Source organism: Gottfriedia acidiceleris, assembly GCF_050457485.1.
GTDB lineage: Bacteria > Bacillota > Bacilli > Bacillales > Bacillaceae_G > Gottfriedia > Gottfriedia acidiceleris_D.
This window is the reverse complement of sequence record NZ_JBCMJM010000007.1, coordinates 1-57,671: the sequence shown is the minus strand read 5'-3', so window position 1 is coordinate 57,671 and position 57,671 is coordinate 1. Positions and strand designations below refer to the sequence as shown.

At 32.7% G+C, this 57,671-nt stretch carries 44 protein-coding genes and 3 pseudogenes (1 of these 47 running past the window's edge); 7 read left to right on the top strand and 40 right to left on the bottom strand.

What is annotated here, in order from left to right; all coding sequences use genetic code 11:
- From ABEY15_RS06885 to ABEY15_RS06875, 3 genes and pseudogenes are all read right to left on the bottom strand, one after another.
- A protein-coding gene (locus ABEY15_RS06885) for an LLM class flavin-dependent oxidoreductase (RefSeq protein ID WP_429889333.1) crosses the window boundary here: on the bottom strand, positions 1–853 show its 5' portion. The gene continues 479 nt to the left of window position 1, outside the view; the window shows 853 of its 1,332 coding nt (coding positions 1–853); the start codon lies at positions 851–853; its stop codon lies off the left edge, out of view.
- A gap of 32 nt (positions 854–885) precedes the next feature.
- Positions 886–2,097, bottom strand: a complete 1,212-nt coding sequence (locus tag ABEY15_RS06880) for a CaiB/BaiF CoA transferase family protein (protein ID WP_429889331.1) — start codon at positions 2,095–2,097, stop codon at positions 886–888.
- A 174-nt stretch (positions 2,098–2,271) separates the two neighbouring features.
- A pseudogene (locus tag ABEY15_RS06875) lies at positions 2,272–2,367 on the bottom strand (riboflavin kinase); the annotation flags it as partial.
- A gap of 1,013 nt (positions 2,368–3,380) precedes the next feature.
- Here ABEY15_RS06875 and ABEY15_RS06870 point away from each other — a divergent pair.
- Together ABEY15_RS06870 and ABEY15_RS06865 are read left to right on the top strand one after the other, a co-directional pair.
- Positions 3,381–3,503, top strand: a pseudogene (locus ABEY15_RS06870) (transposase); the annotation flags it as partial.
- 429 nt (positions 3,504–3,932) lie between these two features.
- On the top strand, positions 3,933–4,481 hold the full coding sequence (locus tag ABEY15_RS06865) for an RDD family protein (protein ID WP_429889329.1): 549 nt from the start codon (positions 3,933–3,935) through the stop codon (positions 4,479–4,481).
- A 265-nt stretch (positions 4,482–4,746) separates the two neighbouring features.
- Here the strand turns inward: ABEY15_RS06865 and ABEY15_RS06860 are convergent, their stop codons facing one another.
- The 8 genes and pseudogenes from ABEY15_RS06860 to ABEY15_RS06825 all read right to left on the bottom strand — a co-directional run bounded on the left by ABEY15_RS06860 (position 4,747) and on the right by ABEY15_RS06825 (position 14,525).
- Positions 4,747–5,025, bottom strand: coding sequence for a hypothetical protein (locus ABEY15_RS06860; RefSeq protein ID WP_429889328.1), 279 nt, complete (start codon positions 5,023–5,025; stop codon positions 4,747–4,749).
- 265 nt (positions 5,026–5,290) lie between these two features.
- A complete protein-coding gene (locus tag ABEY15_RS06855) occupies positions 5,291–5,455 on the bottom strand; it encodes a macro domain-containing protein (RefSeq protein ID WP_429889326.1) in 165 nt (54 codons plus the stop codon).
- Positions 5,456–6,316: 861 nt separating this feature from the next.
- Positions 6,317–8,659: pseudogene (locus ABEY15_RS06850) on the bottom strand (S8 family serine peptidase); the annotation flags it as partial.
- A 34-nt stretch (positions 8,660–8,693) separates the two neighbouring features.
- Positions 8,694–10,265, bottom strand: coding sequence for a bifunctional 3-(3-hydroxy-phenyl)propionate/3-hydroxycinnamic acid hydroxylase (locus ABEY15_RS06845; protein WP_429889324.1), 1,572 nt, complete (start codon positions 10,263–10,265; stop codon positions 8,694–8,696).
- Between the two features lie 61 nt (positions 10,266–10,326).
- Entirely contained in the window at positions 10,327–11,238 is a 912-nt protein-coding gene (locus ABEY15_RS06840; RefSeq protein ID WP_429889322.1) for a VOC family protein, read from the bottom strand.
- A gap of 14 nt (positions 11,239–11,252) precedes the next feature.
- Entirely contained in the window at positions 11,253–12,233 is a 981-nt protein-coding gene (locus ABEY15_RS06835; RefSeq protein WP_429889320.1) for a fumarylacetoacetate hydrolase family protein, read from the bottom strand.
- Between the two features lie 21 nt (positions 12,234–12,254).
- Entirely contained in the window at positions 12,255–14,264 is a 2,010-nt protein-coding gene (locus ABEY15_RS06830) for an acetoacetate--CoA ligase (protein ID WP_429889319.1), read from the bottom strand.
- A 60-nt stretch (positions 14,265–14,324) separates the two neighbouring features.
- The gene (locus ABEY15_RS06825; RefSeq protein WP_429889318.1) at positions 14,325–14,525 is read right to left on the bottom strand and encodes a Spo0E family sporulation regulatory protein-aspartic acid phosphatase; all 201 of its coding nucleotides are present in this window, start codon (positions 14,523–14,525) and stop codon (positions 14,325–14,327) included.
- 259 nt (positions 14,526–14,784) lie between these two features.
- Between ABEY15_RS06825 and ABEY15_RS06820 the strand changes: the two genes are divergently transcribed.
- On the top strand, positions 14,785–15,384 hold the full coding sequence (locus tag ABEY15_RS06820) for a TetR/AcrR family transcriptional regulator (RefSeq protein ID WP_429889316.1): 600 nt from the start codon (positions 14,785–14,787) through the stop codon (positions 15,382–15,384).
- An 82-nt stretch (positions 15,385–15,466) separates the two neighbouring features.
- The gene (locus tag ABEY15_RS06815; RefSeq protein ID WP_429889314.1) at positions 15,467–15,637 is read left to right on the top strand and encodes a tyrosine-type recombinase/integrase; all 171 of its coding nucleotides are present in this window, start codon (positions 15,467–15,469) and stop codon (positions 15,635–15,637) included.
- A gap of 530 nt (positions 15,638–16,167) precedes the next feature.
- Here the strand turns inward: ABEY15_RS06815 and ABEY15_RS06810 are convergent.
- The 18 genes from ABEY15_RS06810 to ABEY15_RS06725 all read right to left on the bottom strand — a co-directional run bounded on the left by ABEY15_RS06810 (position 16,168) and on the right by ABEY15_RS06725 (position 32,348).
- Complete coding sequence (locus ABEY15_RS06810) at positions 16,168–16,308, bottom strand: hypothetical protein (RefSeq protein WP_429889312.1); 141 nt, start codon at positions 16,306–16,308, stop codon at positions 16,168–16,170.
- 948 nt (positions 16,309–17,256) lie between these two features.
- Complete coding sequence (locus ABEY15_RS06805) at positions 17,257–18,510, bottom strand: hypothetical protein (protein WP_429889310.1); 1,254 nt, start codon at positions 18,508–18,510, stop codon at positions 17,257–17,259.
- Positions 18,511–18,753: 243 nt separating this feature from the next.
- Positions 18,754–19,041, bottom strand: coding sequence for a hypothetical protein (locus ABEY15_RS06800; RefSeq protein WP_429889309.1), 288 nt, complete (start codon positions 19,039–19,041; stop codon positions 18,754–18,756).
- Positions 19,042–19,102: 61 nt separating this feature from the next.
- Positions 19,103–19,639 carry a hypothetical protein gene (locus ABEY15_RS06795; RefSeq protein ID WP_429889307.1) on the bottom strand — a complete coding sequence of 179 codons (537 nt, stop codon included), beginning with the start codon at positions 19,637–19,639 and terminating at the stop codon, positions 19,103–19,105.
- 119 nt (positions 19,640–19,758) lie between these two features.
- Entirely contained in the window at positions 19,759–19,986 is a 228-nt protein-coding gene (locus tag ABEY15_RS06790; RefSeq protein WP_429889306.1) for an HTH-like domain-containing protein, read from the bottom strand.
- Positions 19,987–20,184: 198 nt separating this feature from the next.
- Positions 20,185–20,313 (bottom strand): hypothetical protein, encoded by a 129-nt coding sequence (locus ABEY15_RS06785; protein ID WP_429889305.1) that lies wholly within the window; start codon positions 20,311–20,313, stop codon positions 20,185–20,187.
- Positions 20,314–20,586: 273 nt separating this feature from the next.
- A complete protein-coding gene (locus ABEY15_RS06780; protein WP_429889303.1) occupies positions 20,587–21,108 on the bottom strand; it encodes a GIY-YIG nuclease family protein in 522 nt (173 codons plus the stop codon).
- 228 nt (positions 21,109–21,336) lie between these two features.
- Positions 21,337–22,290: a hypothetical protein gene (locus ABEY15_RS06775; protein ID WP_429889302.1), complete on the bottom strand. Its 954-nt coding sequence runs from the start codon at positions 22,288–22,290 to the stop codon at positions 21,337–21,339.
- Positions 22,291–22,326: 36 nt separating this feature from the next.
- A complete protein-coding gene (locus tag ABEY15_RS06770) occupies positions 22,327–22,800 on the bottom strand; it encodes a hypothetical protein (RefSeq protein ID WP_429889301.1) in 474 nt (157 codons plus the stop codon).
- A 362-nt stretch (positions 22,801–23,162) separates the two neighbouring features.
- Complete coding sequence (locus ABEY15_RS06765; RefSeq protein WP_429889299.1) at positions 23,163–24,158, bottom strand: type II toxin-antitoxin system antitoxin SocA domain-containing protein; 996 nt, start codon at positions 24,156–24,158, stop codon at positions 23,163–23,165.
- A 33-nt stretch (positions 24,159–24,191) separates the two neighbouring features.
- Positions 24,192–24,626, bottom strand: a complete 435-nt coding sequence (locus ABEY15_RS06760; RefSeq protein ID WP_429889298.1) for a hypothetical protein — start codon at positions 24,624–24,626, stop codon at positions 24,192–24,194.
- Between the two features lie 126 nt (positions 24,627–24,752).
- Positions 24,753–24,938 carry a hypothetical protein gene (locus tag ABEY15_RS06755; protein WP_429889296.1) on the bottom strand — a complete coding sequence of 62 codons (186 nt, stop codon included), beginning with the start codon at positions 24,936–24,938 and terminating at the stop codon, positions 24,753–24,755.
- A 267-nt stretch (positions 24,939–25,205) separates the two neighbouring features.
- Positions 25,206–25,652, bottom strand: coding sequence for a JAB domain-containing protein (locus ABEY15_RS06750; RefSeq protein ID WP_429889295.1), 447 nt, complete (start codon positions 25,650–25,652; stop codon positions 25,206–25,208).
- 85 nt (positions 25,653–25,737) lie between these two features.
- Complete coding sequence (locus ABEY15_RS06745; protein ID WP_429889293.1) at positions 25,738–26,850, bottom strand: site-specific DNA-methyltransferase; 1,113 nt, start codon at positions 26,848–26,850, stop codon at positions 25,738–25,740.
- A complete protein-coding gene (locus ABEY15_RS06740; RefSeq protein ID WP_429889291.1) occupies positions 26,837–28,237 on the bottom strand; it encodes a DNA adenine methylase in 1,401 nt (466 codons plus the stop codon). The genes ABEY15_RS06745 and ABEY15_RS06740 overlap by 14 nt, the downstream gene beginning before the upstream one ends.
- A gap of 30 nt (positions 28,238–28,267) precedes the next feature.
- Positions 28,268–29,461: a phospholipase D family protein gene (locus ABEY15_RS06735; RefSeq protein ID WP_429889289.1), complete on the bottom strand. Its 1,194-nt coding sequence runs from the start codon at positions 29,459–29,461 to the stop codon at positions 28,268–28,270.
- Between the two features lie 600 nt (positions 29,462–30,061).
- Positions 30,062–31,093: a hypothetical protein gene (locus tag ABEY15_RS06730; protein WP_429889288.1), complete on the bottom strand. Its 1,032-nt coding sequence runs from the start codon at positions 31,091–31,093 to the stop codon at positions 30,062–30,064.
- Positions 31,094–31,238: 145 nt separating this feature from the next.
- Positions 31,239–32,348 (bottom strand): hypothetical protein, encoded by a 1,110-nt coding sequence (locus ABEY15_RS06725; RefSeq protein WP_429889287.1) that lies wholly within the window; start codon positions 32,346–32,348, stop codon positions 31,239–31,241.
- Positions 32,349–32,777: 429 nt separating this feature from the next.
- On the opposite strand from ABEY15_RS06725, the gene ABEY15_RS06720 reads away from it, so the two are divergent.
- Entirely contained in the window at positions 32,778–32,972 is a 195-nt protein-coding gene (locus ABEY15_RS06720; RefSeq protein WP_429889286.1) for a helix-turn-helix domain-containing protein, read from the top strand.
- Positions 32,973–33,046: 74 nt separating this feature from the next.
- Complete coding sequence (locus ABEY15_RS06715; RefSeq protein WP_429889285.1) at positions 33,047–34,180, top strand: tyrosine-type recombinase/integrase; 1,134 nt, start codon at positions 33,047–33,049, stop codon at positions 34,178–34,180.
- Positions 34,181–34,256: 76 nt separating this feature from the next.
- Here ABEY15_RS06715 and ABEY15_RS06710 read toward each other — a convergent pair whose 3' ends face one another.
- The 6 genes from ABEY15_RS06710 to ABEY15_RS06685 all read right to left on the bottom strand — a co-directional run bounded on the left by ABEY15_RS06710 (position 34,257) and on the right by ABEY15_RS06685 (position 52,042).
- Positions 34,257–34,451, bottom strand: a complete 195-nt coding sequence (locus ABEY15_RS06710; RefSeq protein WP_429889284.1) for a hypothetical protein — start codon at positions 34,449–34,451, stop codon at positions 34,257–34,259.
- A gap of 764 nt (positions 34,452–35,215) precedes the next feature.
- Positions 35,216–39,400, bottom strand: a complete 4,185-nt coding sequence (locus ABEY15_RS06705) for a S8 family serine peptidase (protein WP_429889283.1) — start codon at positions 39,398–39,400, stop codon at positions 35,216–35,218.
- Between the two features lie 519 nt (positions 39,401–39,919).
- The gene (locus ABEY15_RS06700) at positions 39,920–41,149 is read right to left on the bottom strand and encodes a helix-turn-helix domain-containing protein (protein WP_429889282.1); all 1,230 of its coding nucleotides are present in this window, start codon (positions 41,147–41,149) and stop codon (positions 39,920–39,922) included.
- 252 nt (positions 41,150–41,401) lie between these two features.
- Positions 41,402–45,688, bottom strand: coding sequence for a S8 family serine peptidase (locus ABEY15_RS06695; RefSeq protein ID WP_429889280.1), 4,287 nt, complete (start codon positions 45,686–45,688; stop codon positions 41,402–41,404).
- A gap of 646 nt (positions 45,689–46,334) precedes the next feature.
- Entirely contained in the window at positions 46,335–50,621 is a 4,287-nt protein-coding gene (locus ABEY15_RS06690; RefSeq protein ID WP_429889279.1) for a S8 family serine peptidase, read from the bottom strand.
- Between the two features lie 161 nt (positions 50,622–50,782).
- On the bottom strand, positions 50,783–52,042 hold the full coding sequence (locus ABEY15_RS06685; RefSeq protein ID WP_429889277.1) for a helix-turn-helix domain-containing protein: 1,260 nt from the start codon (positions 52,040–52,042) through the stop codon (positions 50,783–50,785).
- Positions 52,043–52,224: 182 nt separating this feature from the next.
- Here ABEY15_RS06685 and ABEY15_RS06680 point away from each other — a divergent pair, with 182 nt between their 5' ends.
- A complete protein-coding gene (locus tag ABEY15_RS06680; protein WP_429889276.1) occupies positions 52,225–53,127 on the top strand; it encodes a LysR family transcriptional regulator in 903 nt (300 codons plus the stop codon).
- A gap of 347 nt (positions 53,128–53,474) precedes the next feature.
- Here ABEY15_RS06680 and ABEY15_RS06675 read toward each other — a convergent pair whose 3' ends face one another.
- From ABEY15_RS06675 to ABEY15_RS06655, 5 genes are all read right to left on the bottom strand, one after another.
- Positions 53,475–54,923 carry a spore germination protein gene (locus ABEY15_RS06675; protein ID WP_429889274.1) on the bottom strand — a complete coding sequence of 483 codons (1,449 nt, stop codon included), beginning with the start codon at positions 54,921–54,923 and terminating at the stop codon, positions 53,475–53,477.
- 482 nt (positions 54,924–55,405) lie between these two features.
- A complete protein-coding gene (locus tag ABEY15_RS06670) occupies positions 55,406–55,615 on the bottom strand; it encodes a type I restriction enzyme subunit R domain-containing protein (protein WP_429889648.1) in 210 nt (69 codons plus the stop codon).
- 22 nt (positions 55,616–55,637) lie between these two features.
- Entirely contained in the window at positions 55,638–56,000 is a 363-nt protein-coding gene (locus ABEY15_RS06665) for a hypothetical protein (RefSeq protein ID WP_429889273.1), read from the bottom strand.
- Positions 56,001–56,151: 151 nt separating this feature from the next.
- Positions 56,152–56,400 (bottom strand): hypothetical protein, encoded by a 249-nt coding sequence (locus tag ABEY15_RS06660; RefSeq protein WP_429889272.1) that lies wholly within the window; start codon positions 56,398–56,400, stop codon positions 56,152–56,154.
- A gap of 200 nt (positions 56,401–56,600) precedes the next feature.
- A complete protein-coding gene (locus tag ABEY15_RS06655; RefSeq protein ID WP_429889271.1) occupies positions 56,601–57,056 on the bottom strand; it encodes an NUDIX domain-containing protein in 456 nt (151 codons plus the stop codon).
- Positions 57,057–57,671 lie beyond the last annotated feature (615 nt).

The window sequence follows — 57,671 nt, the reverse complement described above, 5'->3', positions numbered from 1 at the left end:
TCTGTTCAGCTTCTTCTTCAGTCCTACCAACTATTGGTCTTAATGAAGGTAAAATGAGAATATCCTTCTCTGACCTACCAAAAGACATAGCTAATCCTTTAATATCTTTATAAATCTGCTTTGCTTCTTCATAGGAAACGGGTGGTAAAAACACAACTTCCGCATGTTTCGCAGCAAATTCCTTACCAGCTTTAGATGCTCCTGCTTGGAAAATTATCGGTCTTCCTTGCTTCGAACGGGGAATATTTAGCGGTCCCTGCACAGAAAAAAATTCACCTTTGTGATTAAGACGGTGCATTTTTTTTAAGTCAGCAAAAATACCAGAAGACTTGTCACGAATAAATGCATCATCCTCCCATGAATCCCAAAGTCCTTTCACCACTTCGACATACTCATCCGCAACTTGATAGCGAAGATCATGTTCCATTAGTTTTTCTCCACCATAATTCAACTGAGTCCCATCCAAAGCGGAGGTTACGACATTCCATCCCGCTCTACCATTGCTGATAACATCAATAGATGCAAACTGTCTGGCTGTATTAAACGGTTCAGAAAACGAAGTAGATAACGTAGCAACCAAGCCAATTTTGGAGGTATTCGCAGCGAGTGCAGACACGGTTGTGATCGCTTCCAATCTCTCTAAATAATTCGGTGTTGTCCTTTCACTGATATACAAACTATCAGCAAAGAAAACAAAATCAAGTTTCCCTTCTTCTGATTTCTTTGTTAACTGCGTAAGATAAGCTAAATTCACAGAAGCATCCGGTACCGCTTCAGGATGTCTCCAAGAACCAACATTAAAACCGCTACCCATTATGAACGACCCAAGTTTAAGACTTCTTTGTCCCTTCATTAAAACCCCTCCTGTATTTTCATGGACTCACGTTAAGAATACGCTTTACAATTATTACTTATTTTATTTTCATTTTCTAACCAATCACGAAAAACTTCCATATTATGTTCACCAAGTTTAGGAGGATTTCTATACAACTTAAAATCGAAATCGCTCATAAAAATTGGAAACCCAACATATTCGGATTTTATTCCATTAGGTAGTTCCAATTCTTTAATAAGGCCCATACTCTGAACATGAGGATCGTTAAGAATTTCTTCAAAATTATTGATAGGAGCACACGGAACTCCTTTAGAATCAAATTCAGCAAGCCAATACTCTGCGTCACGCGTTTCAAAAAAAGCTTGTAAAATCTTAGAAATTTCAACTTGGTTCTTCGCCCTTAAAATCTGAGTCTTAAATCGACTATCATTTACGAGTTCAGGTATACCCACTATTTCACAAACCTCTTTCCATAGTTTGTCATTACCAGCAGCAATAACAAATGGTTTATCCTTAGCGTGAAACCCTTGGTACGGAGCATTTCTTGGATGTGCAGAACCCATTCTTTTCGGTACCATACCCGTACCGTAAAATTCACTTGTTTGTAAAGCAGAAATACCAAGAAGACTTCCAAGCATTGAGCAGTCTATATGGGTACCCTTTCCAGTACGCTGAACTTCATTTATTGCAGCAAGAATGCAATATGCGGCATACAATCCTGTAACAAAATCACCAACAGGAACACCACACTTAACCGGTGGACCCGAATCTTCACCAGTTACACTCATCATTCCGCTGATCGCCTGCACAGTTACATCAAAAGCCCCTTTTTTCGCATAAGGGCCTTTTTGCCCATACCCAGAAATAGAACAGTATACAAGTCGCGGATTAATTTGATTTAACTCCTTATACCCAAGACCAACCCTTGATAAGACACCAGGTCTATAGTTTTCAATTAAAACATCTGCTTGCTCGCATAATTTTTTAAGTCTTCCCAACTGTTCATCGTCTTTTAAATCAATAGTTATACTACGTTTATTACGATTTAGTGACGCAAAGTTCCCGCTGTATTCTTGACTTTCTTCATTTCCAATCAATGGAGGCCATGAACGCATACCATCTCCCACACCAGGACGTTCAACTTTAACGACATCTGCTCCCAAGTCGGCAAATAACATGCCTGTAAATGGACCTGATGCTATTTGTCCTAATTCAATTACTTTTATTCCCGAGAGAGGTAGTTTCTTCTCAGAATTGTGCACTGTTTAGTCCTCCCTATTGTTTAAAATAAACTTGTTGATTAGCAGTGACATCCATTTTAGAAATCACTGTATTTTTCTAACAGCAACTTTTGACAAATTCCACATCTTTCTTGATTTGGGAGATCAAAAGGTCCATCGAAGAGAAAGATACCTCTTCACTTACAAAAAAACAACCTAATTCCGCAAGATTTTATCGTAGATCATTTCATCAAAATCAAAAATATGCACTTCGTAATGAACACTCGATTCTTCTTGCTGGAACGTTGGTCTTACCCCAACATTTCAGAGACCCGAAAATACCTTATTATCGCAACGAACCTGCACACCATAGATTTCATTCAACAACCAGACCTTTCCCGGATTGACATAAATATCAGCCGTTGGGAACCCTATTTTTCACCCTATCTGATCCCAAAGGATCACTCGGCCAATAAATGTGTAGATTGCATCCTGTGTCATCAGAACAACCATTTCGCTAAAAATTTTTAAAGACAATAGAATAGCGTTCTACATCTTCCCACTCCCTTTCAACTTATTGATTCCCTTCCTCTTTAAAATCTTAATAATTATAATTATCTGATAATTTAAATTTATTTTATTATCATTTTAAAAGCTTGTCAACACTTACTCTAAAGGAATATTATTGATAATCCCGCGCTACCCTATGTACAATTTCACAAACATAAAAACGACTTATGTATACATAAGTCGTTTTACTTCTTCATCCACGAGTGCAAATATCCCTTTGTTTACTCTTTTATCGTAATTCTTTTACTTCCAATAAGTCTGTGCAATCAAAAAGTAACTCTTTATTATGTGGTTGGGTGAATTGCACAAATTTGAGATCGAATAAGAAATCTTAGAATTACACAATTACTTAAATTCTTTGATAATAAAATAATTAGATGCGTACATGGAAAAATATAATTTATCATATATATCCTCTTCAACAAAGCGAAGCTGTAATTTTTCACACTACTTGTCATTCTTTTATCAAGGCTTTGTTAAAGTAAAATCTTGATTTTAATATTTGAAAATGGACCGTCTAATTTTTGACAGTCCTTTCACAATCTTATTGAACTAATACAATAAGTTGTTCAATAAGGAAATTCAATTTGTTTAGTTAGCTATTAAATAATCTTTCTTACCAATCCTATTTTGAATGTACCTGTGTTATAAAAAGTTTAGAAAAAAATGGATAGCCAATTACGACTATCCAGACTAAATTTATAGTATAAAATTGGCAATACATGAAATGTTGGTGAGATTATCATCTCTTTAATCTTTTCTCTGAAATTGGTGAAATTGATCGGTTTAATAATCATAAAAAACTTGTGGCTTTCACTGGAGTTGATCCGAGTATCTTTGAATCTGATAAATTCACAGCCTTAAAAATTGAACAAACCTTCATTACTGTAATCTTCCAACTTCTATTTAATTGGAAGATTATTTGGCATGTCCAAAATAGTATAATATGAATCACATATTTTTTTATTGAAAACTATTGGCAAACTATTGGCTGGTTTAGTTCAATAAGCTCCCTGTATTTTATGTTGTTGTTGTTATTTACAGGATCATAAATAGCTGTAAATAAAAGTACAGAGAGAATGATACTTATACAGATAAAAATTATTTCTTTTCCGCTTCCTAAATTCTCAAAAAATAGAACTAAAGCCTAATTTCTCATTACAAAAACGAGAAAAACATTTTATTTTTGAGCTTCCTTAACGTTATATATCCATATTTTCCTAATGCTAGCCCTAATAGAAATAAGTTGATAATAATTATTAGTTTAATGAAATATACATAAGAATTGAAAGGGGGAATGTGCAAATATGCTTTGTCAAAAGTGTGGAACAATAAATTTAGATGAAGCAAATTTTTGTCAATCCTGTGGTATTCGAATACAAAATAACGCTCAATCTAATTCTTTAAGAAATAATTTAGAATCTGAAAGTGGTTTAAGTAAATATGCAGGTTTTTGGTTACGTTTTGCCGCTTATTTATTAGATTATATTTTTATTTATATCGCTTCATTTATAATAGGATTCATAATTGGTTTTATTATTGCAATAAGTACAGGAATAAGTGACGAAGATACTCTTGAACTAATTCTAACTATCATAAGTTTAATCCTTGTATGGTTATATTTTGCATTAATGGAAAGTTCTTCATTACAAGGAACTCTCGGAAAAAGGCTTGTCGGAATTAAAGTAACAGATATCCATAGTAATAGAATTTCTTTTAAACGAGCAACAGGGAGATTTTTCGGTAAATTCATCTCTGCTGTTATAATTCTAATTGGATTTATTATGGCGGGTTTTACCAAGAAAAAACAATCTTTACATGATATGATGGCAGGATGTTTTGTTGTAAAAAAGTAGTGCTGAATTATAAAGAACTGGGAGGTCATGTATGACCTCTTTTTCTGTAATATGAAAGTATCACATCTTAATAGTTGTAGACCAATTCTTTTTCAATTAACGAGCAGGTTATACTTTTGACAAAACAAATAATAAATAATAAATAAATAAATAGAAATACTGTGTCGATTTCTTCAATCCCTTAACTTAATAAAAAAACGAGTAATCAGCAGATCACGTTGTTCAACTAATGCAAATATTAGTTGATGAACTTATATATATTGATTCAGTTATTTTTATCTCTAGAATTGTAAAAGTATTCTCTTGCTAAAATAGTAATACCAACTCCTGTTAATAAAACTCCAATAATAAATGGGAAACCTAGATATAAGGTTTGTCCTGTATATTCGTTATATTGTCTAGCACCAAAAATTGCAAACCATAACTGTGACTTACCTGACCATGCTGTAATACTAGGAATAAACTTAGCAGCTAACGTAATAATCGTTAAAGTTGTAAATAACCCACCAAGAAAGAAAAATCCTCCAATTATAACTCTTTTCATTTTTCTTCCCCCTAATTATTTTTGTTTAACTTCTATTACTTTTTAATTTATTAATAAATTGTTATCCACTTTTCTCAATACCTTATTCAGTTAAACTTTTAATTAGCACAAAAAAGACCGCCGAAGCAGTCGAACGTTATGTTACTAATTCATTAGTTAGTTCAACAAGAAATTAATTTATATTAGTATAATTTGGTAATTTTCTTCCATACAAAAACTACTTCTTTAATTACTTCATTGTTTTCAAGGTATTCGTTTACCGCTTTTATGTAATTTTAGCCGCTGGTATTTTCGGGTATCCATAAATACCAGTGCTAATGTTTGGAAAGGTAATGGTTTCAATTCCATTTGTACGTAATATTAATGAGAATGAGTGAGAACCCAATAATTGTAAGCGAAAGATCGGGACATTCAAGAGTGGAAACAACACTTGGTATTTACTCTCACTCAAATGAAGAAATGCAAAAAAAACTGCTGATCGTTTTGATGAGAAATTTTCAGATTAATATGCATGTGAAGTTTCTGTACAATTTTTGTGCAATAAATATTATTCATTACAAAAAATGGAAGTAATTGAAAACAAAGAAAAAGCCCAAACCCTTGATACACCTAGGTTTGAGCTTTCTAATCGGTATGATCTCAACTGGACTTGAACCAGCGACCCCTACCCTGTCAATTACAGAGTACGAGTAGTATTTATGAATATTTTAAGTCAATAGAGTCCAGTAAATCAAGCAGTCGCTGTAATTTTATTCATTGTTATTCTTATATTTCTATTGTTTCTAAAAAGTCTGTGCAATTTATGTGCAATCGAAAAGTAATGGTTCATTATGAGGTAGGGTGCATTGATGAAATTAGTATCTGATTAATCAACTATAAAAAAGGCGATTGGACAACAATAAATGTAGGTTCTACTATCTTTTGCCAAACATTTATCTTAAGAAATATTTGCCAAGTGAAGAAGTTTCAAATATTCATAATTAATTTTCCAAAAACATCCCCCTTATAGTTGACAGTACAGCACCTTTTTTTAACTGTCTACTACAAGGGGATAATTACAAGCTAGTAGGGCCTTTTTTTATGTGTAAAATCTTTCCGCAAAAATTTTCGATTAACTCAATAAGAATAAAGTCTCGGGTATCGTCTTTAGGGATTCATCCTTTGGGTATCCTTTAATTTTCTTAATCTGTTTGGAATGAGAATCCTATAAGAAATCGGAGAGCGCTTTCGCTCTTCTTATTGTTTAATTTGTGGCTAGTTTTAACCATAAGACAATCCCTTAATCACCTGGTTACATTCCTATCTCGTGTAGCACATCACTCAATGTTTTCCCCTTGAAATTCTTTTTTGGTTTTGGAGCTTTGTCTAGCAACCATGGGTTTTGCATTAAGTAATTATTCACCACATACTGCATATCTTTCTCATCTACGACACTATCAAAGTTGATGTCGGCATCACGATTGTTTGTTTTCCAATTGGCCTGAATGAAAAGCGCATCTTGAATATCAATTACATTATCCTTGTTCACATCTCCTGCAGGCGCATAGTCATAATATAGAGCTTTTGAGTAAGGCTTAACTTCACCATCTTCTTTCAACCCAATTGTAAAGGTTTTCTTTACTGTGAAATGCCCCGGCATATCTACTTCTAGTGTAAATGGTTTATCCGTTAGCGGCAGATTAGATGATAACGAAAAAGGAAACATCCACCAATTACTACCAAGCGTGTTTGGATATTCTTTCCCTGTTTCATCTGTCACTTTGACCTTTGCGCCGGCCTTTACATAATTTATGGTTGATGGCTCATCAAGATAAGGAAGAAGCGTAAATGCTTCCGCATAGACCCACGATTTCATGAATGAGTAATTTCGTTTCACAAGATAAGGTACACCGATACCAAATGTGGAGTTCGTCGTATCATCTGTATTTGTGTACGATACATTTAATTCTTCTAAAGATAGTAAATCTTTAGGAGCATCATCTTTCACTTTGTATGTGATATCTACCATTGGAACTTTACCGGATACTCCTATTTGTGCTGCCTCGTCAGTTAATGTCGCAGTAATCTTCCTTTCCATAAACTGTCCAGTTCCGTCTAGATCCTTACTCACTGTCTGAATATCTAATTTACCCTCCAATGTAGGGTGCGGTTTGATACTTACCAGTTCGGCGCCTTTGGATATAGTTTGATCTAAAAAGGAATACTCTGCTTGCTTCATGTTTGTCATATTGTTCATCGAAAGGGTAACCGTCACTGTATCACCAGCATTTACTGTCTGTTTATCGGCAATAGCTGTTCCATACGGCGTGCCCTGCTTCACGAAATTTACAAATTTATAGCTAGAATAGTTTTGTACTGTTGCCATGTTTTCTGCATACATGTAAACTTGGAGCGGTTGCAAAGCTGTATTCACTTTGAATTGTGTCGTAAAGTTACCGTTTTCATCTAATGGAACGGATACTTTCCCGCCTCTACCAGGCAACATATAGACAAATTTATTATTGGCTTGAGACACATTCATACCGCCAGCTTTCATTTTTTCTATATCTGGATCGTAAACAGAACCTGTTAATGTTATCGTTGGTTGATCCGGGTTATATTCATATACACCAGAGTCTACGTTAAGATTGAGTTTTGGCTGTGTAACGCTATAATAAACCGGTGCATCTGAGTTAAAGGTTTTCCCTTGATCATTTGTCCCTACCAGCCTGATTTTGTACAATCCTGGTTCAGTTTGTTCATGATCATACGCAATTGGGTGATCCGGATTTCCCGTTAATGGATAATATAACCCCTCGTTCATGGCACCTCTTAGATAATATTCGATATTCTCATCTGCACCAGTACCGTCCAATGTGCCAAGAAATCCTATTTCCTGGTTCGTTTTCGGATCCACAAGGAATAGATCCAATGTCTGCATATGGGATTTTAATTGGAAGATGAGACCGACTGACCATCTTATTCCGCTATAACCAGCTTCAACCGCTGTCGTAAAGGCAGGTGGAGATACCGAAATATGATCAATTCCTTCTTCCACTGTATGAATTGCAAACGGAACTTGGTATGTTTCTTTCGGATTATCTGTGTTTGTGTAGGTAATATACCCTTCATACGTGCCTAAACCTGCTTCCTTCGGTACGTCAATGACAACATTTGTATTTTGTTTCGAATTTTCCTTTACTGTAATTGTCTTGTCAGTTAAGATTTGAACTCCATTTGCCGCTGCATCCTTTGAACCTCTTAGGCCGCTCTGGAACTGTACCTTTACATCGAATGTTTTTGCTTGTTTACTGGTGTTATAGATAACTAGAGAACGTTTATCCTGTACATTTTTTCCATCTGGCGCAATTGTACCGAAGCTGATCGCTCCCGTTTCCTCCTTTATGTTTTTTATATTTCCTTGTTTATTATATATCCCTTCCGTTTTATCGAGTACTTCGATTCGTGATTGAGAATGAACCGCTTGGTACGGATCAACTTGTCCTGCCCCAACTTCAAATACGCTATAGTGCCCGTCTAACGGATCGGCCGTATTCATCAATTTTTCCTTTACTTCGGCTGGTGAGGCCTTTGGATTAGCTTGTAATAACAGCGCCGCCACGCCGGCAACGTTCGGAGTCGCCATAGACGTGCCGGATAAGCGCTCTGCTTTTCAAATAGAACAGGGACTAACTTATAAGGTTTACAACTGATTGATCATGCATTTGTTTTTTCAGCTCATCTACCATACTTGTTAATTCCGACTTACTTGCAGCTACCCCGTACACATAAAAGTCTGGACGAATGATAATTGCTTCCATTTGATTATGTTTAAAATACATCTGATAAGTTCCTTCCATATCGTAGTAACCGCTCTTATTTGAAATGTCGGTTGTGACTTCGATAAAATGGGTTCCTATATCGTCAAGAAATTGAATTTGTTCCTTATTGAAGACGGATACTGGATTACCATTAGCACTGATTATTGCCCATCCGCTCCCGACTAAATCATCTAATAAACCAACTTTCCCATCATGCTTCACTATTCCCTGTACGGATAGTCTCCCGGTTAAACAGTCCGGCTGCTCAGAATAGTTATATAGAATTCCAGATGTTAAATGAGGGGATGGCGGAAATGGTTCAACAATGCCTGATAAAAAGTTTTTATCTCTGATGGCTGCCTCCTCTGGGTCTGTTACACAAATCATCTTTCCTAGGTCCATTGCCATATGGATATATCCCTGGACGTTAGGATTTCGTTCTACAGTATAAGAATCTAGTATTCTGTCATGACTTATTTTTCGAAGTACTAAGTCCAATTTCCAAGCTAAGTTCCAGGCATCTCTTAACCCTGAACACATCCCTTGACCTATAAATGGTGGGGTCAAATGGGCGGCGTCACCAGCAATCATGACCCTGCCTTTTCGCCAGTTTTCTGCCCACGCTCCCCGGAAGGTATACACTGCATGACGTACAAGCTGACAGTTTTCCTTTGTATATCCCCATGGCTTCAAAAGTTTCCATGCGGTTTCCTCATTATTAATCTCTTCTATTTTCTCACCTGGCATCATCATAAATTCCCATCTTCTTCTTCCTGGCCCGCCTGGAACAATGGTAGTGGGCCGTTTAGGGTCACAAAGTTGCCAGAAACTTGGTTCAATCTTTTTCTGATCATGTGGAATAATGTCTACGACAAGCCATGTAAAGGCAAATCCTAAATCTTTATACCCAACCTTCATTTTCTTTCGAACCATACTATTTGCCCCATCACACCCAACGTGATAAGAGGAGGAAAAGCTTTGTTGTTCACCTTTTTCATTTACCACCACAAGTTCAACAGAATCATCTTTTTCAATAACATCAACTGCTTCATATCCTCTAAAAAGATTGACTGAAGGTATTTTTTGACATACCTCATTTAGAACGAGTTCTAAATCCGGTTGATTAAAAAAGTTATGAATGGGCAGACCAGAGGGACCAATATCAGGATGTTTAATACTTAGAAGAGTATCTCCGAAAGCATTCCGCCATTCATAGGCACCTGTTAAATTTTCCGAAATCTTTTCTGATTCTTCCTTACCACATATCAATCTGATCATTCTTGCAATTTCATCATCATAGACAATCGCCCTTGGAAGCGGGTATTGGCTTGGCCAGCGTTCAAAAACTCCGACATTGTAACCCTTTTTTCCAAGTAAAATGGCCAGCATATTTCCGACTGGACCATAACCGACGATCGTAACATCAAAATCCGGCTTCATAAAATCCACCTCTAATCAAATTTTTTATATGGAAGGCTCCATTAGAGCCTTATATATACCTTCATTTTTTTTGGACCGGGAGAGTTTTTTCCTCAATCACTGATGCAAGGTTAAAACCATACTCCGTTCCCCAGTAACTTAAAGTGTCCCATACCTTTGGTTTTTGAGGTAAATCCTCATGCCATGGACGAGGTTCCATGTATCCAAGCTCCGGCAGATATATATCCATGCTAGTAAACAATTCAATAATGTGTTTATCCGGGTCATGATGATAGGAAGCAATATTATGACCTGCTGTGTGGCGCGACGGCCCCCATAAAATTGGAATATTATTTTGGACAAGTAGATCGGAACTGTGGTATTGATGACCAGCTCCTCTCAATTCAAATGCAATGTGATGCATCAGGGATTTCTGGGCAGAGACAACATTCAGCGTATGATGATCATGGTTGCATGTCATAAAGTTCGCAACATCAAACATTCTGTCTGTTATACCGAACCCCAACACCTCTTTGTAAAATTCAACAACCTGTTTAGCGTTTCTTGAGCATATTGCAATATGGCCTAATTTGTTCGGGATAATCCCTTTATTCCTAAACCCCGGTCCAGACAATTCCATTGTTTGATAGAGATGAACGGTGTTTTCGTCCGGATCAGACAATTCCAGTAATTCCGCAACTCCAGGCTGGGCATCGCTTTTTATTTCACTGGCAATTCCATGTGTTCTTAGATAACCTTGCACTTCCTTCAAAGATAAATTCCGATCTAACTGCCAGCCTATCGTTTGCAGACGGCTGTTATCAGATTCTCTTAAAATAATATTTTGATGATCCTGACAGCTGCTAATATAAGCCGTTCCATCCTCTGCCCGTTCTACTAATGATAGTCCCATGACTTCCGTGTAATAATGCAAGAGTGCCTCGACATCTTTTGTGATAAATTCCGCATAACCTAATTTAAAAACATTCAACATTCCTATTTCCCCCTTTATTTTACTAATATTTCAACTACCGAAGGTACGACAACCCGGTTTTCCTGCACACCTAAATCAATTGAACCATCGAGACTTTTGATTTCACAGCGAACAATATCACCGTTTTTCAGGTATCCATTGCCTTGCTGACTCTCAACAAAGAAATGAACCTTTTCTTGATGAGATAAGGCATGATTGGTAATCTGTTGAAGAATTTCTCCATCCAATTTGAGGGCCACTCCACCTGTTGTTCCAGTCAAGATTAAATCACCTGAGGATAAATTCATTAAGCTTGCCAGTTCGGTAAGCGTTTCAGCCGGCTTGTATAGTAACTGGCTTGTGTCAGCTGATTGCCTCAACTCCCCATTCACCCATAAATTCAAGCTTAGCTGTTCCAATAATGAAGCCTCTCCTTCATCAAATAAGTATAGGTAAGGTCCGACCGGGCAAAAGGTTCGATAACTTTTTCCTTTATACCATTGCATCTCCATAATTTGTTTATCTCTTGCTGATACATCATTTACGATTACTAGGCCTGCGACATATTGATGGATATTCTGTTCGGTTACCTCTACTGGTTCTTTTATTTCAGCCCCGATCACAAGCCCCAGCTCAATTTCATAATCCAGCAATTGTACATGTGATGGACAAAGTATATCGTCATATGCTCCTGTCAAAGAACTATCGGCTTTTGTAAAGATTAGGTTATAAGGAGGACGGTTTCCATCTAATCCACTTTCCTGGCGATGGCTTCTATAGTTTGCCCCTTGACAGACAATACGAGCTGGCTCTGTCACCGGGCTTAAAATAGCTAACTCTTTTAGGGATACCGTATCAATTGTTGTCTTTATATCTTGTCTTGCCAAAGGCGCTCCATCCTTTAAAAATTCAGAAAGTGAATCAAATGTGCCCTGAAATGGTACTACTCGATCCCTTTGCACTACACCCCATTTCACTTCATTGTTTTCACTGTAGCGGATAACATTTACTCCCACTGGGAATACCTCCTTTGTTTTTCACCGATAATTTAATTGTTTTTGCTCATTCAATTTCTTGGAATTTATATGTAAGGCAAAATCTACAAAATATTGAAGTGATTTTGGATTGACCATTGAATCAGGATTAATAGACTTTTCAATAGACATTCCAAGCAAGATTTTTCTAATGGGTACCTCGAGTTTTTTCCCATTTAATGTTTTAGGAACTTCTTCAATCGCATAAATTGCATCTGGAACAAATCGAGGAGATAAATTTTGCATAATCTGCTCATTAATAACCTGTTTCAGGTCATCCGTTAATTTCACACTCGAGGGAAGGACAACGAATAAGGGCATAAATGAATACTTGCCACTGTATTCTAAGTCAATGATCAAGCTTTCAAGAATCTCTGGAATTGCATCGACTATTTTATAAATTTCACTTGTGCCCATACGTATACCGGATCGATTTATAGTTGAATCAGAACGTCCATAAATCACACAACTACCATCATTATTAATTTGAATCCAGTCACCGTGTCTCCAGACATTCACAAATGTTTCAAAATAGCTTTCCAAATAACGAACGTTGTCTTTATCATTCCAAAAATAAAGAGGCATTGACGGCATGGGTGTTGTAATTACCAATTCTCCTACACTATTTTTGATTGGATTTCCATTATCATCGTAGGATTCAACCTTTACACCTAATGAACGTGTTGGAATAATGCCTGAACGAACTGGTAATACAGGTGTACCACCAACAAATGCCGTACATACATCCGTGCCACCACTTGTAGAAGATAACCAAATATCCTTTTTTACATTTTCATATACCCATTTATAGGCACTTTCTGTCATTGGTGAAGCAGTTGCAATCACTGCTTTTAACTCTTCTAATGGAAAGTAATCTCTGGGCCTAAAATTATATTTCATGCAAAGATCAATATAGGCTGCACTTGTACCAAAAATAGTCACTCTAGATTTATTGACAAAATCCCATAAGACTTCTAAGTTTGGATATGTCGGACTTCCATCATATAATGCAATCGTTGCACCTGAAAGGAGTCCCCCAATGAGTGAATTCCACATCATCCAGCCTGTGGTAGTAAACCAGAATATACAATCCTCCGAAGTGAAATTTTGTTCTATACTTGATACTTTAATTTGCTCTATTAAAATCCCGCCATGACCATGGACAATTGGCTTGGGCAAGCCAGTCGTTCCAGAGGAATATAGAATCCATAAGGGATGGTCAAAAGGTAATTGTTCAAATGTTAACTCCGCATCGAAATGCAGTGTTTTTTCCCAATTTTCTGAATTTTTAAGTTCCGTAGCTTCAAAACTATCAATATATGAAACTATGATAGTTTTTTTTATACTTGGTACTTCCTGTTGGATCCGCTCAATCACTTCTTTTTTATTAAAAGTTTTTCCATTATATTGGTATCCATCAACAGCAAAAAGAAATACTGGTTCAATTTGCCTGAAACGATCTATAACACTATTGGGTCCGAAATCCGGTGAGCAGCTAGACCAAATAGCGCCAATACTCGCACATGCAAGAAAAGCAATGACTGTTTCCGGAATATTTGGCATATAAGAAACGACCCGGTCACCTTTTTGCACGCCTTGCTCTTTTAAGTAAGTAGCAACAGATGCTGTTTTGCGAAGTAATTCTTCCCAGGTAAATTCTTGATAACCCTTATTTTCAGATTGAAAAATAATTGCCGTTTTATTTGGAACAACATAACGAAAACAATGTTGTGCATAATTTAAACGTGCACCTTCAAACCATTTAGTTCCAGGCATTTCCCGTGTATTAAGTACTTGATGGTAAGGTGTACTAGAATGTACTTCACCATACTCCCAAACAAAGGCCCAAAAAGTCTCAAGTTCTTTTATAGACCAATTCCACAAGTCCTGGACAGTCGAAATGCTGATATTTTTATTTTGTTTTAACCAATTTTGAAAACGAGTTATATTACTATTGGCAATCTGTTCTTCGGTTGGTTCCCACAAAACCGATCCTTCAACTGATAAATCCATGAGCTCCCTCCTTCTTAATAACACCATTGTTAAATCTATTCATAGTCCGATCCCTATGCGCTATGCACGTACAGTGTGCAACTTTTTTTTATTAAGCTGTTTATGGTAACGCTTACCAATAGCCAATAAAATCCATTTATCTAATTCCTGACTGCATATGACTGTTTCCGGAGCAGTAAATCCGCAGTGCATAGCGGTGTTATTTAATTTTAATCGATACAGGTTAATCATTGTTTCAATCATAGTCTCTATATCTTCCATTGTTCCGAACTCCCGGCCTGACAGCTATTTTTGTTAAATCCCCATTCCGAATACTCTTTTACATCTTTTCTAAAATCTGTTCTGTTAAACATTTACACCCTCCTTAATTTGAACAAATCTTATGTTGTATAGGAAACACTTGTTGTATAATTTGATTATAGGTATCGTTTTATCACCTCTCAAGCAACAAAATCTTCAGTATGTTGCTTAAGCAACATATTACATAAAATGACGAAATCTTCTGAAATGGAGGTATACTATGATTGAGGGAAACACAGATCTACGTATAATCCGAACAAGGAAATTCATTATTAATTCATTTATTCATCTTTTGGAAAAAAAGGATTTCAATAGCATTACAATTAGAGATATTACATCAGGGGCAATGATTAATCGAGCAACTTTTTATCACCATTTCGTCGATAAATATGATTTGCTCGAAAAAGTCATTAAAGAAGAATTAATGGCAAATGTTCTTTTGGAACTATCGAATGATCATGAGTTCAGTGAGGAATTGCTCAAACGTGTATTTTTATCAATCACTAAATTTCACATGAGCCTGTCTGATCGCTGTCAAAGAAGTTATCATGATATGAAAATGAATATAGAATCTATCATAAAAAAAGAGCTTGAACATATTTTTTTCCAATCACTATTAAAAAAATATCAGGTTGAAAGAAGTGAAAATCTAAGAATAATAGCTACTATGCTAAGTTGGATGATTTATGCAGCTGTAATGGATTGGAAGGACCGTAGTAGTAAATCACCAGAGGATTATGTAGAATTTGCAATTTTGTCTATTAGACAATTATTAAAGAATGAAGATATAGAAAAACTTGGATTTCGAAAAATGAATTAATAATAGTAGATTAATATTTAAGGTCGGTTTTATATCCAATACTATTAATTAAGGTCCGGTAATTAAACCACAAAGGGATAATTTGCGCCTCACTCATGCCACAATATTAATGAGAATGGGCGAGAATCCTAAAATTGTAAGCGAAAGATTGGGACATTCAAGAGTGGAAACAACACTTGGTATTTACTCTCATTCCAATGAAGAAATGCAGAAAAAAACTGATGATCGTTTTGATGAGAAATTTTCAGATTAATATGCATGTGAAGTTTCTGTACAATTTTTGTGCAATAAATATTATTCATTACAAAAAATGGAAGTAATTGAAAACAAAGAAAAAGCCCAAACCCTTGATACACCTAGGTTTGAGCTTTCTAATCTGTATGATCCCAACTGGACTTGAACCAGCGACCCCTACCCTGTCAAGATAGTGCACTTGATTTCACAGTTTAGGATTTCCTTATTAAAAAACTTTAGTTATCAATATTTCAAACCCCTTTTAGTTCTTATGTTACTAAAATCTTTACAATAGAAAATAATTAATTCTTGACCATTTTTTTGACCAAAAAGCCTTTTATTTTTATATAAATTTAGATCACCTTTAAGTATCTAATTAGATTTCTCATTCTAATTCATATACATCATCTTATATACAATTTTTGAAAGTTAATAACAAAACACAATAAGTAAATAACTTATCCCCTATATTTATTTATCAACCTTTATAAACTCAAGAACATCCGCTATGCAAGCAAAGCATAGCGGATTATCAAGAATAAACCAGATTTATTCAAATTCTATGTCTTCTTCCTCAGCTAGACACTGATCTTTAAAGTCTTCTAGTGGATCAGATTGAGTAAAATTAAACTCAATTTCAATATCAATAAAAGGGGTACCTATAGTTAATGTAATGTTATCTAAACCCATCTTTTTCACCTCCTTTTAAAAAAATTCATTGAGTCAAATACTAGTTAATTTTTCTCATTAGCAATCACCCTCCTTAAACCAAAAATAAAAGATGACATCAACGAAGATAAATATAAAGAAACTAGTCGCTAGTAAGAAATTGGGTTCAAAGTCTTATCGCTAATTTAGTTTCCTTAATTTTTTTATCATTCGTGTTGTCATCTTAAGATGTATAGTTATTATTATTGATTAATTTTTCTTTTGGAAATCTATGATGTATAGTACTATAATACCATAAATTGTGATTAATTAATAAATAATACAAGTAAATTATTTTAAAAATTGTCAAAATTAAGTTATAGTATCATACTGCTTCCTTTAATACCATGATCACTACTGAGACTACTATGACATGGTCATGCACTTATATACCAATTATCCTCATTACCTTGGTGTCCTTTTTGTAACAGCAATATCTTCACAGTTTATTCCCCCACTTTTCAGAAGTATAATTGTGACCAAATAAAATTGAGGCAAGACGATATTATTACGTTCCCATCGGATAAAAATAATTTTAACAATCTTTAGTAGCCTCTTTATACCATACTGACTGTTCTTGTAAAGTAAGCTAGATTCTATTTCTAATTTAAGTGAAACAATGTTGATTCGTTATGATTTTACATTTTTACCTTTTGTTAACATGCTTAATTGTTCATCTATTCCTACTAAATTCTTTATTTTAATGAACCAAGCTATAACACTAAAATAGTTGATTATGGATATAAATTTTATTCAGGTTTAAATTATTTATTTATAGTTTTTAACTATACGAGTTTATTCAAAATATTATATTTCAAAAAAGGAGATGTGAAAAAGCCCTATAACTTTTTCGAATTTCAGCTTTACTATCACTTGTAATACGGTTCACCGTATTGAATCTTAATGAGGTTTTGTTATTAAGAATTATTTTTATTTATTATCTTTATTTCCCCCTCTTGGATACGGCTGAACATATTTTCCACTTTGCTTAAAATATCCATTAACTTCATGTTCTCTCGGAGATGCTCTTTTCACTGAATCAGTTTTTAAAGGTTCTGCTTGTGATAATTTGCTATTTGTATTTACTTTCGGAGTTTCAGTTAAATCTTTGGAATCTATTTGAACATTATTTGATTGGTTCGGTTTATAATTAAATAATTTTTCAACCCCTTTATTTACAGCTGTTTCCACAACACTATGTACAACACCTTCTATAATTTCACTCTTATTTTCACTAATATAACTTATTACATTATTAGATTTTTTCATAAGCCAATTTTTAGACTTTTTTAATTCATTAACAAACCAAGATTTTTTTGAATCCTGGCCCTTTCCTTCTTGCTTACCCTCTACTACTTTATCAGGTCTTTGTTTATCTTTCACTTCGGACTCAACTTTAAACTTTTCAATTGTTCCTTGATTAAAATCCATCCAACTTCTTTCATGCTTCTTAAAATCTTGTATATTCTGTTTAGCGCTATTTATCAGTTCAAGTAGATTACCAGTTTCATTTTTTGCAACATAAGAAAGATAGTCATGGCTGAATTTTATTTGTTCTTCTCTTGAATAACTAGATGTTATGATCCTTTTCTTATGATATTTTTCTTCTAACTTAACTAATCGTTCTCTTTGTTTTTGAGTTAGCCTTTCCCTATTTTGCAATGTATTATGGTAATCGAAAAATGGAATACTTCCTTCATGTTTCCAAACCTTTTCTAATTGATCAAGAACATACTTTGTGCTCCCCGTTTTAATATCTGCTCCAGCAACACACTTAAAACCTTTACCGACTTTTATTATATGCAAGAGGTCTGCTTTTGAAGTAGAATCAGGGTTTACAAAGGTAAAGACCACACTATCATTGTTTCTTCCTGAATTATATTCAAAACATGTAATCCATTCCGCTAAATGTCCATTCCATTGGTTAAAATTGCCGTTATTATTTGTAGTCAGATAGCTAAATGTATCTAAAGGGGAGTAAGATTTATTCACAAATTCATTTAATTTTTCTTCGCTTTTTTTATTAGGTTGAGAGTATTGATTAATTGCCTTTTTTATAATTTCCTTAAATTCCTCAGGTATAGTATAGGAAGATGTAAAAAGTTCTTTAATTTCATTAAAGTTTAAAGAAGATACTAAAGTGGTTTCCATATCGTCACCTCTAACTATGGATATATTATTCAATTATATATCTTTTTTTGTAATAATTAGTAAGTTCACATAAATTTTTAATTTTTTTATGTATACAAAATGAAAAAGATAAATCATCTTTAAAAGACAATTTATCTTCTCCTCGATTAAAAATTAAATAAATATTTACTGTTTATATTAAATCAGCTATTATCAATCAATTATTCTATCCTTTGCTGCTTGCTTTTAATTTCAATTGATTTGCTAAGTATCATACAATCTTAAAAATGAAATGACTTAACCATTTATCCATTGATTATTAAATTTCTCTCTAAATTCATCTATTACTTCCTCAAACCGTGTAAAACCATTATCTTTCATCAGTCTAGCAAATTTTGTACTTCTCTCCGTTCCGACAATTGCAGACCAAAAATAAGTAATCATACCTTCTGCATTTCTTTCCTTTAATCTCATAATTGTATATCTTATTCCCTTTTTCAAAGATTCTGTAGCGGTTGTAGATTGAAGTACAGGATCAAAAACTCTTACGTGTAAAAAATCCATTATTTCTTCTTCTTTAGTCATTCTATCACTCACCCTAACCTATCTAAATGGGATTTTTATAATTAGAAATCTCATTCATTGGCTAAAATAATTTATCTAGTTTATCAAATAGATCCTTTCCTAGCGACAAACATTCCTGTAAATGATTTGCTGTTCTAGGATTTACAAGCTCCCATTTTTTATCCCAATTTAATTTGAGGATATCTTCATATTCTGCATAATCTGTTGCTTTATCCATCATAATATACGCCAGTAATGTGTTGTATCCATACTGTTGTGCTGTTTCCATCATTTGTACTACATCATTGTAACAACTTTCTCTTTGATTAGCATGTGACGGCATTATAATAAGTTCTTTATCATACCAATCTTCTTGGATGTTTTGTTCCTCAAAATTTCCTACAAGTGCATCAAATGGTGTCGGATATTTACTTTTTTCCACCTCTTGAAAAGACCTACGGAACACAAAAGCATTAACTATTCGATTAGAAAACTGTAATCTTTTTTCGCCTTTTCTTGTTAGGTGGCTATTAGCTTTGATGACCATTGATTCAAGAACTGTTCCTTTTCCATGGTTATTTTCAGCTAACAGGACCATAAAATATTTTTCTTTTATCAAAAAAACTCCCCCTTTTTAACCAACTCGTACATTATATGTTGGCTTTTTTTACCTATTGTGTATATCCATAGAAAAAATCTCGCTATACTTCAATATCCTCCCTATTAAAGTACATACCTTTAATTCTTTGGTACTACATATTTAGACAACTTAATTCCTTTACTCACTTCAGTAGCATAGGATTGATTTATTCCTGATAAACGAACAATTTCAGTAGCTTTATAGTTATTTCTTAAAATACAATCTGCATATTTTACCCCAAACAAGTGAATTTTTGCTACTTGATCCCCTTCTGGAGCATTTGAATACATTTCATTCAATATCTTTGCTAGGTCATTTAGACTCATATAAGAAGCCCTCCTATATAAATTTTTATAGTACTTTTTTCGCCATAAGAATAGCAAAACCCTTCAATAAGATTGTTAAAGGTCAAAGCATATTAAAAAAGGAATAGATAAAACGTCTCTAAAAGACAATTTAACTTCTCTACTAGATATTAAAAGTATTCAAAAAAGGTGTAGACAAGTCATCATCTGACGACTTATCTACACCTTGTCCAGTAAAATAATTTCCAACATTTTATTTATAAATGCCAATGTTAAATTTCCACTACCTGCACCTGCATCTAACATTTTTATTTTCTTTATCTTAGTCGGATTAAAAAGTCCAGCCATATAATCAGCTACATCTAATAGTGTAAAATATTTTCATTAATTAAACCTTGTTTAGAAGTTGTCATTGAACGGTCATCGATCATTATTTGGAATATTCATTTAAAGCTCACTCCCTATTTTTTATTATAATAGAGTCTCTTAATAAATTGAAATTACTTTTAATTTGTACAAGAAAAAACTGAACAAATTTGCATTTGTTCAGTTAATCATGATAAAACTTTATTAACTTTTTATCCACCTTATTGAGATACTTTGTAAAAATCTTCTTTATTGTTATTTCTTTTTTTTAGTCTTTTTACGCTTTAATTTTGCTTTTTCTCTATTCATTCTAATGCTGTCAAATTCCGAAATGGATACTGGTAAATATACACTTTGACAAGCAGCTTGATCAGCAGGACTCCAATTCCAACGACATTCGTTACTAGTTTTTAGGTAATTTAATACTTTGGGATGGGTTTGTCCATAACCTTTATTTAAATAGGGATGTAATTGAGATATAAGCCACTTTTCTAGAAATTTAGCATCTAATATTCCTTGCATTCCTGTACCTGTTTCGTATAAATCTACTTGGTGGATACGTTGCCAACCACCTCTTAGCATTTCTACAGTGGTTCCATAAATATGATTTTTTACACGCGATGCTATATTAACTGCTTCTCCAATATAAATAACATTATTTTTGTTGTCTTTAAAAACATAGACACCGGTAACATTATGATTACGAATATTAGATAACTGCCAGATATGGTAACTTGCTGTAGGGATTACAGATATATTTTTATTGGTCCATTGCATAGTATCTCTCCAAATGTTTAATATAATTAACTGCTGGTAAAATTTTCTTTAATTTAATTATACTTTATATAACTAATTATCAATAGGGGATTAGTTCTTAAAGTTTGATATTTTATTTTTATTTCACAAACAAACTTTTTCAATACCTAATATAAAGGGGTACCATCGAGATTCTATTTGATGGTACCCCTTTCGTTTAATACTCAGTTTTGATTGTACGTAAGCTTTCTAAAAATTTAATTGATCTATAAACAAATCATACATTGTCTTGTTTTTGATTTGATAACCTGATTTATCCTTAATAAATAAATCTCCATATTCATCATGATGCTTACTACACAAAAATGTAACAGGTGGATATCGTTTTTTCCCAACTGAATTCGATTCACAATTCTGATGTTTCTTAAGAAATGTGATAATTACTTCTTCTAAATCAATTTCATTCTCTTGTCCAGTCTTTTTAAGGTATTCATTTACAGATTTTTTAAAAAGGTCCGGTCTACTTTGCCCTTTTTCGTTTGCATGGCTACTATGTAAATCTGTGACCATACATCCTTTATACTGACAAGATTTTATATCACTCTTTATATCCTTAAAAACAGATTGAATCAAATTTCTTAATTCACCATTTAATACATTATAAAAGTCATTCTTGCAATTATTATCCTTAACTAATTTCAGACCTTTGTACTTATAGGAGAACCTTTCAGTGTTAAGGAAAAGTTTTTCACAATCTGCTCTCCCTTCCTTTATTATCTCACCTATAATTCTTTCAAATTGATTTTTAGTGTGTAAAAATAAAATTCCCCTGTGTGATTTATTAAGTTCATATTTATCTGTAATCACTTGAGCCTTTTTACCGGATGCATCTTCTAATTCTTTTATTAACCTACATATACCTCGTTTAGAAAAACCATAAACCAGAAAATATTTAAGAACTTTAATATCGACTAATATAGAACTTTGATTGTTTGATATATTTTCTAGTTCTAATTCCATTTTGGGAAAGTCATCTTTATATATCTCTTTTAGCAATCCCTTTAAACCGCTACCAAGATCATACTTGCTTAAAATAGCTTTTACTTTTTCTTTATCAACCCTAAATGTCTTAGCAATAAAATGTAACTCTCTAGATTCAATTAAAAAACTCTTTAATACTTCCATTTCATTTGCCTTGATCATTTTCGTAACCTCTCTTTTATTTTTTACTTTGGTATTCTAATTACATAAATCGTCAAGATCTGACTTCAGTTTTTTTATAAGTTCATCAGAGCTAGCCCACAGTCCTTTTTTTATTAAGTCTAGTAATGCTTCATCTATATTTTTATAATCATTACTAAGTTGGTGTATCTTAACTTTATTTAAAATGCTGTTGTGTATTTTAATTCTAATTTCCTGTAGATCATCTTTATACTCTTCATTTTGACCCTCTAAAGCATCCTCACTTGATCCCCACTCAGGAAGAGCAAGACACCTCCCATCCTCAGTACTTATAAATTCTAGTCTTGGATGATTACCAGTATTATTCCTTACATTTCTCTCAAGTGTTTGAGACAAAGATTGAATTGGATCAACTGCACTGCTTTTTTTAATCATTTCTCTCTCTAAAGCCAATTTAGCTATTACTTTTGCATTTAACGGCTTATTTGCTTCTTTTAAAAGTTCAGCTGCTGCTTTTTGAATTGTTAACATTGCATTCCCTCCTAATATATATGTATACAATCATTTAATCACATTATGATTAAATAATCAATTTAAAACGATTTTTTTAGTTTAAAACTGATTATAATCACTATTGTTGAAATGAATTTTTTCGAATTCTAATAAAATTAAAAAGGAAAAGAAAACCCATCATAGATGATTCTTCTTTTCCTTACTTTTTAATTTTTATGTGATTAAACCGCCTCTATTTATGGTACGTTTCACCCCTCTTAGACTATCGAATAAAATAATAGATACACAGATTTAATTGGCATAGTGGTTAACATAGTACCTCTAAATAAAAAGTAGATAAAAATAAAACTCAGTCTACTTATATAGACTGAGCTTCTTATTTAACGTATTTTGTTAAATAATTCTTCGCTATAATCTTTTATATCGGAAATGTTAATCATCTTATATTTTTCTCTTATTTCTCCAAAATATTTTTCAATTAATTCTTTTTCAATAACACGTTCACAGGCTACGTGATCATCTAAACCAATTCGAGTCTCTCTCCATGGTCTTTCAGAATGAGTCATTTGCTCTAAGATTTTGCCACTATAACAACCTAAATTAGTTATTACACTATCCAATAACTCCATTTCCGTTTTATTTAATTTTTCTGAAACAGCTTCTTCTACGTTTTCTACTATTGGATTATATCTATAAGTTTTATATTGATCAAATATTTTTCTGTAAACTGGCCCATGTATCCAGGCTTCACAATCGTCTTCAAATAAATTTCTTTCATAAAATAGTTTAAAAAATGATTGTGAGTAATATAGAAGCTTTTGTAAAGCTAAAGGAGTTATATCAATGCATTTTAAAATTAAATATTTAGCTACTATATCTATCTTTTCTTCTAGTATACTAGTCTGTTTAATTCTTATTAGTTCTTCAACAGCTCCTTTACAATTTTCATAAGCTGCAGAAGTAATATTATCCTTATTTCTCTCAAGGGTATCTAACATTGCGTTCTCATCTTCAAGTAAATTTAATAAAATATCCGAGTATTGTTTACTAGGCATATCTCCACTTATATATCTAGAAAGAGTAATTTCCCCCCAACCTAACAGTTTTGATAACGGTCTCTTACCAATATTATATTTATTTAAAAATATTTCTAACTTATTAATAGTTATTATATTTTCACTAATTCTATAAGCTTCATCTAATTTAATTAAATTTCTATCATTTACCTCATTTACAAATATCTCAGTACGACACACATCACAAAAAGCTTCCTCAGCAATAAATTCAATCGTTCTACCTTTAATATTTTTTTGTTTTTTTACTTCTTTCGTATAATAACCTGTTAGTGTACGGCAGTTTTCACAAAATACTGACATAGTAAATCCTCCCTTTAATTACATTCCAATAACTTATCTAAATAGATAAGTTATTGGTTTATTTCTTTTATGAAAAGAAACCATTATTAAATAATCGTTTCTCCCATCCGATTCTAATAAATTTGATTTTATGTAAATATCCACATTTTCTAAATCGCCAAAATAATTCAATTCACGTTGAGGACAAAATACATATAAAATTTCATGGGCAAATTTGGGATTCAAATTATTTAATGCGTAACAAAAATCATTAGCTTCAATACTTAGCAGAATCTCTTTCTGCTTTATAGAATTCAAGTTATAATCCTCAATAAAATCTATATTTTCCTGTCTATTTTCGTTTAAGGAAATTTGAAACTTACCTTCCTCAATGAGTGCCTTAAACTTTATTAAATACTCTTCAATTTCTTGAAAAGTAAAATTTCTTAATTCTTTGTTTTGAGTATCAATTGAACTAGATTGAACCAAAAAATTTGCCCCCTCGATATCTAATATATACCAATGATACAATATATATACATTTTACACAATACAAAACGTATCAATTGATACACTTTTTCTTAAAAATTTGTTTTCAATTTTCATCTTATTGAACTAAATAATCTTTAAATAATAAGAAGAAGATAACTCATCTACAAAAGACAATTTATCTTCTCCATTTTTACTTAAATATTTAATTAGTTCTTTATTTATAGCAATTGATATTGATTCAATGCTTCTTTTCTCATCAATTGAAATATTATCAATTAATAAATGTAATAGGTGTTTCCTTTTCTCCATCTTTAACAAACTAAAAAGAGTGAATTATAGGTTTCCACTTTAATAGCAGCTCCTACAATCCACTCATGTTCTTCTACATATACTAATGTTTAAATTACTGGATTTGATAATTTTGATAGATTCTCCTTTGATATAGTACCATGACCTATTTCCTCATGAAATAGTTCTACAACTACTTCACTTTTCTCATTAATATTCACAATTACAACAAACTTACTTTTCATGAAAATTCGATATTGTTCTTAATTATATATTAATTTCCCCCCCTTAAATTAATCCTTTTTCTTTAAGTGAAGTATAGCTATCATCACCAACTATAATATGATCTAGTAACTCAATTCCCATTATTTTACCTACTTCTGCTAAACGTTTTGTAACCTCAACATCTTCTATACTCTCCTTAGTATTACCACTTGGGTGATTGTGACCAATCAAAATTGAAGCTGCATTCGAAAGGATCGCAGATTTCATCACTTCCCTGGGATGAACAATGCTTGAATTTAGACTTCCAATGTGACAAGTATGTATTGCCGTTGGTTGATTTTTAGTATCAAGGCATACCACAATGAAGTGCTCTCGATCTTGTTCTTCAAGAAATAACTTTAGTAGTTTATAACCGTCTTCTGGTGTACGTACACTTCTTTCTTTATAAAGTATGCTGGATTCTTTCACTAGCTTTATACTTACTATGTTTACCCTTTTTGATGAATTCATATTATCCTCCTAATATAATAAAAAGCCTTAGTATCACTTCTGATACTAAGGCTTAACAATTTACTTCAAATAAATAATATATTTATTAATCTTCGTTACCATCTTCCGACCAAAGTTCATAACCTATACTATTTATTTCGGTATCCTTTGAAATCAACTCATCTATACTTTTATTTAATCTTGGTAGTACAATATCTAAAATGTGCTCACCAATCTCTATTCCTATATAACGTCTATTCAAATTTTGTGCGACAACAGCAGTAGTTCCTGAACCTAAATAAGCATCAAGCACTAAATCATTTTCATTAGTAGCAATCTCAATAATTCTCTTAATTAGTGATTCAGGCTTTGGAGTATCAAAAACAGTTTGATTCTTAAATAGTGCTTTTAAATGTTTTTTTGCTTGATTTGTTGTTCCTACCTCTTCAGCTCTCCATAACGTTTCGGGGGTTAACCCTTTTTTACTCTCACTAAGAAATTTTTTTACTCTTGGGACACCGTTACCATCTTTGCCGAACCATATATTATTATTATTAATTTCTTCTAACATTCGTTGTTCATTATATGCCCAACATCTTCCTATCGGCGGATTATGCTCTTTACCATTAGGCGCTATAATTGTATAAAATTGTGATGCAACTGCATGTCCAGACTGAACATGAGCAGAGATTGACTGCCACTCACCTCTAGGATCATTATCAGGATTTTTAAATCTTTTTAAAAATTCTTTGTCAGTTACTAATAAGTTTCTACTCTTCTTAAACTCATTTGGGTTTTTTGCATACACAAGAATATATTCATGATTATTAGAAAATGCTTTACGATTTTCTCTAGAAGTTCTATGTTCCCATATAATTGTATTAATAAAGTTTTTCCTATCTAAAATTTTATCAGCGGCTACTTTAAGATAATGAACTTCTCCATCATCAATCGATATCCATAGGCTTCCTTTTTCACTCAATAATTCGAAAAGTAGAGGAAGTATTTTACTTAGCTTTTCTAACCATGCATCAAAACCATCCGAATCGTTATAGTGTATATAATCTTCATCATTGTTATATGGGGGATCAATGTATATACAATCCACCATGCCTTTATAGGAATTCATAAGATGAGACAGAACTTCTATATTATCTCCTTTAAAGATAATATTTTCAGCTTTTCCATTCCCATAACTTAATATTTTACGATATTTCATTTTTTATTTTTTTCCCTCCATTTGCCTCAGTACAAATTATCAGAATCTCTGCATCAGTAGGTATTTCAAAATTTTTATCTACTGCATTTAATTTTGAATGGATAAACCCCTCTATAGAAAATAATTCAACCTTATTGAAATATTGATTTGCTTTTTCTAAAAGTTCACTGACTGTCTGAACTCTAGGGGTACTTTCTTTTTCAGCATCGTAAGGCGAATATGAAAGGACTAAACTAACATTTTTTTCACTTACCTTGCTAAATAAAGTATTAAAAGCATCTTTAGCCATTGATTTAATTGAAAACGGAGATTGATGTCTTTCAGTTCTATATAAACCTCTACTCATTTTTAACTCTCCATTTGACTTTACCATTGTAATCTCAGGGTTATCCCTCAAACTCATAGTTTCTATTACATGATAGTATCTACTATAATGATATCTCGTGTACGGTGGATCAGCATATACTACACGTGTATCCTCAGTTAAATTGTCTAGTGCTTCAGAAAAATCACTACAAAGAGATATGTGATTAAAGTTACCTTTTTCTAAAGAAAAATACTTATTAATTTGCTCTTCAAATATTTCATATACATCAATGTTTCTATCTTTTATTATTTTTGAAACTATTGATTTTTTAGGTTTACCTTTTGCATCAAAAGCTTTTAGTGGTTGTGCAAACTGTTTACCTACAGTGTTAACAATTTCACTAGCAGTACTTAAAGTTGCTGCAATTACAATATCTTTAACTCTTCCTTCAAATGAACTGGCTAAATTTAATAAATTATCTAACTCACTTGCTTGTTTAAAGGAAAAATATGTCCCACCAAAGTAACGGCATGTGATTGAGTTTTTAGAATCCATTAAATTCATTTCATGAAGTTTGTTAACTGTTGCTTGTAATGCTTTTTTTAAGCCAGCTGAAATATTTTCTCTTTCATTATTAAAAAATGGCAATATCGATCCATATTCCACTAACTCACAAATTTCAAAAAATTCATTTTCACTTGCCTTTGTTAGTGCAAAATTTTCATAATTAATTAACGGTTCTACACATTCTTGCAATTTTGTTACCTTATATTCTGATAGGCACTTTTTAATTTCTAATAAGTCTTTCTCATAAAAAGGCTGTAAAACAGCATTTGTTAATATCCTTGAATATTCTTGAATATCGACTGATGTAACAGGTCTTTTTCTTCCTAAATAAGAAGAAACTGTACCTGAACCTGAAAAAATATCATAGACCCTACCAAAAGTAGGGTCTATTTCATCAATGATATTTGAAATGGTTTCAAGGATTCTTAATTTACTACCTAAGTAGTGGATTGGTCTAAAAGCAGTTTTTTCCTCTTCAAAAAAAGTTAACTGCTTATTTGAGTTTACAACCATTTTCTATCATTCTCCATTATTTTATTAAATTTACCAAAAGCTTAAATTTGGACAGTTTTCTCTAAGTTCTTCAACATCTGTCAAATATCTTCTCATTCTATTACTAACCCTTACTTGAGAGTTATTTAAATAGGTTAGAACTTCATTATAAATTACATCCTCTGGCATCACAAGTGAATAAATAAATGAACGAGTAGCCACTTTTATGAAAATCCCTATTGGTCTATTGTCTCCTTCAGGATACTCTAAACCACCAGCAGCATTTAGCTCAACTCTATAATTTTGACTTCTTACCGAAATTGTTGGCCTAACCTCTAATTCTTCTAATGTTCCAGTAGTGCCTACATGTCTTAGTAAAATTCGTCTTTCTTCATTTACTCCTGCTATGCCTCCAAAGAATTCTTCAAAAACAGCACGATTGAAATTAGCCTGTTTCCATCTATCTCCACTATTAGGGATTTCAGCAACAAGTACTTCGGGATTATCCTCTATTGTCCACGCTTCATAATCTTCATTATCCAAAATTTCTGGAACATAAGGAAGTTCCACCGTTTCAACAGCTTCTTCATTTGGTTCAGTAGTTGAATAATTATTATTTTCTGTAGAGATATTTTCTTGTTCATTAGCTTCTTGTTCTGTCTCCAACCTACGGGTTCTAACAAATCTTGTTGCATTTCGAGCTGCTTTTCTTATTACTTCTTCGTCATCTAAGTCACGTAGATTACCATTATTTTCGCTAATCCATAAATTCCAATATTCTTCAAAATCTCTTATCTCATCATTATTAGTAAAATTACTAATTGTAAATGCTTCCCTATTACGCCTTAAACCTTTTTCAGTTAAATTACCAGAACCTGTTATTAGTCTAATTTCATCGTCAATTTTAAACCATATAAATTTCGGATGAAATAAAGAGCCTGAATCATTATGACAGAATACTTTTATTTCTAGATTAGGTTCGTATTGATCTCTTAATTCACGTAATTTATTTAGTGCATTTGTATTAGTAATATCATCTATACCTACTATTAAAGTAAAACGATTATTTCTTAAAAAGTTTGTAAGAACTTGATCCTCAAATACTAAAGAAGCACCACCAGAAGTAACGAAAGCAAATACCCCAGCACCATATTGAATTATATTCTGTGTACTTGTTGCTGCAGTTAATATTGCTTCATGTGTTGTTAAAGATTGACTGAAACGGCCATCTTGGATATAGAACATTAACGAACCCCATTTCAAATATTTTCAGGAACTTATGTTCTAATTTTATTTGAACGAGAAAATTCTGTCAATTAAATCCAATCAATTACCGACCCGTCTATTTAATAAATTTAAAAACCTCAGTTACTTATGATATGGTTCAACATGTTGAACTTAAATGATTTTTTCTAATAACCACACTTATTTATATTACTAACCTAGATTATATCCAGCAAACTTCCTTTCTGATTATATTAATGAAAAAGGAAATTCTTTTATTGATTCTATTAAAGGCTCCATATCATCCTCTAAAATAAAATATTTCGATACTTTAAATTCAGAAATAGGTATCTTTTATTTAATGTGTACAAATAGTTGTAAAGCCCCAGTATAAATATCTTAACTTACTCCTCCTTTCAATGGAATTGAAAAAGAACACCTCTCCTTTCATTTAGGAAACCTGCTCTTAAATGGATTTTTTTCTTTGATCCTCGTCTATTGCAAAGACTACCTACGACTATAGGTATCTTCTTAATAATATATATTTGAAATACTGAATGTTACTTCTTTCTAACTCCATAGCCTCTATGTAATCTAATTTCATAAAGAGTTATAATAGGCTTATATTGTAAATTCATTTTTTATTTTTACATATAAATTTTCCATTCGCTGCATTTTCCAATCCGTGGGCAATACAATTGGATTTATTCCTAATTTTCTAATTTGATTTATTCGTTTGCTAAAGTTGTCTGCTGCTTTTTTATTATCTCTTCCAGTTACATACTCAAGCTTTGCTTTACTTATACTACAAGATTTGTCAATCAATCTTAATATTCTTTCTAATGCCATCCGTTTTTCTTGACTACGTACATTTTGATTTATTATCTGAATAGCATTATCTAGTTTATAAAAATCCTCTGAACCAACAATTGCATTATAAAACCATAATACTTCTTTTTGAATGCGTTGTTGATTAAGTACATCAATTACAAGATCATCACATTTTCTAACCTGTGTTTCAAAACGAAATAAACCTTTAGTCTCAGTAAAATCTTTAAACGGCTTTCCTGACTTTTTTTCTTTAATTGATAATGTTTCATAACGGTTATACCAATTAACCGCCTTATTAGCTGATACTAAATACAAATTGGTTTTTGAGTCCCAATACTTAAGTGTCTGCTCATTATCAAAAAAATACGTAAGTACATTTCCTTTTTTAAACAACGATAAGTACTTATCATGGAGCTGCTCTTCAACTTTTACATCTATTGCAGGCTCAAATCTTTTGACATTCCAATAATAAAAAATTGGAACTTTTAATGATAATATATCTTGAAGAACGTAATTGAAACTTTTATTTACATCTTCAAATTCAGTTATTTTAGTCAGTCGATAATATCCATTCGGATTGATTAGTAATTGAGGTCTTAACCTAATTTCCATACTTCTATATCCCCATGTAGTAGTACGTAGGCGAATTTCCTGGAACCCACTCCTTGCTAAACCGTTTGTAATATAAGCATGTTTATCCCATTTATCCTTTCGTAGTTGATGATGTGGTTGATACTTACGTAAATATTTCTGAATCGTTTTAAAAGTATTATCGTACTCTAATTTAGTCATTTTGTAACTTATATAAAGCATATCAATCATATCTCAATCCCCTACTCACTTCCCCCCACAACAGAGTAAGTATCAAGCATTACTGTCGGAGGGGGTATATTATTTAAGTCAAGGAATTGTTTTTTGGCAAATTAAAAAGAACAAGGATTGCTATTTCGCATTCCTTGTTCTTTTTTTATTGAATTACTTGATTATCGTATGTATACAAATATTGAGTTAGACGGGGAATTGAAATTTTAAAAACCCTCTCTTTATTCTTAGGAAAAACTGTTACGTTACAATCTGCTCTTTTCCTTCCTGTTCTTTTCTCTTCTTCGATTTCAATTATACCTTCTTCAAATAACCTTTTATCCAGCTCTTTTTCTGAAATAGATAGTAAATATTGTTTTTGTTTAAGCATACTATTAACCCAATCCCAAGTTTTTCTATATAATAGATAATATTTTTCTTTATCTATCCATCCTATATTTTCATTATTTTCTGGATCAACACCGAGATCGAGTATCAATTCTTTTTCTACTAATTCGTTTATAGTCTGAAGAAAATATAAAATATCCTGATTAATTACACTAGGTTCTTCTGCATTATTTGTTTCATTCCTATTATCAATTTGAATTGGTCTTATCTTCCCACTAGTAGTTAGCGGATGAGCAAGGAAAAGTATAGAATTCGATTCATGAAAACCGTCGAAATCAGATATTTCAACATCTGAAAATCGATTTTCCAACCACCATTCTCCATCAAATATTTTAAATTCATCGCTTGAAAGGATTCTTGATGAAAGCTTTATTCCTATTTTTAGTTGATTATAAGATGATTTATTATAAAGAAACAAATCATGATCTAGATAAGTAGGATTAATCCAGTCCCCTTTTTCTAACATTTCATTAGTTACATTTAAATAAATACATTTAAATTTCTTTTTGCTTATTTTTACAAATATTTTCAATCCAATTCCATTTTCAAAAATTCCTTCTTCATTTTTAATGTATAGTCTATGAGTTGGAATAACACAAAAATTAGATATTTTTATATCAGACTTCTCTTCAGCCTCTATCTTAAGATCATGTTCAATTGTTTTATCCTTCTTTACTTCAGTTGTAGCAGGGACAACAATTAGTGTATTTCCTTGCATATCAATCTGTAAATTTTCCCTTTTTAGTATTCGATTTAAACGTCGACAATCATCTCGAAATTGTAATCTTACATCAGGCTCGTCATTTATATTAATAATTTCTACATATTTATCAGTAAAAAAAGTAATGGATTTATGACTATCTCTCATATTATATTTTCAGCCCCATTCAAATAAAAAAATATCATTTGTACTACATATAAATATAGCAAATATATAATAAGTTTTATAGTTTATGAGATGATCATTTTATTACTTGGGAACTTGGGAACTTCGGGATTATGGGAACCTGTATTTTTACGGCTAATTTAAGTTACATCTTTTTTAAAAAAAAATTACGTTCCCATTGAATTCCCATACAATTCCCAATGGTATTTTTTTATATAATAGCCATTTATATGAATATTCCACAAATAAAGATGTTAATTTTAATTTGATATTTAATCTTAAATAATGGGTTTCAATGAGATTAAAATCTACTTAATAAAATCTAATTACAACTAAACAATAGAATAATAGTAAAACCGAAATTATTATCAATATATTATTACTTTGAATATACTAGAAAGGAATGAGAAAATGTTTAGTAATTATGATGATATTATTAGTATTGAAGACCTGATGGAAATTTTAAATATAGGTAGAAATAAAGCATATGAACTTCTTCAATCTGGAGAAATTGGTTCATTTAAAATAGGTAAGGCCTACCGTATTCCTAAAAAGTGTATTCAAAAATATGTCGTAGATAAAATCCAAAGTAGAATACACCTATAATCTAAAAAAAAATAATTAATTGCTAAAGTCGCAGTAATGAACTGCGGCTTTTTCACGTACAAGGAGGAATTAGAATGGCAGGTAGAACAGTAAAGAAAAGTGGAGACAAATGGTATTATGTCTTAACATATGGAAAAAAAGCAAACGGGAAACCCATGCAATATAAAAAACGTGGATTTAATACAAAAAAAGAAGCCCAACAAGCATTACTTCAATTAGAACAATCCTTAATTACAGGTACTTATATAAAACCAAATAAAATTCTTTATAGTGATTACTTACTAAATTACTGGCTAGAGGATAAGCAGACTAAAGTAAAGAAACAAACTCTCACTACTTATCGTTGGATCGTAGAAAAACATCTTATCCCATCTTTAGGGAGTTTTGAACTAAATGAAATTACACCAATGTTAATTCAAAAATTTTATAATCGCTTAACTAAAGAAAGTATTCTTCCTAGTGAAAATATCCAGAAAGTACACACTTTAATAAATGATTCTTTAAAGAAAGCTGAACGATGGGATTTAATTTCAAAGAATCCTGCTTCACTTGTTGATCGACCAAAATCAATAAAAAAAGAAATAACTGTATGGAACGTAGCAGAGGTACAAACCTTTTTGAAAAATGCAATTGGTTATAATCGATACTATATTGCCTTTCTTTTGGCATTAACTACTGGAATGAGACAAGGAGAAATTTTAGGACTTCGCTGGAAAGATGTTGATTTTGAAAGAGGATGCTTACGAATTACTCAGACTTTAAGTAGTGACGGTAAAGAAATACTACCTTATACAAAAACAAAAGCGGGTATTCGAACAGTCGATTTACCAGAAGAAACTATCAAACAACTTCTAAATCATAAAGAATTAATTGAACAAGAAAAGCTTTCAAATGGGATAAATTACATCGATTTTGGTTTAGTCGTATGTACATCAAATGGTACACCAACAAATAAAAGTAATATCCGCCGTTCCTTTAAAGCAATAATAAAAAGTTCAAACCTCCCAAAAATAAGATTTCATGATATGCGCCATACACATGCAACTTTATTATTATTACAAGGTGTAAACCCTAAAATTGTTTCAGAAAGATTAGGACATGCCGACGTAAGGATTACCCTCGATACATACAGTCATCTTCTCCCGAGTATGCAGAAAGAAACTGCAAGAAATTTTGGTAAAATGCTTTTTGAAAATGAGAATGACTGAAAACAAGATAAAAACAAAACAAACCCACTACCATATTTTAGGTAGTGGGTTATCATTAACTTTTGAATCAAATTGTTTAATCATCGTATTCCCAATCTTTAATATCAGGATCAAATCCTAAGTCTCTTATAACTTGACTACCTGAAGTATAAAATTTACCTGAAAACTGGTCATCTGTAATGTCCATATCATTTTGAGTCACGCTTATTATTTGAAACTTTCCTTCCACACCGGCACTAGCCTTACTAAAGTCACGAGTTATGTATATCATACAGTTTACTCCTATTATTTTTACTTTTAATATAGCAATAAATGGAAATACACTCAATTAATTTACCAAAAATATTTATAATAAACACATTTTTGACCAATTATTGACCAGTAAAACCAAAATTAAAAATTTATATAAATTTATTTTTTAAATACATTAAGAAAACCCTTGATACTCAAGGGTTTTTTCGTATGATCCCAACTGGACTTGAACCAGCGACCCCTACCCTGTCAAATACAGAGTACGAGTATTATACAGTAATAATGAATATTATAGGTCAATGAAGTCCAGGAAATTAATCAGTCACTGCAATTTTATTCAATGTAAATCTTTTAATTCTATAGTTTCTAATAAGTCCGTGCAATTTCTGTGCAATCGAAAAGTAATGATTTATTATGAGGTAGGGTGCATTAAAAAAATCGGAAACTGAAGAAAATATTATAAATTCACAAGGAGTTAAATGGTTTACTTCATATGTATATACCGAAAATAGATTTTGAAAGTGCTCAACAAGATTCAATTATTCTAAAGCAGATCGAGATGCGACATTTATGAGAATGGAAGAAGATCACATGAAAAATTGTCAGTTTTCGTAGCTCCTAAAATGGTTGCAACAAGATAAATCAATACGGAGACTGTAGTACCACCGGATATGATTGCTAGACCAAAAAATTCGACCATCGATATTCATAGGGACTAACATACTATTTTTTCTAAGAAAAAACCTGTCCTCAAATTTGAGAACAGGCAATAATCCTATTTATTTAGTCTAAACTTAATTGGTTCATTACTGATTCTAATGTTGCACCTTTATATTTTTTTAGTGGAGTCGGTGGTGCTGCAATTGTTGGATTTTGTGTTAAATAATTTTCTTGAATATACGCCATGTCTTTTGCATTAACAACTCCGTCGAAGTTAATATCTGCCTCACGTTTATTTGTTCCCCAATATGTTTGTATATATAGTGCATCCTTAACATCGATTACATCATCTTTATTTACATCACCCGCGATTGCTGGATTTAGTCGTAAAAAAAGATTTTGATGTTCTACTTTTCCATCTTCATGGAATCCAATTGTCGTATTGTAATGATGTACAGTGTAATGTCCTGGAACATCAAGTGTTACTTCGTATTGATCATCATTTAATGGTAAATTTGGAATTTGGTAAACTAATGAGCTATATAAGCCTGATGGAATTGTTCCATTGTATACTTTCCCATCTGCATTAGTTGCTTTTACTTTAATACCCATTTTTGAATAATCGTATGCTCTATTTGCTTGTTGAAGTGCTGTTCCATAGTTTATCATAAATGCTTCAGCATTTACTCCATCACGTAGCAATGAATAGGTAGGTTCCATATAGTAAACAGTTGGATTTCCACTCATTGCGTTTTTCACTACATTATTTGTATCTGTATACGTAACACTTGTCATAGAAGAATTAAATGCAATAGAGGTAGCTGTATATATGTTTGACATTTTGAAAGAAAGATCTGCTAATTTAAGGTCACCTGATAACGGCTCTGCACCATCTTTTAGAGTAACTGTTACTGTAGCTTCATATTGTGTTCCTGAAAATAATTTATCCTCTACTTTTATATCAACTTTATTAGCAACACTTGGATTTGGTGTTACCTTCATATCTGCTACATCTGTATAATGATAGAACTTATATACAGCTTGTTTAACATTATTAACTTTATTTAAAGTTAACGTCGCACTAACTGTTTCTCCCATTTTTGCAGAAGGTTTTGATGTTTGCATATAACCATATGGTGAATCATCTCTAGTTACAAAAATATCTCTTGAACCGATAAACGTTTTATTTGATGCCGCATCCATTGCATAGAACGTTAAATTCATAGCACGAGTTGGGTTAGTCGGTACTGTAGCAGTGAATGTACCATCTGGTTTTACTGGTACTGAAATTGCTCTGCCACCTAGATTATCAATATAGTAAACTTTTGTACTACCTTGATTAAAGTTCATTCCAACAGCTTGCATCTCTGCAGTTTCTTTATCGTAAACCGAACCAGTTAGCGTAACGCTAGTTTGACCATTCTTATACTCAAGAACGTCAGGACTATTCACTGTCAATTTTGGTGCTGTGTTATCAAAATAGATAGGTGCTTCTATTGAGAATGTTTTTCCTGCATCATTTGTACCTATAATTTTCAGTTTATAATATCCAGGTTTTGCTAAATCTTGATTATAAGCGATTGGTTGTTGATCATCACCAGTGAATTTATAGTAATAACCCGTAAATATTTTAGAAACGCCATACATACTATTTTCATCCAAACCTAACCCATCTATTGTACCGACAATTCCAAGATTTTGATCTGTTTTCCCATCAACCAGAACAACATCAAGCGTTCTCATATGTGATTTGATGCTCATTTGCGCATTTGTATAAACTAACTGACCTGAATAAGCTGAATCAAACACTTGAGTAAATGCCTGCGGACTCATAGCTAGTGAACCCATTCCTTCTTCAACTGTTTTAATAGCGAAAGGAACTTGGTATGTTTCATCTAGATTATCGTGATTTGTATAAGTTACAAATCCTTCATAGATTCCTAGCTTTGCTGATTTTGGAACTGTAATTGCTACTGTTGATTTCTTTTTCGAATTTGCACCAACTTTAATCGATTTATCCGTCACAATCATTACGCCATTATCGTCAGCATCTAATGAGCCTCGACGATTTTTTTGGAAAGTTACATTTACGTCATAAGTTTTTGTTTGATTACTATTATTATAGATATTTAGTAGGCGTTGATCGCTAATATTCGTTCCAGCTGGAGCAAATACACCAAATGCAAGCGCTCCTGTTAAATTTTTAACAGTTTTTAGATTTCCCTTTTTATCAGAGATTCCTTTTGTTTCATCCACTATTTCAATTCTAGTTTTTGAATGAATTGCTTCATAAGGATCGACTTGCCCTGCTCCGGATTCAAACACACTATAGTCTCCATTTAAAGGGTCTGCTGTGTTCATTAATGTTTCTTTAATTTGATTAGGAGTTAAGTTTGGATTTTCCTGTAATAATAATGCTGCAACACCTGCTACGTTTGGTGTAGCCATTGATGTACCAGATAAGTTATCATATGCATATTGGTATTTTCCAACTTGATCTGCACCGTGCATGTAAGATGGAACAGTTGAGAATACAGAAACACCAGGCGCAGTAACTTCAGGCTTAATATCATAAGTAATACGAGCCGGTCCACGAGAACTGAATGTTGCTAGTTTACCACCTCCATCTACCACTTTTCCCATTTCATCAAAAGAGAATGTTGAACTTGTACCTAGTTTAGAAGTAATAGCAGCACCTTGTTCATATGACATTGAGAATGTCGGAATTAACCCATAGCTTGCACCTAAGTATGCTGGAATAAAGCCCTCACCAGCTACATTATTAAAAATAATCACTGCAACTGCACCATGATTTTTAGCAAATTTAATTTTATCTGCTAGTGCGTTTGTGCCCCGTTTTACTAAAGCTATTTTTCCATTTACATCGATATTTTTATAATCAGCATCTGAACCTGTATTTGGTACTAAAACGATTGGTAGATTTTTGCCTTTAAAGCTATCAACATTATCACCAAATCCTTTACCTAATAATTTCAAATCAGCAGCTACATCAGTTGTACCGTGTAAAGTTCCTTTAGAGGTAGCAATTTCACTTCTCGTATCGTTGGCTCCAACTGAGATCGCTAAAGCTGATGCTCCTGGTGCACCAAGAGTGTACATACCATCCCCAGCATTACCAGCTGCTACTACTGCCGTAACACCTGAAAGTACTGCATTGTTTACTGCAAGACTTTCAATATTTTCAGGATTATTTGAGCCATTACCAAGTGATAGGTTGATAACGTCCATACCGTCAGCTACAGACTTATCAATTCCAGCTAAAACATTTTCGGTAGACCCCGAACCGTACTCTCCTAATACACGATACACATACAAATCCGCATCCGGTGCTACACCTGTTACAGCATAATCTGTATTATTTTTGCCACGACCTGCAATGATTCCAGATACGTGTGTACCATGTTCAGTATAGAACGTAGAACCAGAAGTAGGATTTAGTTCAGCAAGCCCAGATTTTTTCCAATCGTCATATGTTGTTTCCATTGGATCTGCGTCATTATCAACGAAATCCCATCCTTTAACTGAACTTGGATTAATTGATTTTGGATCGACACCAGACTGTGCACGATATCCTTTATAAGCATCAGTTAGATCAGGATGATTATAATCAATACCCGTATCGATTACCCCTACCTTAATTCCTTTTCCAGTAAATCCTTCTTCATGCAATTTATTAATGCCTGGAAATACTTCAGTAGCAATTTTCTTTGTATCTTGAGAACCACTTTCTGAAATCTTTGGTGGTTCAACTTGTACAACATTATTTGGCCAAACCGCTTTAACTACATTTGAATCTAATAATAAACTTACCTTATTTGCTGGGATATCAATAGCAACACCATTTAAAGAATGATTGTATGTTCGTTTAATCTTATAAAGATTTTTATTTTTCTTTAAATCATCTTTATAAATTGATTGCAAATCATTCTTAAACGTTTCTTGAGCAGTGTCTGCTTTTTCCTTGGCATCTGCAACGGTTACACTATTACCATTTACTGCTGCTTCAAGGACTGCAACTTTTGCTGGTTGATCTCTTAACTCAACAATAACTGATAGATTGTCCGTACTGTTTAAATCAACAGATGAAGGAAGTTGTATTCCTTCAGCACTTGTTACTTCTAATTTTTGTAAAGCTTGACGTTGTTCTGGTGTAAGCTTTGATAATACTTCTTGAATTGAAGATTGTGCCGCAGCCTTTACTATAGGCTGATGTTTTACTGGAAATGAGCTAAATAAAACCCCTGTACTTAAAGTTAAAATTGCAGTACTTTTAATAAAACGATTCATTCTTCTTGTTTCTTCCCTTCATGATATAATTTATTTCTAGTTTGATTTTACGGAGATTCAACATTTCATATCCAGAATATTCCGTCAAATCAAAATACGAAAAACCATCTAACGAATTATTTTTTAGTTTCTTCATTAATGGTACATATTTATTGTAAGGGCACTTGATGTTGTTTGAATGTTTGAAAAATTCCACCAATTTTATTTTCTATTCTGATAATTTTCTAGTGGTCATTCATTTATTTTTTTATTATGTAATTCAATATACTGTTCTTTTACGTTCATGGGGTCTAATGATGTCTATATTTCTAGTACACTAATAGACATTTTTGTAAAAAATTCTAATAGCAATTTGATTGACTGTACAAAATGGACAATATATAAACTGACTCCGGTTAAGTACCGGAGCCAATATCTTTGTGCTATAAAAGGAAGTCACTTTATAAGGAATAATTCAGTAAAATACTCTTACTTTTTTTATACTATTTTTTCAAATTCAGATTAAGATCTAACTTAGCATCAAGGTAGTTTGTTCATTTGGTCTGTCTCTAGTAATCTCAAATATATTTCTTCATGTTTCGTGGAGATATTATCCCTATTTTTCCAATAGACTATAAGGCATTGCTTAAAACGATCTATCATTCTAACTTTTCGAAACTTAGAAGCGACATCCAACAATACATCAAATCCTTCAGTATAACGATTACATTCAAATAAAAATAGTGCGTAAGTATATCGAAAACGTAAGAACATTTGCTTCTTAAAAGAATAGTCACTATTGGTTGCCATTTCTTCAATTTTGTTATAGTGCCCCTTAATTAGTTGTTTTGCATCTTCTAAACGTGATAGCTTAACATAGGCATCTAACACTCGTGGTATTCCTGCAAAAAAATCCTCTCGATCTTTTAACCAATTAAAATACTCATCTACATAATCTAAATGGCCAAAATCCAAATAAGCAACTAATCGATTCCCAATAGCAATATCAGCAAAATAATCATTTACTCGAGCATATCGATCAATTAGAGCCAATACATCTGTTAATGAACTACCTAAACATCTTAATGCAAAACTCTGGTACAAAAGTGCTGTCCCATAATGTTCCTCTTCCTCAGCCATTTTTTCTAATACACAGGCGTAATATAGTGTTTTTTTCCATTCTCTACGAATATATAAAGTTGCTGTAATTCTTACATAAGCTTGAAACTGAATATCCTTTGGCAAATAAGCTATGTGCTCTAAAGCCTGTTCAAGAGCATACTGTCCTTCTTCAGTAAATCTAAGAATATAAAAACGTCTAAAATGACTAATTGCTACTTCTTCTGAAAACTGATCAGGCATATTTTCTATGATTACCTTATAAAGAGGTAAAGACTCTAATTCTTTTCCTTCTATAAATAGTTTCTCAGCGACAGTAAAAATAAATGATAGACTTTTATTTCGTATTGACTTAGAACGTTCTTCTAGGATTAAACTAAATAAAGAAAGCAGTTGCGCATCAAACCCTTTAGCTGCACAATTATATAAAAATTGCTCACTTTTTCTTTTATCTAAGTTGCGACTCTCATTAAAACACTCCTCAATATAATAAAAATATAAGTCTCCTTCATCAAATCCAAGTGATTCCGTAATGATATCTAAATTATTAAAAGATAGGGACTGCTTATTTTTTAAAATTCGACTTATATCACTTAAATGAATACCAGAAAGATTCGCTAAATCGGTTCTACTCATCTTGTTCTCTTTCATTTTTTGCATTATGATATCGAACAAAGCTGTATTTATCTTAAATACCTCCTTTCAAATGTGAGTTATACGTTGAAATTAAAAATAAGGAAAGCCCTAACTCGCTAAACGTGATTAGGACTTTCCTTTACTATTTTTTTGTTACTTTAAAGTTGCCCCATTAAATTTATGATGTTTGTCTACTTACACGGGGGTGTCTCGTACAATATGCTACCAATTAAGCTAAATATGAATATTATTTTCCAACAAAATCAATTACTCTAAGCCAAGATCCTTTAAAACATCATCTAAAGTTTCACCTTTAAATTTCTTAACTGGCTTGCCAGCATTGTCATTCCATGGATTTTGCATATAGTAGTTATTCATTACATACTGCATATCTTTCTCATTGACTACACCATCATAATTGATATCTGCATCACGCTTATTCGTCCCCCAATATGTTTGGATAAATAAAGCATCTTTTACATCAATAACATTATCTTTATTTACATCGCCACCAGGGATATAGTTATAATCAACCGGTTTAGATCCAGCAGTCACTTTACCGTCTTCTTTCAAACCTACTGTAAAGTCTTTCTTGAATGTGAAGTGTCCTGGCATATCAATTGATAATGTAAACTGCTTATCTGTTATTGGTAATCTAGATGTAAAAGCATATGGATTAGAATCATTGCTTCCTAATACATCAGATAATCCGTATTCTTTCCCATCAGAATCTTTTACACTAATTTTTGTACCAGCTTTATTATAGTCAACCTTACTGTTCATAACAGGAGTTCCTAAATTAAACGCAGTAACTAGACCTTCTACCTGAACCATAGATCTCATAAGAGAATAGTTAGGAGTAATATAGAAATAAGGTTGAATTCCTTGTGTAGTTACCGTACTATTATCTACATTTGTATAGACTGCTTTAAAGAATCTTGTTGAACCAGTTGGATCTTCAAACTGCATTGGGCCTTTGTAATATTTGTCTTTAGCTTTAAACGTCAAGTCTACTAAAGAAGTATCCCCAGAAATTCCAGAAGTTGCAAGATCACCAAGAGCTGTTGCTGTGATTGTCATTTTATTGTAAGAACTGTTAAAAGAAGTAGTTGTATATTGAACATCCAACTTTCCACTATATGTTCCATGTGGCTTAGCACTCACAACATCTAAGTATTGGATCGGATATAAGAATGAATATTCAGCTTTTTTCAATTTAGTTCCTATATTTTTTGTTGTGAACGTTAACGTTGTTGTATCTCCCATACTAATTCTTTGTTTGTCAGCAATTGCAGAAGTATAAGCAGTACCATTTTTAACAAAGTATACATCTCTAACGCTACCATAATTTTCTACAGTTGATTTATCTCTGTCATAGAAATCGTATTCTGTAATTGGTAATGTTATAGGGCCAGCTGTAGCCAATGGAATTGTTGAGTTAAAGTTACCATTTTGCTCTACTGGAATATTAATTTCAGCAGCATTATTTGGATTATAATAATACATTTTATTATCACCTTGTGAAGCAGTAATACCTGCTGCTTGCATTTCAGCAATGTTTTTATCAAACGCATTACCTGTTACTGTTACAGTTTTGTCTGTTGCATTAGCAGTTTCTACGATTTGACCTGCCTCGTAGTTCATTGTAACCTTTGGTTCTTTCTCTCCATAATAAACTGGAGCGTCTTTAGTAAAAGTTTCACCATTATCATTTGTACCAACCATTCTAATTTTCCATAACCCTGGATCAACTTCTTTGTAATCATATCCGATTGGATTTTCCGGATTTCCAGTTAATGGGCTATATTGGCCACCATTTAATACACCTTGGAAATAATACTCGATATTCTCACCTGCACCCATACCATCTGCTGTGCCTAAGTAACCGATTTCTTCGTTTGTTTTTGGATCGACTAAGAAGAAATCAAATGTACGCATATGAGAGTTTAGTTTAAAGTTAACGCCGATTGACCATTTAGTCGCGGTACTTCCTGCTTCATATGGTATTGTAAATGCTTCTGGACTACCTGTTACATAGTCAATTCCTTCTTTAACTGTATGAATAGCAAACGGAATTTTATAAGTTTCATCTTGATTTTTTTGATTTGTATAAACTACATAACCTTCGTATGTTCCAAGTTTTGCAGTTTTAGGAACGTTAATTGTAGCATCCATATTTGCACTGCTGTAACGTTTTACTTTAATCGATGATTTTGTATCTAATGTTACACCATTTGTAGCAGCATCTTGGTCTGCTCTAGAGTCATTTGTGAAGCGTGCATCTAATGTTTGGAATTGAACTTTTACATCAAATGTTTTATCTTCAGAGCTCTTGTTAAAGAACGTCATTGAACGTGAATCTGTAAAATCCTTGCCTTCAATTGCTTGTTCACCAAAGCTTAATGCCCCAGTAATATTTTTAATTGTTTTGATTCCTTTACTTGCAAGTGTAATAGAATCATTAGAGCTTCCATTATATGTTTTCGTTTTATCTTTCACTTGGATTTCCGATTGTGCATGAACAGCTTTGTATGGATTTACAAGACCTGCACCTACTTCATATACACTGTATTTATCGTTTAACGGATCAGCAGTATTCATAAGCGATGCCTTAATATCGGCTGGCGTCATGTCTGGGTGAGCTTGTTTTAATAATGCAGCAACTCCTGAAACGTTTGGTGTAGCCATTGACGTACCAGATAATCGTTCATACGCATATTTGTAATCTGGTAATGGATTTCCACTATCATCTTTGTGCATATAAGCAGGCACTGTCGAGAATACAGACACACCAGGTGCAGTTACTTCTGGTTTAATATCATATAGCACTCGTGATGGACCACGAGAGCTGAAATCTGCTAATTTATTTCCAGTTGTAACTGTTTGACTCATATTACCGAATGTGAAATCGACTGTTTTTCCTTTGTTTGCTTCATTTAAAGGTATGTTTAAAGTAATATAAGCAGCTTGCATGTTATTTAGTAAAAATGTTGGAATATATCCATATACGTTACCTAAGAAAACATCTTGTAATGTATCTCCTGATGTATTCGCTAAAACAACAGCCTTTGCTCCATGTGATTTAGCTCTTTTAACAATTTCTTCGATACCTAAGGTACCACGTTGTGCAATTACAATCTTGCCTGTTACGTCGACTGGTATCGTATAGTTACCATCTGCATCTCTTTTAAAATAAGAAGTTTCTGCACCTGTTCCTACATTAACCATTTGGAAAGTTTTCCCTTGAAAATCAACAGCATTATCTGAACTCCCTAGTGCAGCTATTTTCAAATCAGCCGGTAGAACACCAGTTGGTGATTTCGCAGTTGCTGTATATTGTGGAATCGTTACAGACGTATCACTTGCTCCAACTGTAATTGCCAAAGGTGAATTCCCTGGTGTACCTAGCGTGTACATTTTATTTCCAGAATTTCCTGCTGCAACTACTGCTGTTACCCCTGAAAGTACAGCATTATTAACCGCAATTGCCGTTGGAAATAATGGGTCATTGTAGTTTGCTCCAAGTGACATACTGATGATGTTCATTCCGTCTGACACTGCTTTATCAATACCAGCTAATATTGCTGAAGTAGCTCCAGAACCGTATCGACCTAAAACACGATAAGCATAAATGTCAGCATCTGGTGCAACACCTGTAACCGCATAGTCTGCATTATTTTTACCTTGTCCAGCAATAATTCCAGCTACATGTGTTCCATGCTCAGTATAAAAAGCTTCGCCACCATTTGTTTCAGGCATTCCAGACTTTTTCCAATCAGCATAAGTTGTTTCCATCGGATCATTATCGTTATCGACGAAATCATAACCGCCTTTAAATGCTCCTTTTAAATCTGGGTGATTGTAGTCAATCCCAGTATCAAGAATACCAATTTTTACGCCTTTTCCTGTGTAACCTTCTTGGTGAAGTTTTTCAATGCCAGGGAATGTTACCATGTTATGAGTTGGACCTTGTTGATCAGAACTTTCTACTTTCGTAGTGGGATCATCCAACTGAACTTCTAAATCACTCCATACTGCCTGAACAGCATTCGATTTAAGTAATGATTTTACTTTATTTGCAGGGAGTGTCATTGCAACTCCATTAAATGCTTTTTTGAAAGCACGTTTAACTTTATATGGATTTCTATTTTCTTTTATATCTTTACTAAAAATCGTTTTTAAATCTTGATCAAACGTTTCGTGTGAAGCGTCTACTTTTTTTTGTGCATCAGCTTCTGAAAGAGTTGATCCTTCTGTTTGTGCCACCATTACTGCTGTTTGTGCTGGCTTGTCTTTAAATTCAACAATAACAGAAGTCGGAGCGTCACTTGTTAGATCTAAATCAGGAGAAACTTGAAGTCCCTCTTTATCACTAATTTTTAATTGTTTAATAGCCTCACGTTGTGCTGGTGTTAATGCTGATAATACTTGTTCCACCTTAGAAACTGATTGAGCTTTTGCAATCGAGCTAAAATTGGCATTTGGTAATGTGCTAATTAAGAACCCTGTACTTAACGCCATTACCGCTGCACCTTTCATAAATTTATTTTTCATACTCTTCCCCCACCCTTTTTCTATAATTATCTTTCTATTCTGATTATACAGACGTTTGACACGATTCGACCTTTTTACAAATCTAGTCAAAATTTCTACTTTTTTCGACAAAACCAAACAAAAAAAGAAGAACTATAGTGGATAATTCTTAATTTAGTTCGCTATATCTCTACATATTTTGTCAGTGAGATCATTTGAATCTATTTTTCTTCTATTTCTGAATGGAAGTAGTCTCTATGTTTCCATAGTGCCGATCTCATTAAAACAAGAATATAAGGCTCCTTCATCAAGTCCGAGTGATTTAGTAATAACTTCTAAAATGGTTCACTGAAAGGAACTGCTTATGATTTAAAATTCGACTAATATCACTTAAATGAGTACCAGAATGATTAGCTAAATCGGTTTTACTCATCTTGCTCTCTTGCATTTTTTGAATAATGATATCAAATAAAGCTGTATTGATCTTATATACCTCCTTTCAAGTAAAAAAAGAAGGAAAGCCCTAATCCGCTTTTTCGTGATTAGTGCTTTCCTTTTACTATTTTTTTTATACTTTATAGTTGCTCATTAAATTTAAGATGTTTGTCTATTTTAACGGGGACGCCTCGTATACTAGACTACTAATTAAACTTTATTAAACTATCAATTACTCTAAACCAAGATCCTTTAAAATATCATCTAAAGTCTCACCTTTATATTTCTTAACTGGCTTGCCAGCATTGTCATTCCATGGATTTTGCATATAGTAGTTATTCATTACATACTGCATATCTTTCTCATCAACCACTCCATCATAGTTGATATCTGCTTCACGTTTATTCGTACCCCAATATGTTTGGATAAATAAAGCATCTTTTACATCAATAACATTATCTTTATTTACATCGCCACCTGGGATATAGCTGTAATCAACTGGTTTGGATCCAGCAGTCACTTTACCTTCTTCTTTCAAGCCTACTGTAAAGTCTTTCTTGAACGTGAAATGTCCAGGTACATCAATCGATAATGTAAACGGCTTATCTGTAATCGGTAACCTAGTTCTAAAAGCATTTCGAACTGTTGAAAAAAATCCTAAAGGATCAGAAACGCCATATTCTTTACCATTTGAATCCTTCACACTAATTTTGGTTCCAGTTTTATTAAAATCGATGTTTTTCGCGGTAACAACACTTGCAGTGCCAATTCCTGTAACTAGTCCTTCTGGCGTAACCATTCCCCTCATAAGAGAATAAGTAGGAGTCACATAGAAATAAGGTTGAATGCCTTGAGTTGTTACTGTACTATCATCTACATTCGTATAAACAGCTTTAAAGAATCTTGATGACCCAGTTGGATCTTCAAACTGCATTTGACCTTTGTAGTATTGGTCTTTCGCTTTAAACGTTAAGTCTACTAGAGATGTATCTCCAGATATTCCATTTGTCGCTAGATCACCAATTGCTGTTGCTGTAATTGTCATTAAAGTATAAGTAGAGTTAGAAGGCGTAGATGAATATTTAACATCAAGCCTTCCATTATATGTTCCATGTGCTTTTACATCCGTTACATCTAGGAACTGCGATGGATATAAGAATGAATATTCAGCATTTTTCACTTTTGTTCCAATATTTTTAGTTGAGAACGTTACTGTTGTTGAATCTCCCATATTGATTCTTTGTTTATCCGAAATTGCGGTAGTATAAGCAGTTCCCTTTTTCACAAAGTAGACATCTCTTGTACTTCCGTAATTTCTAACAGTTGATTTATCCCAATCATAAAAATCATATTGTGTAATTGGCAATGTGATTGGACCGGCTGTAGCTAATGGTATTGTCGAATTGAAATTTCCATTTCCATCAACTGGTATGTTAATTTCATTTGAATTATTTGGATTATAATAATACATTTTATTATCGCCTTGTGAAGCAGTTATGCCTGCTGCTTGCATTTCAGCTATGTCTTTATCAAATGCATTACCTGTTACTGTTACAGTTTTGTCAGTTGCATTAGTTGTTTCAACGATTTGTCCTGCTTCGTAGTTCATTGTAACTTTTGGTTCTTTCTCTCCATAATAAACCGGGGCATCTTTAGTGAATGTTTCACCATTATCATTTGTACCAACCATTCTAATTTTCCATAGTCCTGGATCAACTTCTTTGTAATCAAATGCGATTGGGTTTTCTGGATCTCCTGTTAATGGGCTATATTGACCATTGTTTAACACACCTCGGAAATAATACTCGATATTTTCATCTGCACCCATTCCATCTGCTGTACCAAGATAACCGATTTCTTCATTTGTTTTTGGATCGACTAAGAAGAAATCAAATGTGCGCATATGAGAGTTTAATTTAAAGTTAACTCCAATTGACCATTTTGTTGCATTACTACCTGCTTCATAAGGTAATGTAAAGGCTGATGGATTACCTGTTACATAGTCAATTCCTTCTTTTACTGTATGAATGGCAAATGGTATTTTATAAGTTTCATCTGGATTTTTTTGGTTTGTATAAACAACATACCCTTCATATGTTCCTAGTTTTGCAGATTTAGGAACATTGATTGTCGTATCCATATTAGTACTGCTGTAACGTTTCACTTTTACCGATGATTTAACATCTAATGTAACGCTATTAGCAGCTGCATCTTGGTCCGCTCTAGAGTCATTTGTAAATCGTGCATCCAATGTTTGGAATTGTACTTTTACATCAAATGTTTTATCTTCAGAACTTTTATTAAATAAAGTCATTGAACGTTGATCTGTAAGATCCTTGCCATCAACAGCTTGTTCACCAAAACTCAGTGCACCAGTAATATTTTTAATTGTTTTGATTCCTTTACTTGCAAGTGTAATCTGATCATTAAAGCTTCCACTATATGTTTTAGTCTTGTCTTTTACTTGAATTTCCATTTGTGCATGAACAGCTTTGTATGGATTTACAAGGCCTCCTCCTACTTCATATACACTATATTTATCATTTAACGGTTCAGCTGTATTCATAAGAGTTGCCTTAATATCAGCTGGCGTCATGTCAGGATGAGCTTGCTTTAATAAAGCTGCTACCCCAGAAACATTCGGTGTTGCCATTGATGTACCAGATAAGCGCTCATAAGCATTTTGATAATCAGTTAATGCATTTCCGTTATCATCCTTGTGCATATAAGCAGGTACAGTTGAGAATACAGACACACCAGGTGCTGTTACTTCTGGCTTAATATCATATAGCACACGTGATGGACCACGAGAACTAAAGTCTGCTAATTTATTACCAGCTATAACGGTTTGACTCATATTACCGAAAGTAAAGTCAATTGAAGCATCTTTCATAGCTTCAGTTATAGGCAATTTACTAGTAATATCTAAACCTTGTTTGTAATTTATTAAAAACGTTGGGATATATCCATATGCGTTTCCTAAAAATACATCTTGTAATGTATCTCCAATTACATTTGATAAAATAACAGCTTTTGCGCCGTGTGATTTAGCAATACGGACGATATCTGCAATACTTACGTTACCTCGTTGTGCAATTACAATCTTTCCATTTACATCTCTTGGTATTGTGTACTTACCGCTTGCATCACGTTTATAATATGTAGTATCCGTTCCAGCTCCTACGTTGACTACTTTATATGTTTGACCTTGAAGTTCTGCTATATTATCAGAATTTCCTTGTGCAGCTACCTTCAGATTAGCAGGTAAATCACCTGTTGATGATTTCGCTGTTGCAGTATAATTTGGAATCGTTACAGACGTATCACTTGCTCCAACTGTGATTGCCAATGGAGCATTACCAGGTGAACCTAGTGTATACATTTTATTCCCAGAATTTCCTGCTGCTACTACTGCAGTTACCCCAGAAAGTACAGCATTATTTACTGCAATTGCCGTTGGAAATAATGGGTCATTGTAGTTAGCTCCTAGAGACATACTGATGACATCCATTCCGTCTGAAAGCGCTTTATCAATACCAGCTAAAATTGCTGAAGTTTGACCAGAACCGTATCGCCCTAAAACACGATAAGCATAAATGTCAGCATCAGGAGCAACCCCAATAACTGCATAGTCCGCATTATTTTTACCTTGTCCTGCAATAATTCCAGCTACATGTGTTCCATGCTCAGTATAGAATGCTTCACCGTTTGACGTTTCAGGCATTCCAGACTTTTGCCAGTCTGCATATGTTGTCTCCATTGGATCATTGTCATTATCGACGAAATCGTATCCTCCTTTAAATGCACCTTTTAAATCTGGATGATTGTAATCAATTCCAGTGTCAATAATACCAATTTTTACACCTTTACCTGTGTAACCTTCTTGATGAAGTTTTTCAACCCCAGGGAACGTTACCATATTATGAGTTGGACCTTGTTGATCAGAACTTTCTACTTTAGTAGTTGGATCATCCAATTGAACTTGTAAATCACTCCATACCGCCTGAACAGCATTCAATTTAAGTAATGATTTTACTTTATTAGCAGGGAGCGTCATTGAAACTCCATTAAATGCTTTTTTGTATGAACGTTTAATCTTAAAAGGATTATTATTTCCTTTTAGATCTTTACTAAAAATCGTTTTTAAATCTTGGTTAAATGAGTCATGTGAAGCATCAACTTTTGCTTGTGCGTCAGCTTCAGAAAGAGTTGTTCCTTCAGTTTCTGCTACCATTACTGCTGTTTGTGCTGGCTTGTCCTTAAATTCAACAATGACAGAAGTTGGTGCATCACTTGTTAAATCTAAATCTGGTGATACTTGAAGTCCTTCTTTATCACTTATTTTTAATTGTTTAATAGCTTCGCGTTGCGCAGGTGTTAATGCTGATAAAACTTGATCCACCTTAGAAATTGATTGAGCTTTCGCAATCGAGCTATAATTGGCATTTGGTAAAGTGCTAATTAAAAACCCTGAACTTAGCGCCATTACTACTGCACCTTTCATAAATCTGTTTTTCATTCTATTCCTCCACCCTTTTCCTATAATTATCTTTCTTTTCTGATTATATAGACGTTTGACACGATTCGACTGTTTTACAAATGTAGTCAAAACCTCTAATTTTTTCGACAAAAATATACAAAAAAATAAGAATTCTAGTGAAGAATTCTTATTTTAGTTCGCTATTTATCTACATTTTTTGTCCCTGATAACATTTGAATATATTTTCCTTCGATTTCTGAATTGAAGTAGTCTCTATATTTCCATAGTGCCAAAATTGATTGTAAAAATTTCTCACTATAGCAATTCTTTTTTGACCGTTCTGCAACATTAATTAATTCAATCAATCCACTATGAAAATCTTTTCTTTCACATAAAAATATAGCGTAATGATAACAATAATCATTATATAATTGTTGTTTATATAAATCTGAACTAGATGACAATTTTATTAGTTCGTCATTATATATTTCAATTAACTTATTCGCATCGTCCAATCTGTCCATTTTTAAAAACGTATTTAAAATTTTAGGTACACCGATATAAAAATCATCTCGGTTTGAAAGCCAATTAAAATAATCATCAACATATTGGTATTGACCAAATTCTATTAAAGCTACATATCGATTCCCTATTGCCAATTCAGCATAATAATCGTTAATAACTGCATATCGATCAATTCTATCTAAAATAACTTCTAATGTACTGCCTAAGTTACTTAATGCAAAACACTGATACAAAAGAGCTCTACCTAAATTCTCAGGTGATGAGGATATTTTCTCTAATCTATTTGCATAATGAAGCACATCTTCCCATTTTTTTAAAATATAATAAGTGGCCATTAGCCATAAATAAGTTTGTTCTTGAAATTCTTCCGGCATATTACCAATATTTTCAATCACCTGACGAATTGCCAATTGTCCATCTATGGTAAATCGATTTATATAAAACTTTCGAAAATAGCTAATAGCTACTTCCTCAGTATTATCGTCCGGCATATGATCAATAATTGTTTGATAAATAGGAATCGTCTCTTTGTCATACCCATCTTCAAATAATTTTTCCGATACTAGAAAAAGTGTTTGCAAATTTTTAGTTCGAACCGATTTCGATCTTTCTTCTAAAATCAGAGTAAGCATAAAATCTAGCTCATTATGATAGTTTTTAACTGCACATCTATATATATAAGCAGAACTTCTTCTTTTATCTAAGTAATTATTTCGATTAAAACATAACTGGGCATACTGGATGTAATATGTCTGCTCCGGAAGTCCAAATGCACGTGTAATATCATTCAAATAATGGAATGAAAGTACTTTTTTATTTAGAAAAACTCTCGAAATATCACTAACATGGATTCCAGAATAAGCTGCTAAATCATTCTGATTCCAACCTTTACTATATAATTGTTGTTTAAATTCATTTAAAAGGGTTTGATTCATCTTACCACTCCTACTTTTCAGTCCATAAACTAATTTTACTGATAGGATTTGATAAAATGTATTTAAACAATTTCATGATACTTTAAGTAAAACTTAACGTCGCGATACTTTTTCTTTAAATCTAAAACTTATACTATTATTTAATTATTCGCTTTGATTATTAACAAACGAGGTACTAAAAAATGAATTTTAATCAACTAGAGTATATTGTAGAAGTAGCAAATGAAAAGTCTATTACAAAAGCTGCAGAAAAGAGCCATATTTCACCCTCTGCTATAAGTCAATCCATTGCTCAATTAGAAAAAGAATTAAACATATCAATTTTTTATCGAAATAGTAAAGGGGTCATCCTTACTCCCCAAGGAAAAATTCTAGTTGAGAAAGCACATGATATCTTAAATAATTTGAAAGATTTGCATACACGTTTAAAGCAATACGAAAAATCAAAATCAAACCATCTAAAAATATCGTTCGCACCTACATTTTCTAATATTGTGCATGCTGCAATATTAAATATTTTAGACGAAGTTCATGATTTTACGTTCGAATTAGAAGAAGAGAATGCTCAAGAACTACTAAAACGTTTTAATATGTCCGATTTGGATCTAGCTTTTTTGCCAGCCTTAAAAAATGAACTAAATGAATATCACGTATTATACGATCACCTACATACTGGTTATCTTTGTATCGCTGTAGGAAAAGAGTCCAATTTATATCAAAAAGATTTTGTTACGTTTGATGATTTAATTAATCAGAAATTTATCTTCCATAAGCTAATTAGTAAAAACATTCTTAAGATGTTTGATTTGAATAATAACAAAGAATTTTTATCCTCTAATAAAGGTAATTCTATATATGATATGATCGTCGAAAATCGGGCTATAACTGTTTTACATAATATAAGTTTTATTAATCATCCGACTGTACTGAATGGAGAACTGAAGATAATTCCGTTCAAAACTCCGGATTTTATTTATCAAGATTTTTGGGTACTCCATCGTCCACTTAAGCTAAAATCCGGTATAGCTGACTCTTTAATTAGTTGTGTAAAATCTATTATGTCTATAAGTAATTCGAATCTATGAGTTAGAGTAATTAAGGAATACTCGTTTACTATGTGTGCTTTTTAAAATAAACTGAATATAAAAACAAACCCTTTATTAAATAAGGGTTTGACTTTATCATATTTTCAACTTCACAATTATCCTCAGGTACACAATTCCTATGTATCAAATTAATGTTTTAATTCATTTTGTTATCAAGTAATCTATTAAACGATTAAAGACTCTTGGATGTAAAGTTCAATTGTGCACTGGATTAATACGTCTGTATAAAACCACTAAAAAAAGACCCGTTAAAAAATGAAATGAACTGGGTCTATTACCAAAATAGTGTGATTATTGATTTATTTTTCAGTGTAGAATTAATGGTATTATTTTCTATCTTTATAGGGGTAGGTATGTTTACTATTAATTAATTTTCTCAAATCACCACGAAATAGTACATCTTTCATTTCCCTATAACGAAACGGTATGAAAGGAGTTAAATATGGAACACCCACTGATTTAAGCGAAGCCATATAGACCGTTACAATAAAAAAACCAATCAAGATCCCTTTTAGTCCAAAGAAATATCCAAGAATTGTAAATAGTATCTGTATTGTTCTTATCGCACCACCAAGGCCACCCGCCATCAAGTTAATTGATGATAATACTGAAATCCCTGCAACAATTAAACTCAATTGATGAACCAATTTTGCTTCAACAGCAGTTTGTCCAACAATAACTGCACCAATGAGCGATACTAGAAGGATCGTGTTTTTCGGTATTCTTAAAGAGGCTTCCATTAGTATATCAAATAAAAAAACTAAAAATGACATTTCTAATAAGATGGGGAAAACGGTATCAGACTGCGTTAATAGTTTTTCGCTAAAGGGATGAGGAATCCAATGGTGATGAAATCGAACCATTGTTACATAGATTGCCATTAATAGGATTGATAAAAACCATAAGAAAAACCTAGCGATTCGATTGAAGAAGCGACCAGTTTTTAATACATATTCTTCTGGTTGCTGAAAATAATGAATAAACAATGCCGGAACGATCAAAGAGTACGGGACCCCATTAACTAGGATTACAACCCTTCCTTCAAACAACGCAGAAACGGAAACATCTGGGCGTTCACAAGTGAATACAAGCGGAAATAGCGTTTTTTTCTCCTCTAATGCATCCTCAATGACACGAGCTTCTAATAAATATGTCACATCAATTTCATTTATTTTTTTTCTTGTCTCTTCTAATACTTTTTGCTCAACAAATTTTTCAAGATAGATGATTGCAACACTCGTTTTAGAGTCTGTCCCCATTTGAATTGATTCAACATTAAAAGTAGTAGATTGTATCATGTTCCGTAATAAATTAACATTCACTTTTAATTGTTCTGTGAATCCAATCATCGGTCCTCTTGCAGAGCGTTGAGTATCTGGTTCAGTTAACGCTCTCATTTGCCAATCAGAAGAATCAGCTAAAATCCCTTCTGAAAATCCATCTATAGTAAGAAGTACTTTTCCTTTTAATAGTTCACCATTGATCTCTGCAATCCTTGAAGATAAGTTTGCGTCTATGAGTGAAAGATGAAAATCAAGAAGTTCCCCCATGCTATCTAATGAATGAACATGGAATAAGGGAGACAGGAGATACTCCTGAATATTTTTCGTATCAACAATACCATCAATATAAATGATTGCAGCATTCCGAATAACTTCACTCTTAATTTTAAATGAACGGATTTTTAAATCAGACGTTTCATTAAACGATTTTAATATGATATCCAAATTTTTTTGTAGATGAACAGTCAAAGAAGTTGATTCTAAATTATTCATTCGCATACTCCTTTTAGCTTTTCGATTAGTATGCTCTACTTAATCAATTATTATCTATTCATTATTGAACTATTCTACCATTAGTTGCGCAAGAACCATTTCAATGTGAAAAATATGGCCTTGTTACGATAAATGAAAGTAATTGAAAACAAAGAAAAAGCCCAAACCCTTGATACACTTAGGTTTGAGCCTTTTAATAAGTATGATCCCAACTGGACTTGAACCAGCGACCCCTACCCTGTCAAATACTTAGTGCGAGTAGTATACAGTAATTATGAATATTTTAGTTCAATTAAGTTCAATAAATTAAATGGTCGCTACAATAGTGTCATTGTAAGTCTTTTAATTCTATTGTTTCTATTTTTCCTTGCAATTTTTGTTCAATTGAAAAATAACAATATATTACGAGGTAGGTTGGCTTGAAGAATCCCTTTTTATATAAAAAAATAGAAGAAAAGAATACAAAATTGAATTCTTTTCTTCTAACTTTCATTACTATTTCTTTCAAGTTGTTTTATTTGAAAACTATTAAACATAATTTTACTTATTTTTCCACAATTAAGGTTATGTCCCTTCATTGGCTTATCAACGTACAAATAGGTTACTGGTTTTGCATCAAAACCTGTTAACCACATATCGCATACGATTACCATTTTTAAGGGATCCTCTGGATCACGTAATCTTTGCTTAATTTCATCTTGTTGTTCCTTAGTTTTAATATAAGGATACTCTTGACCTTCTTGAATGGTATTCTTCGGGATCTTTGGTAATATCTCCAGAAATTATGACTTCCATTTGAGGTGCATCAAAAAATGTGCGGATAATTTTCAATAAAGAAACTGCATTTTCACTTGTCATAGTGACAGTCATTCCCTTTGCAAATGAAGGTGCATTGTCACTAAAATGTTGTATTATGTTTTTTGCTAAATCGGTTTGGCGCGTCGAATGACCAGTGATTTTTTCAAGTAGTTTCCATTGAACTTTATTCTTTTTCCAGAATTCTTCTTCATCTTCTCCATGAGTTGTTAATAAGGCTTTTAATTGTTCTTCAATTGATTTCCACCTCTTAAAAATCACTTTGATATATACAGTTTACCATAAAAAGGAAATTTTTTTCTACTAACCTGCTAGATACTTAAAAAGGAGTCGATCATCATCGACTCCTAAACTTGTTCAACTAACGCATGCGATAGTTGAATTAGAAAACACTATTTTAAAGCCTCAATTATTAAATCTCAAATAATGTAAATTGTTCTGATTCCACTTTCTTTTTCTTTGTGGATTTCTTCTTTTCAATTACTTGTTTCGAAGTATTATTTACTTGAACAGCTATTTTTACTGCACTTACATAACTGTGCTCTTTATTGCAATTTGGACAGATGTATCTCTGTTTGTTAATACGTGAGTCAGCTAGTTTCATACGTTCTTCTTTTGACATTCCTATGTTTTTAGCACATTGCCCACAAGTTTTCTCCATTACTTCAACCCCTATTTTTAATTCTTTTCTGTAAGATCTTTAATAAAAATCTATTTTATTGTTTTTAATCGCTCAGTAAAATAACAATTAATTATACCATGCCTTTATTAACTCTCCTGCCAAATACCTAAATAAAAAGGCAGCCAATGGCTGCTCTTGATCTTCAACTAACGCAGTGCGTTAGTTGAATTAGGGTTATTCTAATTTTTTAGTTGATTATTTAACTCTACTAACTTGTTTCTGATAAACGGATCCATGTCTTTAGGTAAATCGTTTAAAGAGAAAAATTGTGCTTCAATCCCTTGATTTTGATCAGGCATAATTTGCCCATCATATTCGGTACATAAATAACCGATTGCTACCGTTTGATATTCATCGCCACTTTCCTCAACTCGATTAATTAATTCCATTCCTGAGTACACACCAAATAACGTTAACTGTTTTATTGTTAGACCAATATCATTAAATACGTTACGTTCCAGGCATTCTTCAACCGATTCATTTAACTGCAAAATATCACCTGGAATACTCCAAATTCCACCTATGTATCGATTAAGTAATATCTCACCGTTATGATTTAGTATCGCTATACTTGGTCGTACAATAATTAACGGATTATTGCCGATCTTTTTTCTCATAGTATCGCAATAATTCATATTAACCTCCAATTTGGGTAATAAATTGTGTTACGTTATAAACCAACAACCACTTTGAGGAGCTCATTTATCACATATTAGTTGAATTAGCCATTACATATTCATTTTAAATGTTACTATTTTCTAAGCCATTTTTGATATAAATCCCCTATTAAGTAAAGTAGACCAACAGCTAAAGTGATTACAGGAAAATAAAAAACACAGGATTCGTAAGAATATCTTACAAGAAAAATACTAAAAAACATGATTAGTGAAATACAGATATAAGTTGTTGCAATTATATGCTTCATAATACCTCCACTAAGTTTAAGCGTTTATAATTAATATTCAATTTAATAAAATAAAATCCCTTTTTGCAAATGAACTAACTTTTTTAGGAAACCTACGTGATTTGATTAATAACCTTCGTCACATTAGCTAAACAACAACTACCCTGTATTTATTGGGTTAGATGGGAAAAAGCTTAATTATTAAAGTAGAGGGTCGCAGGTACTAAATAAGGATATAAAGGAAATTTCAATTGTCTGCCAGCGTTCAGTTTTTTTTGTTTGTGGTAGTGTACAAAGTCGTAAAGCCCTGATTGTTTTACAACAATGTTAATATCCCCTCATAGTA

Excerpts from the sequence above, each read along its gene's own strand:
- ABEY15_RS06700 (WP_429889282.1), bottom strand. The coding sequence starts at position 41,149 with ATGAAAGAGAACAAGATGAGTAGAACCGATTTAGCGAATCTTTCTGGT.
- ABEY15_RS06745 (WP_429889293.1), bottom strand. The coding sequence starts at position 26,850 with ATGAAATATCGTAAAATATTAAGTTATGGGAATGGAAAAGCTGAAAAT.
- ABEY15_RS06720 (WP_429889286.1), top strand. The coding sequence starts at position 32,778 with ATGTTTAGTAATTATGATGATATTATTAGTATTGAAGACCTGATGGAA.
- ABEY15_RS06705 (WP_429889283.1), bottom strand. The coding sequence starts at position 39,400 with ATGAATCGTTTTATTAAAAGTACTGCAATTTTAACTTTAAGTACAGGG.
- ABEY15_RS06840 (WP_429889322.1), bottom strand. The coding sequence starts at position 11,238 with ATGTTGAATGTTTTTAAATTAGGTTATGCGGAATTTATCACAAAAGAT.
- ABEY15_RS06820 (WP_429889316.1), top strand. The coding sequence starts at position 14,785 with ATGATTGAGGGAAACACAGATCTACGTATAATCCGAACAAGGAAATTC.
- ABEY15_RS06845 (WP_429889324.1), bottom strand. The coding sequence starts at position 10,265 with ATGAAGCCGGATTTTGATGTTACGATCGTCGGTTATGGTCCAGTCGGA.
- ABEY15_RS06735 (WP_429889289.1), bottom strand. The coding sequence starts at position 29,461 with ATGTTCTATATCCAAGATGGCCGTTTCAGTCAATCTTTAACAACACAT.
- ABEY15_RS06775 (WP_429889302.1), bottom strand. The coding sequence starts at position 22,290 with ATGATCAAGGCAAATGAAATGGAAGTATTAAAGAGTTTTTTAATTGAA.
- ABEY15_RS06685 (WP_429889277.1), bottom strand. The coding sequence starts at position 52,042 with ATGAATCAAACCCTTTTAAATGAATTTAAACAACAATTATATAGTAAA.
- ABEY15_RS06750 (WP_429889295.1), bottom strand. The coding sequence starts at position 25,652 with ATGAATTCATCAAAAAGGGTAAACATAGTAAGTATAAAGCTAGTGAAA.
- ABEY15_RS06680 (WP_429889276.1), top strand. The coding sequence starts at position 52,225 with ATGAATTTTAATCAACTAGAGTATATTGTAGAAGTAGCAAATGAAAAG.
- ABEY15_RS06675 (WP_429889274.1), bottom strand. The coding sequence starts at position 54,923 with ATGAATAATTTAGAATCAACTTCTTTGACTGTTCATCTACAAAAAAAT.
- ABEY15_RS06770 (WP_429889301.1), bottom strand. The coding sequence starts at position 22,800 with ATGTTAACAATTCAAAAAGCAGCAGCTGAACTTTTAAAAGAAGCAAAT.
- ABEY15_RS06810 (WP_429889312.1), bottom strand. The coding sequence starts at position 16,308 with ATGGGTTTAGATAACATTACATTAACTATAGGTACCCCTTTTATTGAT.
- ABEY15_RS06730 (WP_429889288.1), bottom strand. The coding sequence starts at position 31,093 with ATGATTGATATGCTTTATATAAGTTACAAAATGACTAAATTAGAGTAC.
- ABEY15_RS06785 (WP_429889305.1), bottom strand. The coding sequence starts at position 20,313 with ATGGCTGGACTTTTTAATCCGACTAAGATAAAGAAAATAAAAATGTTA.
- ABEY15_RS06725 (WP_429889287.1), bottom strand. The coding sequence starts at position 32,348 with ATGAGAGATAGTCATAAATCCATTACTTTTTTTACTGATAAATATGTA.
- ABEY15_RS06780 (WP_429889303.1), bottom strand. The coding sequence starts at position 21,108 with ATGCAATGGACCAATAAAAATATATCTGTAATCCCTACAGCAAGTTAC.
- ABEY15_RS06800 (WP_429889309.1), bottom strand. The coding sequence starts at position 19,041 with ATGACTAAAGAAGAAGAAATAATGGATTTTTTACACGTAAGAGTTTTT.
- ABEY15_RS06755 (WP_429889296.1), bottom strand. The coding sequence starts at position 24,938 with ATGGAGAAAAGGAAACACCTATTACATTTATTAATTGATAATATTTCA.
- ABEY15_RS06860 (WP_429889328.1), bottom strand. The coding sequence starts at position 5,025 with ATGAAAAGAGTTATAATTGGAGGATTTTTCTTTCTTGGTGGGTTATTT.
- ABEY15_RS06865 (WP_429889329.1), top strand. The coding sequence starts at position 3,933 with ATGCTTTGTCAAAAGTGTGGAACAATAAATTTAGATGAAGCAAATTTT.
- ABEY15_RS06830 (WP_429889319.1), bottom strand. The coding sequence starts at position 14,264 with ATGGATTTATCAGTTGAAGGATCGGTTTTGTGGGAACCAACCGAAGAA.
- ABEY15_RS06825 (WP_429889318.1), bottom strand. The coding sequence starts at position 14,525 with ATGGAAGATATAGAGACTATGATTGAAACAATGATTAACCTGTATCGA.
- ABEY15_RS06655 (WP_429889271.1), bottom strand. The coding sequence starts at position 57,056 with ATGAATTATTGCGATACTATGAGAAAAAAGATCGGCAATAATCCGTTA.
- ABEY15_RS06710 (WP_429889284.1), bottom strand. The coding sequence starts at position 34,451 with ATGATATACATAACTCGTGACTTTAGTAAGGCTAGTGCCGGTGTGGAA.
- ABEY15_RS06695 (WP_429889280.1), bottom strand. The coding sequence starts at position 45,688 with ATGAAAAATAAATTTATGAAAGGTGCAGCGGTAATGGCGTTAAGTACA.
- ABEY15_RS06715 (WP_429889285.1), top strand. The coding sequence starts at position 33,047 with ATGGCAGGTAGAACAGTAAAGAAAAGTGGAGACAAATGGTATTATGTC.
- ABEY15_RS06790 (WP_429889306.1), bottom strand. The coding sequence starts at position 19,986 with ATGAGTCTAAATGACCTAGCAAAGATATTGAATGAAATGTATTCAAAT.
- ABEY15_RS06765 (WP_429889299.1), bottom strand. The coding sequence starts at position 24,158 with ATGTCAGTATTTTGTGAAAACTGCCGTACACTAACAGGTTATTATACG.
- ABEY15_RS06740 (WP_429889291.1), bottom strand. The coding sequence starts at position 28,237 with ATGGTTGTAAACTCAAATAAGCAGTTAACTTTTTTTGAAGAGGAAAAA.
- ABEY15_RS06690 (WP_429889279.1), bottom strand. The coding sequence starts at position 50,621 with ATGAAAAACAGATTTATGAAAGGTGCAGTAGTAATGGCGCTAAGTTCA.
- ABEY15_RS06660 (WP_429889272.1), bottom strand. The coding sequence starts at position 56,400 with ATGGAGAAAACTTGTGGGCAATGTGCTAAAAACATAGGAATGTCAAAA.